Source organism: uncultured Dysosmobacter sp. (assembly GCF_947631635.1).
Taxonomy (GTDB): Bacteria; Bacillota; Clostridia; order Oscillospirales; family Oscillospiraceae; genus Oscillibacter.
This window is the reverse complement of the sequence record NZ_CANRMB010000030.1, coordinates 1-45,762: the sequence shown is the minus strand read 5'-3', so window position 1 is coordinate 45,762 and position 45,762 is coordinate 1. Positions and strand designations below refer to the sequence as shown.

The window sequence follows — 45,762 nt, the reverse complement described above, 5'->3', positions numbered from 1 at the left end:
CGCTCCAAACATCCAGGGATTGCTGTGCCATTTTCTCTCTTTGACTTCCTTTAACTGCGTGTTTGGACACTCCCGAGGTCAAGTCATGCGGTTGACAGAGTTTTCATCCGCCCTGTGGGAGGCGTACCGGGGCGCATATGGCAGTGTCAGGCGGGAAGTGGAGGTTTTGATGGATGGAACAACGGCGCCCCCGCCCCAACAGAAGCTGCGGCGGCTGGACACGGAGGAGAAGGACGACTACCGGATCGCCTTCGACAATCTGTGTGAGGGACTTTCCCATCAAATGAGCTTTTACAGCGCCATCTATCTGGTCCTGCCGTATATGGCAAAGCTGCTGGAAGAAAAAGAGGCGGCGGGGGACTTCCGGTGGCAGGTGCTGATCTTATCAGAGATGGGCGTCTGTCTGGCCACGGACGTCCCCTGGAACCACCACGGGGAAGCTGTGCCGCAGGAGATCCGGGACAGCTATCAGGAGAGTATCGCGGTCCTTGGAGAGAGGGCAAAAAAGCTTCTGTTTCAAAGAACGGAGGACCTGCGGCAGCTGGACGAGGCCGCCCGCACCCTGTTTTGCACCGGCCTTCTGGGACTGCTGGGAGACCGGAGAGCGGCCTTTGCCCTGCTCATGAGCGGCTGGGACACCTGCTTTGTCCAGTGCGGGCAATGCGGCTTTCTGGATGAGGACCTGGAGCTTTCCGACGCAAAACAGCGGAAAAAAATCAAGTCGGCCAGGACCTGGTTCCGGCGATGGGACCGAAAGACCTATACGGATACATATCTTTGGCTCGGCAGCGTCCTGCGCCTCTTGGGAAACTGGAAAGAGGAGAAAAGCCTGGCGTTTTATTGCGGGACTTACACCTGTCAGGCCTGCGGACACAGGGAATCCGTCATGGAAGGGATGATCCGGGCATTGGACGGCAGTCAGCCCGCCGCTGAACAGCCGCGTGCCAAGACGCAGAACGCGCCAAGCCCCAGAGGCGCGGAGCAGACAGACCCCACAGCTTCGGTCTCCCATGGGTCAGAGGCCACGGACCTGCTGGAGACGGACAACGCCCTTACCCGCGCATATGAGATCTGCGAGGGACGGTATCAGGATGTCTTTGACCTGCTGGATGTAGGGGATGTCCGCCGGGCCGTTGAATTGTGCGGAGAACATTTGAAAGCGGGAGCCGACTGGAGGCTGTATGTCCTGCGGGCGCATTGCTTTAAAAGACTGCGAAACAATCTGGAGGCGGACCGAAACCTGACCGCCGCTCTGGAGCTGGAGCCGGACAACATCCTGATACTCCGGGCCAGATGCCCCACCGCGGCCACAAAAAACCGCTGCCTGCGCCATATTCAGGATATCTCCCGGCTGATGGAGCTGGACCCGGCCAATCTCGGGGTCTATCTGGTGAGCCGGGCATACCGCCTGCACTGGACAGGGGACGACGAGCGCGCACGGGAGGACCTGCGGGCCGCGAGGGACTGCGGGGACAGCGGCCTCCTGCGCACCGCGGATTTCCAATATCTCTGGAGGAAGCTGCTTCCAGAGGAGCCGATCCGGTGAAGGGGATAAGAGGAAAGCGTACCTGATTTCAGGTACGCTTTCCTGTCACTCTGTCGTAGTTTCATAGGGCCAGTCCAAAATGCCGCCGAAGTCGGCCACATTGGTATAGCCCATATCCGTCAGCTTCTGGGCGGCCTCGGCGCTGCGGCGGCCGGAGCGGCAGTAGACCAGGATCTCCGCGTCTTTGTCAAAGGCCACAGGCATGTCCGCTGTGATCAGCTCATTGGGCAGGCACACGGCGCCGGGGATGTGTCCCCCGTCGAATTCCTCCTGGGTCCGCACATCCAGCAGGATGGCGGCTTCATTTGCGTCCAGCCGGGCTTTGGCCTCCTCCGGGGACAGAAGGCGGGAGCCGCCATCCCTCCCGGTCGCCTCCGTGCCGGCGGAATTCGGCGTCATCCGGCTGGTATAAAATTTCAGCAGCGCCACGCCGAAGCAGATGACGGCGGCTAAAAGAAAGAACTGCTTCATGAAAGATCCTCCGTTTATAGATTCTTGCACACAGTATATCCCAAATGGCGGAAAAAGGGAAGAGGCGGCTGATTGACTCCCTTTTACCTTAAGTGTTGCCGGTGTTAAACTCCGTCGATTTCACCAACAGTAGATTGAAATTCAACATTGATTATGCTATACTCAGGATGGCAAATCGGGAATTGTAAATGAGGTGGTTATATAAAAAAGAAAATATTCCTTTGCTGTGGCATCGTTATCATTTTATTCAGTATAACAATCCTGTATATATACGAGCAGACATTTGGTGCCCCAGTAGTTGGAACAATTCATGGAGCAGAGTGGGAGTATCTATCCATAGGGGAAGAATGTTATGAGATAACTTATGATGCACCCGTCAACGGAACCGATAAAGGTTCTTTTATTGGCATAGTGACAAGTGGTGAAACAAAATTTCGTGTCTATTCGATTAAAGGAAACGATGAATATCTTTATTGTCAATGGGAATGGGAGGGACATATTTATAAGCGCACACAATAATTCAACAGATTCCTGTTTATAGGGCAGCTATTCATGGAGAGTAGTTGCCCTATTTGGTTATTTTGACAGGAACTTTGGGAAATAGAGCGGTAGCAACACCAAAGGTAAAAGGGAGCTGATTGAACCCGTCAGACCGCGCGCCAGAGCAGTTTGCCGTCCGCAAATTCCGCCGAGAGCTGTCCCTTATCCAACAGGTAGGAGAGGTAGGACCGGATGGTGCTGCCCACCAGCACATACTGGTTGAAGTCCATCGTCAGCTGATAGTACTGGAAGACCTTTTGCAGGATATCCTCAGAGCAGAGCGGCTCCCGGCAAACTTCCAGGATCAGGCCGCAGATCTCCAGCACCTTGGCCCGGTTCAGCTCCGCCAGGGGGCGGATGTCCTCCACCGGCTCCGCGTGGGCGGGGATGAACAGATCGCCGTCCAGCCGGCAGACCTTGTCCAGCGTGTCCAGATAGGCCGCCACATCGTAGATAAAATTCACATGGTATTTCTCCACGATATTGGCGCCGGACAGGCAGTCCGCCAGGAACCACACGCCGTCCGCGGTCCTGAAGCCGCACATGTCGAAGAAGTGGCCGGGGAGGGGAAGCATTTCCAAGCCCTCCGGCAGGTTTTCCTCGGTCAGGGGATCGCATTTGCTGGGCTGGGCCAGCAGGAACTTGTTCCGCAAGGCCTTGCAGGGATAGCCGCCGTAGAGAAACGCCGGTTCCAGGATGGGGTGGGAGGTGATGGCGGCGTCGATGCCCGGGGCGAGGGCAGGCGCGCCCAGCCGCTGCTGGAGCAGGGCGTTGCCGCCGTTGTGATCGGCGTTGGCGTGGGTGTTGAGGATGCAGGCGAGGCGCCAGCCCTGGGCGTCCAGGAGCTTCTGCACCTTCCGGCCCGCGTCCTTATCGTTGCCGCTGTCGATCAGGACCACATCAATATCGTTCAGCTTCCAAATGCCCATTTTGGCGGGGCATTGGATGTAATAGGTGCGCGGCGCCGCCTGGTTGAGTTCGTACATGGGACATGCCTCCTTTCGGCTACTATATCACAGAAGAACAGGAATGGCAATTTTCAGCGAAAAATGCAGGCCGTATCCAGGGGTCTAAGACGAAAGAACCCTTTGAAGGGCTGGGCGGGAGATTTCGTGGCCCATGGGCGCCGCCTCTTGACCTGCCCTTCCTTTTGCCTTAAAATAAACCACAAGACTAGAGAAAATTGGTGAACATATGACTGACTTCGATTCCCGATACATCGCCGCCCGGCGGGCCGTTATCGCCCGGGACTTCCGGCGGCTGAACCCCATGCAGCGGCAGGCCGCCATGACCACGGAGGGGCCGCTCCTCCTGCTGGCGGGCGCCGGTTCCGGCAAGACCACGGTGCTCATCCAGCGGGTGTATAACCTGTTGACCTATGGCCGGGGCAGCGACTCCGACTTTGTGCCCGGCTGGGCCACGGAGGACGATCTGGCCTTTTTGGAGGGCTATCCGGAGCAGCCGGATGAGCTGGAGAAAAACCGCGCCCGCCGCCTTTGCGCCGTGGATGTGCCCCGCCCCTGGGAGATCATCGCCATCACCTTTACCAACAAGGCGGCGGGGGAGCTGAAGGACCGTCTGGCGGCCCGCTTGGGGCCCCAGGCCAACGACGTCTGGGCCTCCACCTTCCACTCCGCCTGTGTCCGCATCCTGCGGCGGGATATCGACCGCATCGGCTTTGACAAGGACTTCACCATTTACGACACCGACGACTCCAAGCGGGTCATCAAGGACATTTTGAAGGAGAAGAACCTGGACGAAAAGACCTTCCAGCCCAAGAGCATCCTCTCCATCATCAGCAGTTCCAAGGACAAGTATGAGAGCCCGGCGGATTTCGCCCGGCGGGCGGAGAACGCCAATGACTGGAAGCTGTCCCGCATCGCCAAGGTCTATGCGGCCTACGCCCAAAAGCTCCGGGCCGCCAACGCGTTGGACTTTGACGACATCATCTACCACACCGTCACCCTGCTCCAGCAGGAGCCGGAGGTGCTGGCCTATTATCAGGACAAATTCCGCTATGTGCTGGTGGACGAGTACCAGGACACCAACCACCTGCAATACCTGCTGACCAGCCTGCTGGCGGGCGGGCGGAGGAATCTCTGCGTGGTGGGCGACGACGACCAGTCCATCTACCGCTTCCGGGGGGCCAATATCGAGAATATCCTGAACTTTGAGAAACAGTACAAAAACGCCCGGGTCATCCGCCTGGAGCAGAACTACCGCTCCACCCAGAACATCCTGGACGCCGCCAACGCGGTCATCCGGAACAACCTGGGCCGCAAGGGCAAGACGCTGTGGACGGACAACGGCAGCGGCGACGTGGTGACGGTCAAGACCACCTTCAACGAGAGCGACGAGGCCAACTACGTGGTGGGGGACATCATGATGGGGGTCAACCGGGGCCGGGACTTCCGGGACACCGCCGTGCTGTACCGCATGAACGCCCAGTCCAACGCCCTGGAATACGCCATGAAGCGCAACGGCATCCCCTATAAGGTGGTGGGCGGCATGAAGTTCTTCGACCGGGCCGAGGTCAAGGACATGCTGGCCTATCTGTGCGTATTGAACAACCCCCTGGACGACCTGCGCCTGCGGCGCATCATCAACAACCCCGCCCGGGGCATCGGCGCCACCACCATGGACAAGGTGGCCCAGCTGGCAGAGGCCCAGGGCGCTTCGCTGTATGAGATCATCCGCAACGCGGACCTGTTTCCAGAGCTGAAAAGTCCGGCCTCCAAGCTGCTGAAATTCGCGGATCTCATCGACGGCCTGCGCCGCCGAGGAGCCGAGCTGGCCCTGCCGGAGTTCTACGACGCCGTGTGCGACCAGACCGGCTACGTCCGGGCGCTGGAGGAAAAGAACGACATGGAGAGCCGGGGCCGCATCGAGAACGTCCAGGAGCTGAAATCCAACATCCTGGGCTTTCTGGAGCAGGACCCGGAGGACGCCACGCTCTCCGGCTTCCTCAATGAGATCGCCCTGTACACGGACCTGGACAGCGTGGAGGCCGGCGACAACTGCGTCACCATGATGACCATCCACTCCGCCAAGGGTCTGGAATTCCCCACGGTCTACGTGGTGGGCATGGAGGAGGGCATCTTCCCCGGCAGCTCCGCCCAATACGACGAGGAGGAGCTGGAGGAGGAGCGCCGCCTCTGCTATGTGGCCATGACCCGGGCCAAGGAAAAGCTGACGCTGACCAACTGCCGCCAGCGGATGCTGTACGGCCGCACCAGCGCCAACCGGGCCTCCCGGTTCCTGGACGAGATCCCGGAGGAGAACATGCGCTGGGAGAGCAAGCCGGAGCCCCGCTTCAGCGGCATGGAGGGGGACAGCACCTTCGGCGGAGACCGCTGGGAGGGCGGCGTATCCTACGGCGGCTTTGGCGGCAGTGCCGGCGGCTATTCCCAGCGGCCCGCCCGGCCCTCCACCGGCATCTACACCAGCGGCGGCCCCCGGGAGAACGGCAGCGTCCACACCTACCGGGAGGCGAAGTCCGCGCCCCAGCGCCCGCTGGCGTCGGTGCGCCGGAACGCCGCGCCTGCCGCACCGATGATGCAGCTGAACCAGGGGGATATGGTGGAGCACACCGCCTTTGGAAAGGGTATGGTGCTGTCCATTCGTCCCATGGGCGGCGACGCGCTGGTGGAGGTGGCCTTTGACAATGTGGGTACCAAGAAGCTGATGCTGAGATCTGCCGGGAGCCATATGAAAAAGCTATGAGAAAAGGAGCCGTGAGATCTTCACGGCTCCTGATTTTTTAAAAGATTCAAAATTTTGGAGATGCCCAGCAGGAGACTGCCCCGGATGACGGCGGTATACCAGACGGAAAAGGCGCTTGACCAATCAAAGCCAAAGCCGACACTGTTTTCACCGGTCTGCACGGCGCCGCTTGCTGCGCTGATCCCAGAGAAAAGTCCCCAGACCAAAACAAAGATCCCAAGGCGGCGGCACCAAATATCCAGAGCAAAATCCCTCCTGAGATCCTGGAAGATCGCGGAGAAAAGGGGATCGGGAGCCTGCTTCGTCTGTACCGCCTGCTGATCGTAGATCAGACGCTCGATGGGAACATTCAGCGCCTGGGCCAGCGCCTTCAAACTCTCAATATCCGGCAGGGATCTGCCGCTCTCCCAATTGGAGATGGTCTGCCGGGTGACATGGAGCTGTTCCGCCAGAGTCTCCTGGGACAGGCCGGCCTTTTTGCGCTCCCTGAAAATACATGCTCCGACGATATTGGGTTTTCTGGAAAACATAAGCGTCAGCTCCTTCTTCTCAAGCTGAAAAAACCGTACCACAAAGGGCCTTTGCATACAAGCAAGGAATCTTTGCGGCCCTGTTTTCCGTCGGCCCTGCCTTAAGGCGAGACCTCGATCCCCAATATCCGGGCCACCACGTCGGCCTGGCTGGCGTCGATTTTTGCCCCCTTTAATTCAGCGCAGGTCTCCGACAGTGAGACGCGGTCCAGGGTACAGGAGGACAGGTCCATCCCCTTGAGACTGGTCCGGAACAGCTCCGCGCCGGTGAGGTCCACTTTTTCAAAGACTGTTTTCTGGATACGGGCCTCGGAGATGGCGGCCTCTGTAAGATTGCAGCCTGTGACAGCGCACTTCTCCCACACGCTGCCTGTGAGATTCCCATAGCGCAGGAGCATCTCCTCCAGCGCGCACCCTTTGAAGCGGCTCCTGCGGAAGTCCGCACCGTCGGCCTTGCAGCGGAGAAGGCGGCAGTCTTTCCAGTAGCTGACGGGGAAGCGGCAGCGGATGAACTGACAGTCCTCAAAAACGCAGTCGTAAAAACCGGCGCGTTCAAAGTCGCAGTCCGTAAATCGGCAGGCGTGAAAAGACGTCTGCTGAAATTCAAGCTCAGAGATATCCGCCCCATTTACCGTCTCGCGGCAAAAGCGGCGGCCCCTGCAAGGGATCTCCTGCTCCCGGAGCTGGCGCAGGACCTGTTCCATGGGATCCATATTATTTCCGCCGCGCTTTCTGCTCCGGCAGCCACAAAAGCTCCTCAAAGCTCTTGATATACACGTCGCAGAAGCTCCGCATCTCCTTTTCATCCTGGGCGAAGAAGCCGTCATACACGCCCACCACCCGCATTTTCGCGGCCCGGGCGCCCCGGCAGGCGGCAAGGCTGTCGTCAAAAACGGTGCAGTCCTCAGGGCGGACGCCGTTTTCACGGGCCGCCGTCAGCCACACATCCGGCTTTTTCTTCTCCAATCCCAGCTGCTGGGCAAAGGTGATGCGGTCAAAATATTTTTCCAGATCCAGCTTCTTCAGCGCTGTATGGCAGTGCTCCGGCACGCTGGACGTGACCACCGCCATCTGCCGCCCCTCGGCTTTGCACTGCTTCAGATAGGCCCGGACACCGGGCTTTACCGTGACGTGGGCATAGGCGTCCTTTGCCATCTCCATCCACTCGGCGATGATGTCCTCGCAGGACTCCTCCAGATGGCAGAAGTCCTTGGTGAACTGGGCGGCCAGAGGGAGGATGGTGTGGGCCACGCCCTCGTAATAGGCATGGGTGTAGGGCATGCCCCGCCGGGCCAGAAATTCCCGGTCCACCTCTTTCCAAACGCCGTTGGAGTCGATGAGCGTGCCGTCCATATCGAATAAGAACATGATTACTCCTCCTTTTCCAGCCAGAAGCGCCAGGGGAAGTCCCTGGCCTCCTCCGCATAATCCACCCCGACGCGGGGGCCTGCACACATCCGTTCCCGCGGCAGATCGGGGCGGGGAAGCCCGATATCCGCCGGAGAGTCGCAGACGAACAGGGTATCGCCGGTCAGGTCCAGCCGGTTTTCCGCGGTTGTCAGCGCAAAGCCCTGACAGACCTTGCCGGGGCCATTCATGAAATTTTTTCTCCGGTAGGCGGTCATGGGCCTGTCCCCAAACCGCAGGCGGCGGATGGTCTCGATCCCCGCCGTGGGCTCCACCGCCCGGATCAGAACGGCGGCGGGTTCTCCCTCTGCTTCTGTCACGAAATTCAGACAGTGGTACATGCCGTAGATAAAATAGATATAGGCGTGACCCGGCGGGCCGAACAGAACGGCGGTGCGTTCGGTCCGCCGGTAGTTGTAGGCATGACAGGCCTTGTCACAGCGTCCGATATAGGCCTCCGTCTCTGTGATGCGGCCGACGAGAGGCTTGCCGTCCAGCATTCGGACCAGATATTTGCCCAGAAGCTTCTGGGCGGTCTCCACCGTGCCGCCGGCGTAGAATTCGCGGGAAAGCCTTGCCATTTTTTCACCCCAGTGCTAAAATATCAATTCGTTGTGATGGAATGTCACAAAGTATACCACGGAATAGGAATTGGAGCAAGTACCATGAAAGTCAATCGAATTCGTCAAAATGTGCTGCCGGTGCTGGCCGCGCTGATCTGGGGCACGGCCTTTGTGGCCCAGAGCGTGGGCGCCGACTATGTGGAACCCTTTACCTTCAATGCCGCCAGGTCCGCGGTGGCCTTTTTGTTCCTGCTGGTGCTGTGCATCGTGCTTCGCGCGCTGCGCAGGCGGGGAGCGGGCGGAGCGGAGGTTCGGTCCGGCTCCCGGAAAGACCTCCTGGTCGGCGGCATCTGCTGCGGCGTGGCCCTGACGGTGGCCACCAATCTCCAGCAGAAGGGGCTGGAGACCACCACCTCCGGCAAGGCGGGATTCATCACGGCGCTGTATATCGTGATCGTGCCCATCGTGGGGATCTTCCTGAAAAAGAAGGCGCCCAGGACCATTTGGATCAGTGTGGTCCTGGCGGTGGCGGGCCTGTACTGTCTCTGCATCACCGAGGACTTTGCCATCACCAGCGGCGACTTCTATATCCTGCTGTGCGCGTTCTCCTTCTCCGCCCACATCCTGGTCATCGACTATTTTACCCAGAAGGTGGACGGGGTGGAGCTGTCCTGCGCGCAGTTTTTGGTGGTGACGGTGCTGTCCTCCATCGGGATGCTGGCCACGGAGACGCCGTCTGCGGAGGCGCTGCGCATCTGCATCGGCCCCATCCTGTATGTGGGCATCCTGTCCAGCGGCGTGGCCTATACGCTGCAGATCTTGGCCCAGAAGGACTCCAATCCCACGGTGGTGTCGCTGCTGCTGAGCCTGGAATCCGTGTTCGCCACCCTGGCGGGGGCCATTATTCTTCACGACCAGATGAGCGGGAAGGAATATTTTGGCTGTGTGCTGATGCTGGTAGCCGTGGTGCTGGCCCAGCTGCCGGAGCCCCGGAAGCGGGAAAGGGCCGCGGTTGAACAGGAGTGAGGGAAGCGGGGAGGCCATATCGGCATCCCCGCTTCATGTTTCCTTCCACCTTTGGCGCTGATACACATTTCCGGCCATTTGCCGGAGCGGCGGAAAACCGCTGAAAAGAAAGGGCCTTATTTGGGATTGGACAAAGGCGGACCTATATGATATAATGCAAAACTGTATGAGTATGTTGCGAGGTGGTTCCATGCGTATTGACGTTTTGGGCGTCGGATTCGACAATGTGACGATGGCAGAGGCCGTGGACCGCGCTCTGGCGCTGCTCCACGGGGAGGGCACCCACTATGTGGTGACGCCGAATCCGGAGATCGTGGAGGTCTGCCGGGAGAATCTGGCGGCAAAAATCGCCGTCAACGAGGCGGATCTGGTGCTGCCGGACGGCATCGGCGTCATCAAGGGCGCGGCCATGCTGGGCACGCCGCTGAAGGAAAAAACACCGGGCATTGAATTTGCCGGCCATTTACTGGAAAGAATGGCAGAGGAGGGGCTGTCCCTCTATCTGCTGGGCGCCAAGCCCGGCGTGGCGGAGGCGGCGGCAAAGAACCTGGCGGAGCGGTACCCCGGTCTGGTCATCGCCGGCACCCACGACGGCTATTTCAAAGAGGACGCCCCCGTGGCGGAGGCCATCCGGCAGAGCGGAGCGGATGTGGTGTTCGTGTGCCTGGGCGCGCCGAAGCAGGAGCTTTGGATGAGGAAGAACGGCCCCGCCACCGGCGCCCGTCTGCTGTGCGGTCTGGGCGGGAGCCTGGATGTGTTCGCCGGTGTGGTGGAGCGCGCTCCAAAATTCTGGTCCGACCATGGTTTGGAGTGGTTTTACCGGCTGTGCAAGGAGCCCAGGCGAATCGGCCGCATGATGAAGCTGCCGCTGTTCTTGGTACATGTGAAACAGGAGAAGAGACGGAAATGAGCGGAAAACTGATTGTATTTGAGGGGACCGACGGCTCCGGCAAGGCCACCCAGGCCCGGATGATGTGCCGATATCTGAAAGCCCGGGGCGTCCCGTATCAGGAGATCGACTTTCCCCGGTATGGGAATCCCTTTGCCGAGCCGGCGAACCTGTATCTCCACGGCGCGCTGGGGAAGGAGGCGGGGGATGTCAACGCCTACGCCTCATCGGTCCTCTTCGCCGTGGACCGGCTGGCCTCTTACAAGGAGGACTGGGGCGCGTTTTATGAGAGCGGCGGCGTGATCATCGCCAACCGCTACACCACGTCCAATGCCGTCCATCAGGCGTCCAAGCTGCCTGACGGAGAGCGGCAGGAGTTTTTGGACTGGCTGTTCGACCTGGAGTATCACCGCCTGGGCCTGCCCAAGCCGGATCTGGTGCTGTATCTGGACATGCCAACGGAGCTCTCCGAAAAGATGATGCGGCACCGGGAGCAGGAGACATCCACCAAGGCAGATATCCACGAGCAGGACAGCGCCTATCTGCGCCGCTGCCGGGAGAGCGCCCGGCAGATCGTGGCGGACTGCGGCTGGGTGGTGGTGGACTGCTCCGCCGGGGACAGGCCCCGGACGCCGGAGGATATCCACCGGCAGGTGGTGAATATCGTAAAACAGGAGCTATAAGGCTTATCCACTTTACGGAGGAAAAAGCGGGACGCATGGCGTCCCACTTCTCCGAAGGGCTCAGCAGCAGCTGCACCCGTCGTTATTGTTGTTGCAGCCGCAGTTACAGCCGCATCCACAGTTGTTCCCGCAGCTGCCGCCGTTGGAGCCGCAGCCGCAGCAGCAGACCAGCAGGATGACGATGATGATGAGCCACAGGCAGGAACCGTCGTTGTTTCCGTTGTTAAAGCACATGATTGTCACCTCACTTTGAGACATTCTATGCGTCGGGGCACCGCTTTGGAGCCTGACCATTTGAAAAAAACCAAAAAGGACAGGAAGTAAGGAAAATTTGGACCGTCCAACACGAAAAGGGACGGGGAGTATGGAGGTTTCAATGGCTGATTACAAAAAGGGAGATACCGCCAGTTGGGATACGGAGCAGGTCCGCCGCAGCGGGACCGGCCGGCATCCGGCGGCCCGCCGCCGGAAGAAGCGGCGGCACATGAACCCGCTGCTGTATCTGCTGCTGGTGGTGCTGACGTCTGCGATTCTGGCCGGTGTGGGCTGGCTGCTGATCACGGACCTCTGCGCCTTCAACCGGGGGAGCATCACCAATGTTACCGTAGAGGTGACGGCGGAGGACACCGTGAGCACCGTGGCCGAAAAGCTGCAGGACGCGGGACTGATCAAATACAAATGGTTCTTCAAGCTGTATGCCGGCATCTCCAACGCTGACGAAAAGATCGGCATGGGCACCTATACCCTGAACACCGACATGGACTACCACGCCCTGGTGGTGGGGATGCGGAGTACCTCCGGCAACATGAACGCGGAGACCGTGCGCGTCACCATCCCGGAGGGCTACACCGTGGCCCAGACCATCCACCTGCTGGCGGAAAAGGGCGTCAGCACGGAGGAGGCGCTGCTGGAAGCCGCCAAGACCTACAAGTTCGACTACTCCTTTATCGACAACAGCTCCCAGGACATCAGCCGTCTGGAGGGGTATCTGTTCCCAGACACCTATGAGTTCTACGCCAACACGAAAAAGCCCGGCGCGGCGCTGGACAAGATGATCTCCACCCTCAACAGCCGCCTGGACGACGAGCTGCTGACCGAGGCGGAGGCCCGGGGATATGACCTGAAAAAGATCATGACCATCGCCTCCCTGATCGAAAAGGAGACGGACGGCACGGACCAGGGCCTGATCGCCTCTGTGATCTACAACCGTCTGGAGGGCGCTGGAGACAAGGGCGGCACCTACGGCCTGCTTCAGATCGACGCGGCGCTGCTGTACGCCCTGCCGGGGCATACAGGGGCCATCACCAACGAGGACAAGGCGGTGGATTCGCCCTATAATCTGTACAAGTACGCGGGTCTGCCCCCTACGCCCATCGCCAACCCCGGCCTGGCCGCCATTGAAGCGGCACTGGAGCCGGAGGAGAGCAATTATTACTATTACGCCCTGGGCAAGGACGGCAAGCACCACTTCTCCGCTACCCTGAAAGAGCACAACAACTTTGTCAACAGTTCTGAATATGGAGGATAAGCATATGAGACCGGAACTCCTGGCCCCGGCAGGGGACATGGAGCGCCTGCGGATGGCGGTGCTGTACGGCGCCGATGCGGTGTATCTGGCGGGCACCACCTTCGGGATGCGCGCCTTTGTCGGAAACTTCACCCCGGAGAAGCTGCGGGAGGCTGTGGGCTTTGCCCACAGCCACGGTGTCAAGGCCTACTGCACCATCAACACCATGCCCCGGAACGACGAGGTCGCCCGCCTGCCGGAGCATCTGGAGCTGCTGAACGACGCCGGTGTGGACGCGGTGATCGTGGCGGACCTGGGGGCCTTTAACCTGGCTGGAAAGTACGCGCCCAAATGCAGGCGGCACATCTCCACCCAGGCCAGCGTCTGCAACTATGAGACCGCCCGGGCCTGGTACGGCCAGGGCGCGTCCCGGGTCATTCTGGCCCGGGAGCTGAGTCTGGAGGAGATCCGGACCATCCGGGAGAAGTCGCCCTGGGAGCTGGAGATCGAGGCATTCGTCCACGGCGCCATGTGCGTCAGCTATTCCGGGCGGTGCCTGCTGAGCAACTATATGACCGGGCGGGATTCCAGCCGGGGCGCCTGCGCCCAGCCCTGCCGGTATCGGTACGCCCTGATGGAGGAGAAACGCCCCGGGGAGTATTTCCCCATTGAGGAGGACCAGCAGGGTACATACATCATGAACTCCCGGGATATGTGCATGATCGACCATCTGGACGACCTGATCGACGCGGGCCTGTCCAGCCTGAAGATCGAGGGCCGGGCCAAGTCCGCCTATTACGCGGCCATCGTCACCGGGGCCTACCGCCACGGTCTGGATGCGGCGCTGGCGGGAGAGCCCATCGACCCCGTTTGGCGGGATGAGGTGGAGCATGTCAGCCACCGGCCCTACGCCACGGGCTTCTATTACGGTCCGCCGGGACAGTATTACGCCAATTCCAGGTATATCAGGGAGTGGCAGGTGATTGCCCTTGTCACAGACTGCGACGAAGCGGGAAACGCCACCTTGTCTCTTCGAAACAAATTCCGCACGGGAGACACGGTGGAACTGGTGGGACCGGATCTACGTCCCTTTGCCATGACGGTCCCGGAGATGACGGACCAGGAGGGACAGCTTTTGGACGAACCCAGGACCCCGCAAATGGTTTTCCATATGAAATTGCCGAAAGCGGTGCCGCCCTTTACACTGGTGCGCCACGCGGTGGAACTATCAGCTAAATAAGGAGAGATATTATGAATGCAGACGTCGTGATTGTCGGCGCCGGCCCCGCCGGTATTTTTACCGCCCTGGAAATGATCAAAAAGGGCAGCAAGCAGAAGATCATCATGGTGGAGAAGGGACAGGCCGTGGAGAACCGCCACTGCCCCAAGGACAAGACCCGCAAGTGCGTGAACTGCAAGCCCTACTGCCATATCACCACCGGTTTTTCTGGCGCAGGCGCTTTTTCAGACGGCAAGCTGTCCCTCAGCTATGAGGTGGGCGGCGACCTGCCTACGCTGATCGGGGAGGACGTGGCACAGGAGACCATCAACTACGCCGACCAGATCTATCTGGAATTCGGCGCGGACACCCATATCGAGGGCCTGGGCCATGAGGAGGAGCGGAAGGAGATCCGCAGGCGGGCCATCCAGGCTGGTTTGAAGCTGGTGGACTGCCCCATCCGCCACATGGGCACGGAAAAGGCCCAGGGGATCTATCTGGCCATCGAAAAGTACCTCCAGGAAAACGGTGTGAAGATGTACTTTGGCTATGAGTGCAGCAACCTGATCCTGGAGAACGACGTTTGCAGGGGCGTCTCCATCTCCAACGGCAAGACCGACCTGGAGATATACGCCAAGCACACCGTGGTGGCCACCGGCCGCCGGGGCGCCGACTGGCTGGAAAAGCTGTGCGCCGAGCACAACATCGCCCACGCCCCCGGCACCGTGGACATCGGCGTCCGGGTGGAGGTCCGCAATGAGATCATGGAGACGGTGAACCGGGTGCTGTACGAGTCCAAGCTGGTGGGCTATCCCCAGCCCTTTAAAAATAAGGTCCGCACCTTCTGCCAGAACCCAGGCGGCTTTGTCAGCCAGGAGAACTACGACAACAATCTGGCGGTGGTCAACGGCCACTCCTATAAGGAGTTCAAGAGCGACAACACCAACCTCTCCATCCTCTGCTCCCACAACTTCAGCGTGCCCTTCAACCAGCCCATCGCCTACGCCCAGAAGGTGGGCGAGCTGACCAACATGCTGGGCAACGGCCACATCCTGGTCCAGCGGTTCGGCGACATTCTGGACGGCAAGCGGACCTGGCAGAAGGAGCTGGCCCAGTCCAACATCAAGCCCACCCTGCCGGACGTGGTGGCGGGCGACATCACAGCCGCTATGCCCTACCGGGCCATGATCAACATCATCGGCTTCATCAAGGCGCTGGACTATGTGGTGCCGGGCTTTGCCGCCTACGAGACGCTGCTGTACTCTCCCGAGCTGAAGTTCTACTCCAACCGGGTGAAGATGGACACCGACTTCAACACCAGCCTCCAGGGCCTCCACTGCCTGGGCGACAGCTCCGGCTGGACCCGGGGACTGATGATGGCCTCCGTGATGGGCGTCCTCATGGGACGAAAGATCGCCGAAGAAGGTTAAAAGCGAAAGCCGCCGGGAATTTCCCGGCGGCTTTTTCACATCCTGATTGACAAAAATTTTTCATCAGATGCCAGATTTCCGGTTCTGAATTCGTTTTCTCAGTGAAAGGCGCCGATCAAGAAGGGGATGATAGTACGAAAGAGATCACATATTCCCGGCAGGAGGCCGAGGAGCTGGTGGCCCGCTGGTCGGACACGGTGCTGCGCATCGGCTACACCTGGACGGGCGAGCTCCAGGACGCCCAGGACATCAGCCAGACCGCGCTGCTGAAGCTGCTGACCTCGCCCCAGCGCTTCCTGGAGCCGGAGCAGGAGCGGGCCTGGGTGGTGCGGGTGGCCGTCAATTGCTGCAAGGACTGGAAGAAGTCCGCCTGGAACCGGCGGCGGGTGCCGCTGGAGGACGCCCCGGAGCCGGCGGTGCACATGCCGGAGCTGGAGGACAGTCCGGTGCTGCGGGCGGTTCAGGCCCTGCCGGAGAACTACCGGCAGGCTGTGTATCTGCGGTATTACGAGGAATACAGCGTGGAGGAGATCGCCGCTCTGATGGGGTGCAGGGTCCAACAGGTCAGCACCTATCTCTACCGGGGGAAAGCCAAACTGAAAACAATGCTGGAGGAGGTCGTGTAGATGGATAAGACCACATATCAACAGGAGCTGCAGGAGGTCCGCTACACAGACGCGGGCCGGGCGGCGCTGGTGGAGCAGCTGATGGCGGCCCAGACAGCGGCGGAGGAGCCGGCCGGGCGGTCCGGCCGGAGAAAGAACTGGGGCCGCAGGGGCGCGGTGGTGCTCCTGGCGGCGGTGCTGCTGGTGACGGCGGCCGCGGCAGCCACCGCACCGCTGTGGATGCGCTACTTCGGCGGCCTGGACGAACAGCAGCAGGCGGTGGTGGATGCCATGCAGACCATCGGAGACGGCCTGCCCCCGGCGGCGGAGGGCGGCGGCGTGACCATCACGCCCATCAGCATCCTGGGCTCCGGCAATCAGCTCTATATCACGCTGGAGATCCGGGTGCCGGAAGGAGTCGTCTTTTCAACAGAGAAGGGCCGTTATGACCTTATGGCTTCCGCAAGGCCCAGGGAAGTGACGGAGATGGCTTCCTATACCAGCCGCTTCACAGTGCTGGAGGCGGGCATGGAGGCCCCCAATGTGCTGACCGGCGTTTACGAGGTCACCTCCTCCTGCGACCTGGGCGGTGGGACCCTGGAGGTCAGGGGCCTCAGCCTGTGGAAGGACCGGGGCGAGGATGAATGGATCCTTGAAGGGGAGTGGAACATCCCCCTGCCGGAGGACATCACCGGAAAGCAGGTGCTGGAGCCCAAGGTGGAGGGCGTGGCCGTGGAGACGGAGCATGGAACCTTTACCCTGGATGCCGTCAGCGTTTCGCCTCTGGGCCTCTGGTGGCAGTACCGCTTTGACGGCACGAATGAGCCGGTCATCTACACGGCGCTGAAAATGAAGGACGGAAGCCTTGTGGAGCCTGCGCCCGGCCAAATGATCCTGGGCCATCCGGGCGGCAATGAGACCGCCACAGCCTCCTTTGCAAAGCCCGTGGACCTTGCGCAGGCGGTATCCCTCTACTTGGGGAATATGGAGATCCCGCTGAACGGCCAGGAGGCGGCCAGGGTGGATAAAAATGTCCCTGTCATCAGCGACGAGCCGGCGTTCTACGACCTGCCTGCCGACGGGGGACAAGCAGGAGAGAGTGAGCCAGCTGCCCAGCCGGAGACGGGAAAAGAGACAGAACTCAGAAAAACCGACACCGGCTTGACCGCTGCGTCCAAACCGGACAGCGGCGAGGAATTAACTGAGTTTCAGCAGCAACGGGATGAGTGCTATCTCAGAACCCTCTCCCTGTCCGACTGCGAGATGATCCACAACGAGCCGGTCACGGACGAATTTGTCTATCAAGAAGCTCCTTACGGCGAAGTGCGCTTTGGGATTGATTATCTGACCTTCGCGGAGGACGGGTATGCCAGAGTATCCTATTGGAGCCACGCTGACGAGACCTGTATACTTGCCGTTTACAAGGATGAAAACGGCGGCACCTGGGGTCGGGCGTTCCGTGTTCCGGAGGAGCTGCTGTACACCGAAAATTGACCGAAAACGCCGTATCTCCTGCGGCCCAATGCCTGCAACCTGGGGTTGACAAACTTCCACTCCATACGTTCTTGCCTTTTTCAGCCGGATGGCGTACCATGAGACCATCAAAGGAGAAAGTGAGAACTGCGTACCATGGAATTTTCAGAAAAGCTGATCACGCTCCGCCGCCGGGAAGGGATCTCCCAGGAGCAGCTGGCGGACCGGCTGGGGGTCACCCGGCAGTCCGTCAGCAAATGGGAGAGCGGCGCGGTGATGCCTGAGCTTGTAAAGCTGATTTCCTTGTCGGAGATGTTCGGCGTCAGTGTGGACTACCTGGTGAAGGACTACCTGGAGGGGCCGGAGGACCCGGCGGAGACGGCCGCTGGCGGGGACTGGGAAACAGCCTCCGCCAGACTGGAACAGAAGGTGGACGACCTGACCCGGTGCGTCAAGGGAAGCGTCTATGCCTATGACAGCAGGACCCGGCTCTTTGGACTGCCCCTGGTGTCTGTCAGGGTGGGGTTTGTCCGGGGCCACCGGATGGCAAAGGAGGATGTGGCCCGGGGCGTTATCGCCATTGGCAACACCGCCGTAGGTGTGGTGGCTCTGGGACTCGTCAGCGTGGGCCTGGTCAGCTTTGGATGCGTTGCCTTGGGCCTGCTGGCCCTGGGCGCGGTGGCCGCAGGACCTCTGGCCTTTGGTGTCTGCGCTATGGGATATCTGGCCATGGGCGTCTGCGCCATAGGCGTATACGCCGGGGGCGTCTGCGCAGTGGGGAGCGAGATCGCCGTGGGGATGGCAGCAGCTTCCGCTGGTATGGCGGTGGGCTGCGAGGCCGACGCACCCCATGTCCTGCTGTGGGGAAACGGCCTGAGCAGGGGAGAGGTGGAAACATTTCTTCTGACACACCATCCCAATCTCTGGAAGCCGCTGGTGCGGCTGCTGAGCTGGATGGGCGGCAACCTCCAATAGACCGCCCGGTAAAAACGGACAGCCGCTGGGAAACCGGCGGCTGTCCGTCTACTTATGCAGGACCTGGTGCTTTACGTAGTCAAAGGCTGCGTCCTCGCCCTCGTCCCGCAGCTTCAGCAGGATCGTTTCCAAAAGGGCGGCGGTGTTGGGGTGGAGCAAGAGCCTCTTGTCCCTGCCCCGCAGAAAGAACTTGTAGGGGTCTCCGGGGGCGAAATCCTTTCCCCGGTATACCTTGCTGGCGGCCAGCCGGTCGCAGAACATCTCCGCCACGTATTTTTCCGGCATCTCCACACCCACGATGCCCTCGCCGCTGGCGCCGTAGTCCGTCCAATATTCAAAGTGATGGCGGTTGCGGCCCTTGTGGTGCATCCAGGATGCGCTGTATCCGAAGGCCTTCCGCTGGGCGTCGTTGGGGCTGTGGTCACCCTGAAAATACTTCACGCCGGCCCAGAACTCCGCAGGGGAATATTTGGACAGGTCGTGGGTCAGTCCCTGCCAGTAAAGGCCCAGGCGGAAGCAATATTTCCGCACCAGCGCCCGGTGGCGATTCACGGTTTTCAAATGGTCCCAAAAGTGCAACGCCTGTCACCTCAATGTCAAGATCTATTGACCAGAGTATATCACATTCCCGCAAAAAAGACGAGGAAATTTTGCATGGAATGCGGGGCTGGGGCAAAACTAGCCGGGAGGTGATCGGGTGGAGAGCGGGATCTTTGACTGTCCGGAGACATGGGAAGGGCTTTTGCCAATCGGGGTCAGGCGGCTGCGGAAAGCCGCGGAGCTTTCAGACCAGAGCTGGGACCTGCTGGCGCTGACGCGGGATGGCTGCCGCCGTTTGAGCGGGGAGGCGGTGAGCTGCCGGACGCTGCTGGTGCCCGGGGACTGCCCGCCGGGGCTTTTGGCGCGGCTCCAGGCGGAGGCTGTCATCTCCTATGGCCTGTCGCCCCGGGACAGCCTGACGCTCTCCAGCCTGACGGAGCCGGTCCTGTGCATCCAGCGGACGCTGGTCCGGCCGGACGGAGGTCTGGTGGAGCCGCAGGAATTTCCCCTGCCCGGCCTGCCGGGACCTGCGGAGGCGCTGCTGCCGCTGCTGGGACTGCGGCTGTTGCAGATGCCACTGACAGACGCGCACTTTTCATGGTAGGCTCTTCCAAAAGGGAGGAAGCGTTACGGATTGGTTTGCGTGGGTGGTCGTGGTCCTGTTTTTAGGTGTTGTCGGCTGGTTTTGGAGCTTCCTGTACCGGGGAGAGAAGCCGCCCTTCCGTTGTGCCGGCTGCGGGAAATGCGCGGCTGCGGGGGAATGCGTCCTCATGCGGGAGGAGCATGCGCGGCAGCAGGCGAAGAAATTGGAGAAAAAGCTGGAAAATCAGCAGGATCCGTCTTGACAAAGCTCATAAAAACGATATAATATTTTCGTTCAATCAGGCAAAACGCCATGACAAAGCCAGCTTTACGAAACGGTCCCAAGCGAGAGGGGAGACGGTGAGAGCCCCTTGCCCACGCCGCGAAGCAGCCACTTTGGAGCAGTCCGCGAGGAGCGGAACGGCCTATCCCCGTTACCGGATGACATGAGATGTCCCCTTGGGGACAGATCAGGGTGGTACCGTGGATCGATCTATCCGCCCCTGACGTATGTCAGGGGCGTTTTTTTATGACGGCGCCGCTTTAAAAACGGAAATCCATACAGAAGATCATACTATATCAATTGGAGGAAGAAACACTATGGCACATCCCTATTACGGGCTGAACGAACTTCGTGAGATGTTCCTCAGCTACTTCGAGAGCAAGGGCCACCTGCGTCTGCCCAGCTTTTCCCTGATCCCCCCTGCCAATGACAAGAGCCTGCTGCTGATCAACTCCGGCATGGCGCCCATGAAAACCTGGTTCACCCGGGAGGAGGAGCCTCCCCGGGACCGCGTCACCACCTGCCAGAAGTGCATCCGCACCGGCGACATCGAGAACATCGGCAAGACCGACCGCCACGGCACCTATTTTGAGATGCTGGGCAACTTCTCCTTCGGCGATTACTTCAAGAAGGAGGCCATCCCCTTCTGCTGGGAGTTCCTGACCAAGGTGGTGGGCCTGGAGGAGGACCGCCTGTATCCCTCCATCTATCTGGACGATGACGAGGCCTTTGAGATCTGGAACAAGGACATCGGCATCCCCGCCGAGCGCATTTTCCGCTTCGGCAAGGCCGACAACTTCTGGGAGCACGGCGCCGGTCCCTGCGGTCCCTGCTCCGAGGTCTACTATGACCGCGGCGAGGAACACGGCTGCGGCAAGCCCAGCTGCACGGTGGGCTGCGACTGCGACCGCTATATTGAGGTGTGGAACAACGTGTTCTCCCAGTTCGTCAACGACGGTGAGGACCACTACACCGAGATGAAGAACAAGAACATCGACACCGGCATGGGCCTGGAGCGCCTGGCCTGCGTGTGCCAGAATGTGAACTCCCTGTTCGATGTGGACACCGTGATGAACATCACCCACAAGGTCAGCGAGATCACCGGCGCCCATTACGGCGAGAGCCAGAAGACCGACGTCAGCCTGCGCGTCATCACCGACCACATCCGCTCCTCCGTCATGATGATCTGCGACGGCATCCTGCCCTCCAACGAGGGCCGGGGCTACGTGCTGCGCCGCCTGCTGCGCCGGGCGGCCCGCCACGGCAAGCTCCTGGGCGTGAACAAGCCCTTCCTGTTTGAGGTGGTGGACACCGTCATCCACGAAAATGAGGTGGCCTATCCCGACCTGCGGGAGAAGCAGACCTATATCACCAAGGTAGTCCGCACGGAAGAGGAGAATTTCGCCAAGACCATCGACGGCGGCATGAGGATCTTCTCCGACCTGCTGGCGGCCCACAAGGCCAAGGGCGAGACGGAGTTCTCCGGCGCCGACGCCTTCAAGCTGTATGACACCTACGGTTTCCCCATCGACCTGACCGCCGAGATGGTGGAGGACGAGGGCATGACCTTGGACCGCGCGGGCTTTGACCGGGAGATGGAGGAGCAGCGCGTCCGCGCCCGGAAAGCCCGGGAGGCCCTGGGCGACCTGGGCTGGGCCGGCATCGAGTTCGGCAGCGAGATGCCCGCCACCGAGTTTGTGGGCTATGACCGCCATGAGGCCGCGGGCAAGATCCTGGCCATCGTGGCGGAGGACGAGCTGCGGGACGAGGTGGTTTCCGGCGCCGACGCCATCCTGGTGCTGGACCAGACGCCCTTCTACGCCGAGATGGGCGGCCAGGTGGCCGACCACGGCGTCATCACCGCCGGGGACGCCCGGTTCGAGGTCACCAATGTCCAGAAGAACAAGGGCGGCAAATTCATGCACTACGGCAAGGTGGTCTCCGGTCAGTTCCAGGTGGGCGGCGCCGTGAACGCCTCCATCGATGTGGAGCGCCGCAAGGCCATCATGCGTGCCCACAGCGCCACGCACCTGCTGGACGCCGCGCTGAAGAAGGTCCTGGGCGACCATGTGCACCAGGCCGGCTCTCTGGTGGAGCCGGACCGCCTGCGCTTCGACTTCACCCACTTTGAGGCCATCACCCCCGAGCAGCTTAGCGAGATCGACAGCCTTGTCAACGACGCCATCCTGGAGGGCTATCCTGTGGTGACGGAGGTCCTGCCCATTGAGGAGGCCAAGAAAAAGGGCGCTGTCGCCATGTTCGGCGAGAAGTACGGCGAGGTGGTCCGCGTGGTGGAGATGGGCGACTTCTCCATGGAGTTCTGCGGCGGCACCCATTTGGACAACACCGCCAAGGCCGGTTCCTTCCGCATCAGGAGCGAGGCCTCCGTGGCCTCCGGCGTGCGCCGGATCGAGGCCACTGTGGGCAGGCAGACGCTGGATACTGTCAACCGCAACCAGCAGGTCCTGTTCCATGTGGCCCAGATGCTGAAAACCAATCCCGGCGAGCTGGAGAGCCGCATTGAGCAGCAGATGAACGAGATGAAGGAGCTGCGCCGCACCCTGGACAAGTTCAAGGCCGAGGCGTCTCTGGGCGAGGCCCGGCAGTTCCTGATGTCCGCCAAGGAGCTGGGCGGCCTGAAGGTCCTCACCGCTGTCCGCAACGGCATGGACGCAGGCGCTCTGCGGCAGATGGGCGACTTCCTGCGGGACAAGGAGCCCGGCGTGGTGGCCGTTCTGGCCTCCGCCAACGGGGAGAAGATCACTTTCCTGGCCGTCTGCGGTCCCGAGGCTGTGAAGAAGGGCGTCAAGGCCGGCGATTTGGTGAAGAATGTCTGCGCGATCTGCGGCGGCAAGGGCGGCGGCAAGCCCGACAGCGCCATGGGCGGCGGCAGCGACCTTTTGAAGCTGGACGATGCCCTGGCCAGCGTGGACGACTTCGTGGCCTCCAAGCTGGGCTGAAAGGAGCGGAACCATGCTGATCGATTTTAACGCCATGGAAACCGCCGTCGTCCCCCAGATGCGGGGCGGCGAGAAGGAAGTACACCTCAAGAGCCATGCGGACGGTCTCGCCAAGATCATGCAGGGCACGCTGGTCCCCGGCGGGACCATCGGCCTGCACACCCATGAGACCAACAGCGAGGTCATCTATATCCTCTCCGGCACCGGCAAGGTGCTGTGCGACGGCGTGTATGAGCCGCTCTCCGCCGGTTCCTGCCACTACTGTCCCAAGGGCCACGCCCACAGCCTGATCAACGACAGCGACGGGGACCTGACGTTTTTCGCGGTGGTGCCGGAGCATGGGAAATAAGCCGTGTCCACTCTGGAGAAGTTAAAACGCTTTCAGGCGCTGGATATCGACTTTTCCGCCATCGGTCTGGAACAGGCGGAAAACGCGGCCTATTTCTGCACGCCCGTGGGGGCGGAGTATATCGGCTGGATCGGCTGTGACGGCGTCCACTTCGTCCTCCTGCCGGGGGACGAGCGGGTGTTCTGTGTGGACCCCATGATCATGGAGGAGGGGCGCTATGTCCTTCCGGTGGCGGAGAGCTTCCAGGAGTTTTTGTCCTTTGTGCTGTTCTGCCGGGACGCCAATCCGCTCACCTGGCTCTCCTGGATGGAGGAAGCGCGGTTCCGCCAGGCGCTGGCGGAGGACGCAGGGGAGACATGGGACGGCTGCGAGGCGTTCTTCGCCAAAAAGAATGCGGCGCTGGAGACCATAGCGAGCGCGTTCGGTCTGGAGCCGGAGGACCCCTACGAAAAGGTCAAGGCGCTGCAAAGGGCCTTTGACCCCTCCGGCCTTCGCTTTTCCCGTGCATATTACGACGTGCTGGGTCTGGAAGAACCCGGCTGCCCCCAGCAGCGGTGAGACGGGCCTGACTGCCGTGGGAGACATCCAGGCAATCCTGGCTGCCATCGGTTATCACTGCGATCCCCAAAAGGATCCATTCATTCAAAACCATAAAAAAGGAGGTTTCAACCATGTCTGACTGCTTATTCTGCAAGATCATCGCCGGGGAGATCCCCAGCAGCAAGGTCTACGAGGACGACCTCTGCTACGCCTTCAACGACATCGCGCCTCAGGCTCCCACCCATTTCCTGGTGGTGCCCAAGGCCCACATCACGTCCGTCTCCGCCATCACGGCGGAGAACAGCGCCGTGGTGGCCCATATCTTTGAGGTCATCGCCAAGCTGTCCAAGGAGCTGGGCTTTGCCGAGGCTGGCTACCGGGTGGTTTCCAACATCGGCGAGGCTGGCCAGCAGTCCGTGCCGCACCTGCACTTCCACGTGCTGGCGGGCCGGGATATGACCTGGCCTCCGGGCTGATCGGCCTTCCGGCCGATTTTCAAGGGGGAGCGGGCTCCCCCTTGAGGATCCCCCACCGCCAGTGACATCGGTCACTGGCGAACGCCGCCTAAGGCGGCTGAGTCAAGGTATTTTCGCCACGTACACGCCGCGGCGAAAATGATTGAAATTTTTTCTTTTGCCGGAAGCAAAAGAACTGGAAAAACTAGCGGTTTTTCCCAGCCCTTTTCCTTTGACGGGGAAAGACATGCATACGCAAAAAAAACAGCGCCTCGACTGAGGCGCTGTTTTTTTTTTGGAAACGAAATCAGGCGGCGGTCAGACTATCGGGATCGACCTCCTGGAACTTGGAGAAGTCGGGATAGACGATCTTCACGTCCTTGCCCAGGGCGTTGACCTGCATGGTCATGTCGTAGTCATAGGCCACGTCCATGGAGAGGGTCTGGCCGTCCTCCAGGGGCAGGTCCATCTTCATAGCGGCGGAGAACACCATGGCGACGGATTTCAGCTTGCCGTTGGAGCCCACCGTGTAGGCGGCGGTGATATCGCTGATATCCATGGACAGGCCGCTGGCCTCCTGGCCCATCATGCCCAGAGCATTGTCCATCATGCCGCCCAGGTTCCTGCCCATGACCACGGTGTACACAGTGTCGCTGCCGGACTTCTTGGCGGTGATGGAGTCGATCATGGCCAGGCCGCTGACATTCATGGCCTCCACATCCACGATCTCCATGCTCTCCATGGCGGCCGTCTGGTCATCCACGGGATACTTGACATTCATGGTCTCGCCGTCGGCGCCCATGGACATGTACATCCAGCCGTCCTTCATCCACATGCCGATATCCATCGTCTCGCCGTCAGCGATGGTTTTCATGGTGCAGGCCATCTGGATATCGCTGCTCTCTGCGGCCACTTTCATGTTGCCGGTGGTCTTGGTGGGCATTTTGATTCCGCCCATCGTCACGTCCATATCCATGGCGATGTCCACATCCATGGCGTCGCTGTCCATGCCGGCCGTGGCGGACTCCATGGCGCGGTAGGCGGTGATCTTATCGGTCATGGGCTGGGCGGCCTTGGCATCGATGGCGCCGGACGTCACCAGACTGTCCAGCAGGTACGTCTTGCCGTCCGCCATGTCGGCGGCCAGGGCCTGGTAGGTGAGGGCGGCCAGATCGTCCCGCAGGAAGTCGCCGGAGAACATCACCGGCTCATAGAAGCCCTTGCTCTGGGCGAAGGTCAGGGCGTCGGCGTACTGGAAATCCGTGCCGTCCTTATAGCCCAGGGCCCGCAGCAGAAAGACGGCGTAGTTCTGGAGGCTGCACTTGCTGGCGGAGCCGAAGGTGTCGGCGCCGGTGCCGTTGGAGATGCCGTTGGTGTACACCCAGGCGACGTAGGGGGCGGCGAAGTCGCTGACGTCGGTGAAGGGGTGCTTGATCTCACCGGCCTCATAGGCGGCCTTGGCATCGTCCTCGGCGCCGTAGAGCCGCACCAGCATGATGGCGGCCTCGGAGCGGGTGGGGGCGCGGTCCAGCTCAAAGCCGCTGGCGGTGCCCCGGAACATACCGATGGCAGACAGGTCCTCAGCCACCGCGTCATAGTCGGAGGCGGAGGCGGTCACACACAGGGCCGCGGTCAGCAGCAGTGTGGTGAACAGAATGGTCAGGAAACGCTTCATAGAATTGCTCCTCTCTTTCTTGCGGCAGGTGCCGTTTTTTCTATCATATACCCTGAGAAATCAAGCGTCAAGAAAAAAGAGATTCTATGCTGCGAGGTCCATTTTATGAGAAATATAGCTGGCGTTTTTATATGGATTCATTTATAATGTACCCGAATGGTTTCATTTCCACACATTTCGCCAAAAGGGTGATATCCTCTTGGCGAGGTGATTGGATATGAACCGTTTACGGGAATTGCGTCTGGAAAGGCAGCTTACACAAACGCAGACGGCACAGCTGCTGGGACTGCCGCTGAATGCGTATCAGAGAATCGAATGGGGACAGAGAAAGCGAATCCCCATTTCTTTGCTATGCAGAATGGCGGATTTCTATGAGGTATCGATTGATTATATGATGGGAAGATGGGAGGAGCGAACTTAGATATGCGCAGGCTCGCTATTTTCGCCGGTTCCTTCTCCTTGGGCATTTTCCTGGCTCAGTATCTGCTGCCCAACAGGTGGCTGCTGCCGGCCGCCGTCCTCTGCCTGGGCCTGGGCACCGCCGCCCTGCGGCTGCCCTGGGTGTGGCGGAGGCGGGGCGTGGTCATCGGCGCGGCCCTGGCGCTGGCTCTGGGCTATCACTGGCTCTACGCCCGTCAGGTCCAGCAGCCCATGGAGGCCCTGGCGGATACGGACGCCGCGGTCACCATGACTCTGCTGGACTACGCCGAACCGACTGCGTATGGCACCAAGGCCACGGTCCGGATCAAGGGACTGCCGGGCAAGGCGGTCTACTATGGGGATGAGGCTCTGTTGGCGCTCCAGCCGGGGCAGGAGATACGGGCCAATGTTCACCTGCGAAGCTCCGGACGCATCCGGGACGAGGGCGTGTCCGTGTTTACCTCCAAGGGCGTGTTCCTGCTGGCCTATGCACGGGGGGAGGCGCTCTTTGGCCCAGGGACGATGGAATCCCTCCGCTGGTGGCCGGTCCGCCTGGGCCGGGCCATGGGGGAGCGGATCGGTGAGATGATGGATGGCGACGCCGCAGGATTCCTGACCGCCATCCTCACCGGAGACACCACGGTGCTCTCAGAGGGGGCGGCCTGGGACCTGTCGGAGGCGGGGATGTATCACATCCTGGCGGTCTCCGGAATGCACTGCGGCTTTTTGCTGCTGCTTCTGCGGGCGCTGGTGGGCCGGCACCGCCGCCGCCTGCTGGCGGGGGTGACCACCGTCCTGCTGGTGGGCTACGCCATGCTGGCCGGGGCACGGCCCTCCATGGTGCGGGCCTGCGTGATGCTGGTGTTCCTTCTGGCGGCGCCCCTGTTCCAGCGGGAGAGCGACGCGCCGACGTCGCTGCTGTCCGCCCTGTGCCTGATTCTTTTGGTAAACCCCTTTGCCGCCGCGTCCATCGGCCTGCAACTGTCCTTTGGGGCGGTGGCGGGAATCTTCTGGCTGACGCCAAAGCTCCATCGGATGCTGCTGGGCGAGAGAAAACATGGCAGGGTATTTCGCTTTATAGCGCTTGGATTCTCAGCCACCATGGGCGCACTGGTGTTCACCATGCCCCTGACCGCCTACTATTTCGGGCTGGTGGTGCTGGTCTCGCCCATCAGCAATCTGCTGTGCCTGTGGGCGGCAAGCGTGGTGTTTATCAGCGGCCTGCTGGTGGTATTTCTGGGCTTTCTCTGCCCGCCGCTGGGGAATCTGGCGGGGGTGGTCCCGGCGCTGTTCAGCCGGTATATCCTGGCCGTGGCCCATCTGCTGGCGAAGCTCCCGTATCACGCGGTGTATACCGAAAATCCATACCTGAAATACTGGATGGTATTTCTGTACCTCCTGTTCGCCGCCGCATTTTTCACAAGGCCGAAGGGCAGGCGGAAATACCTGACAGCGGCGGTCTGCGGCGCGGCCACGCTGGCGGTGACGGTGTATCTGGGCGCGGCCCGGTATCAAAGCCCGCTGGATGCGCTGGTGCTGGATGTGGGGCAGGGACAGAGCGTCCTGCTGGCCTCTGACCGGCATTTTGCACTGGTGGACTGCGGCAGCGCCAACAACTGGCAGGACCCCGGCGAGAAGGCGGTGCACCAGCTGTGGACCATGGGCTGCCGGACGCTGGACTATCTGATCCTGACCCATTACGACAGCGACCACATCAACGGCGCGGTGAAGGTGCTGGAACACATCCCGGTCTCCACGCTGGTGGTGCCTGCGCTGCCGGAGGCCGGAAGCCAGGGAGCCGCCGTGCTGGCTGCGGCGGAGGCCCACGGCACCAAGCTCCGGGTGCTGGCGGCGGCAGAACACGCCGGTCTGGGCAGCGCGCCGCTGACCATCTATCCGCCGGTCAGTGACGGGGAGGATAACGAGCGGGGGCTTTCCCTGCTGGCCTCCGCCGGGGAGACGGACCTGCTCATCACCGGAGACATGGACGCCGCCACGGAGGGCAGGCTCCTGGCGTCCTATGACCTGCCGGACATCGAGGCCCTGGTGGCGGGGCATCACGGCTCCAAATACTCTACATCGGATGACCTGCTGGAGGCCCTCTTGCCGGAGACCGCCTGCATCAGCGTGGGGGACAACAGCTACGGCCATCCCTCCGAAGAGGCGGTGCGCCGTCTGGCCGGGCACGGCTGTGCCATCTACCGCACGGACCTGCAGGGAAGCATCCATCTATCTTTGAATTGAGGAAACTGACATGGCATACGCAAAGAAAACGAGCAGATCCAATGAGGCGTTCCAGAAATTGAAGGCGGACCTGGCCGCCGGAACGCCGGGATGCGCCTATATCTTTTACGGTGAGGAGAGCTATCTCCGGGAATATTACCTGGGGGAGCTGCGGAAAAAGCTGGTGCCCGCCGGATTCGAGGAGTTCAACTACCACCGTGTCGAGGGAAAGGACCTGACGGTCCAGGACCTTGTGGAGATGGCGGAGGCCATGCCCATGATGGCGGAGCGGACCTTCATCGTGGCGGCGGATTTTGACCTGTTTAAGCTCAATGAGGAACAGAGGGAGAAGCTGATCGCCTTTCTGGACGATATCCCGCCCTATGCCTGCGTGGTGTTCGTTTACGATACAGTGGAATACAAGCCCAACCGCACCATGAAGAAACTGTATAAGGCCGTCTCCGACCATGTGGAGGCAGTGGAGTTCCGGGCGGCGGACAGCAGCGACCTGGTGGTCTGGATCGCCCGGCGGTTCAAGGCCCTGGGGAAGGAGATCGACCGCCAGACGGCGGAATACCTGATCTTCACCTGCGGCGGTCTGATGACGGGCCTGGTGCCGGAGATCGCAAAGATTGGAGCCTATGCGAAGGGAAAGACCATTACACAGAGGGATATTGACGCGGTGGCGGACCCGGTGCTGTCGGCGGAGGTGTTCAAGCTGTCCGACGCGGTCCTGCAGGGCAACTACGACCTGGCGTCGTCCATCCTGGGCGACCTCCTGAAAATGCAGACGGAACCCATCATGATCTTGGCGGCGCTGGGCAGCCAGCTCCGGCGGATCTACACGGCCCGGATGGCCATCGACAGCGGCCGGGACAAATACTGGCTGATGGAGCTGTGGGACATGAAGTCCGATTACCCGGCAAAGCTCCAGCTCTCCGCGGCGAAACGGACCTCGGCTGACTGGTGCGCCGACGCGGTGAAGATGTGCCAGGTGCTGGACCGCCGGATGAAGAGCGAAAAGGGCATCGACGCGGTGGGCGAGCTGAAGCTGCTGCTGGTGCGGCTGGGGGCGCGGCGGAGATGAGGAGGATCAAGGAGGTCATCGTGGTGGAGGGGCGGTACGACAAAAACACCCTCTCCCAGGTGGTGGATGCCACGGTGGTGACGCTGGGCGGCTTTTCCGTGTTCAACGACAGGGAAAAACTGGCGTTCCTGCGGCGGCTGGCGGAAAAGCAGGGCCTGATCGTCCTGACGGACAGCGACGGCGCGGGCTTTGTCATCCGCAATTATCTGAAGGGCGCCCTGCCCAAGGAACAGGTGAAGCAGGCCTATATCCCGGACATCCAGGGCAAGGAGCGCCGGAAGCGCGCGCCGGGCAGGGAGGGCAAGCTGGGCGTGGAGGGCATGAGGCCCGACGTCCTGCTGGAGGCTCTGCGGCGGGCCGGCGCCACGTTTTTGGACGGAGAGGCGGCCGGTGCCGCTGAAAAAGCGCCCATCACCAAGGCGGACCTGTTCGACCTGGGCCTGACCGGCGGGCCGGACAGCGCCGCGAAACGGCAGGCGCTGCTGAAACGGCTGGACCTGCCGGAGCATCTTACCGCCAATGGGATGCTGGAGGCCCTGAACCTGCTGTACAGCAGGGAGGAGCTGGCGGAAATACTGTGAAGAGGTCCTATGGGATGTGTCGCATCCCATAGGACATTTTTGTGGGTTTCTACGATTTTCTTATAAAATTGACCTTTTTTCTGAAAAAGCGTACAATGTCCCTATTCAGAACAAGGAGTTGATATCCGTGGACTTTCAAAAGCTTGTGGACTACCGCAATACGCACGGCGCGTTTTACCAGCGCTTGGGGATCGTGATCCAGGAGATCTCCGCCGGCTATGCCCGCGTCACCAAAACCGTCACGAAAGACGATCTGAACCCACTGAACGTCCCCCACGGCGGCTTGTATTTCACCATGGCCGACACGGCCTGCGGCGCCGCCATGTCCTCCCACGGATACCTGGCCGTGACCGTGAACGCCAGTTACAGCTTTTTCCGCAGCGCCGCTGTGGGCGATACGCTGACCGCCGAGGCCCGGGAGGTCAAAACCGGGAAAACGCTCTGCGTCTACGACGCGCGGATCACCGACCAGAAGGGGACCCTGCTGGGCACGGGGACCTTTACCTTTTATATGCTGGATCAGAAGCTGGAGATCTAAGTGCGGTCCCCCGCTCCCACAGGGGATATCGGCAGAAAAGCCGCAAGTCAAATGATGACTTGCGGCTTTTCTGCTTTTCTGTGAAGGCAGCGCCCCGGAAGAGCTCTGCCGCCTTATTTCTTGAAGCTGTCCTTCAAAGACACGCTGCGGTTGAACACCAGGTGTCCCGGCTTGGAGTCCTTGTTGTCCAGGCAGAAATAGCCCAGGCGCATGAACTGGAAGCTGGCGGGGGCCACGGCGTCCTTCAGGCCCGCCTCCACCTTGCAGCCGGTCAGGACCTCCAGAGAATCCGGGTTCAGGCATTCCAGGAAATCCTTATCCGCCCCGTCAGGGGCCTCGTCGGAGAACAGGTTGTCATAGAGCCGCACCTCAGCGTCCACCGCGGTGGCGGCATCCACCCAATGGATGGTGGCACCCTTCACCTTCCGGCCGTCGGCGGGGTCTCCTCCCCGGCTGTCAGGGTCGTACTCGGCGGCGATCTCCACAACATTGCCCTGGCCGTCGGTCTCATAGCCGACGCATTTGATGAGGTACGCGCCCTTCAGCCGGCACTCCGGGCCGCCTGGATACAGGCGCTTGTACTTGGGCACCGGCTCCGGCAGGAAATCGTCGGCCTCGATCCAGAGGTTCCTGGAGAAGGTGACCTTCCGGGTCCCGGCGGTGGGGTCCAGGGGGTTGTTCTCCACGGTCAGCGTCTCCTGCTTGTCCGCCGGATAGTTGGTGATGACCAGCTTCACGGGCCGGGTGACGGCCATGACCCGCTGTGCGGTCTCGTTCAGGTCCTCCCGCAGGCAGTGCTCCAGGAAACCGTACTCCACCACGTTGGCGGACTTTGCCACGCCGATGCGCTCGCAGAAATTGCGGATGGACTTGGGGGTATACCCCCGGCGGCGCAGGCCGCAGAGGGTGGGCATCCGGGGATCGTCCCAACCGGAGACCTTGCCGCCCTCCACCAGGGCGCGGAGCTTCCGCTTGCTCATGACCGTGTGGTCGATGCCCAGGCGGGCAAACTCGATCTGCCGAGGCTTGCTGGGCAGGTCGCAGTTCTCCACCACCCAGTTGTACAGGGGCCGGTGGGCCTCAAATTCCAGGGAGCAAAGGCTGTGGGTGATGCCCTCCAGCGCGTCCTGGATGGGGTGGGCGAAGTCATACATGGGATAGATGCACCACTTGTCCCCCTGCCGGTGGTGATGCATGTGGTTGATGCGGTACAGCACCGGGTCCCGCATATTGAAGTTGCCGGAGGCCAGGTCGATCTTGGCCCGCAGAGTCATAGCGCCGTTGGGGAACTCCCCGGCCCGCATCCGGGCGAAGAGGTCCAGGCTCTCCTCCATGGGACGGTCCCGGTAGGGACTCTTGGCGGGCACGCCGATGCTGCCCCGGTACTCCTTGAACTGCTCCGGACTCAGCTCGCAGACATAGGCCAGGCCCTTTTTGATCAGGCCCACCGCCTGGCGGTAGTCCTCCTCAAAATAGTCGGATCCGTAGAAAAAGCGGTCGCCCCAGTCAAAGCCCAGCCAGTGGATGTCCTCCTTGATGGCCTCCACGAACTCCTCGTCCTCTTTGGTGGGGTTGGTGTCGTCCATCCGCAGGTTGCACATGCCGCCGTACTTTTCGGCGGTGCCGAAATCGATGGTCAGAGCCTTGCAGTGGCCGATGTGCAGATAGCCGTTGGGCTCCGGGGGAAAACGGGTATGAACGGTCATGCCCTCAAACTGCCCGCCGGGGGCAATGTCCTCTTCAATAAAAGCATGGATGAAGTTCCGGCTCTCCGGCGCTTCCTCCTGCATGGTCTTGATCTCCTCTGCCATGGGCTGTCAATCCTTCCTGTGCAAGTTTTTCAGCATAGGACCATATTATACAGAATCCCGCCGGAAATTGCAAGGAAAATCACGCTCTCACATCAGGAGCCAGTCCTCTACCACATCCCGGACCGTCACCGGCGTGACGCAGCCTTGGACCAGCTGTTCCAGCAGCGACTGGATCCGCCGCCGGGAGGGCGTGATCGCCGGGATCTTCTCCTGACTGCCGCCGCCCTCTATGAGGATGCCGTACATCCGACTTCCGCCGCTCGCCGCATTCACCAGCAGATAGTAGCGCACCAGCCGCCCACAGCAGCTTGCCCTGGCGATAAAGCGTTTCCGCATAATCAATCTTCGCCCCCCTGGCCGGAGCTGATAAGCCCCTCCTTTATATAGGACAGCTTACCGCTTTGGACCCGCGAAATTTGTCGAATCATGTCGTTTTCCAAAATTTATTCAAATCTTTTTGCAGGTTGTATCTAAAAATTCTCGCTTTTCCCTTCTGCCGATTTTAGGGGTGCTTCCTCGCTTCGCTCGGATATTTTTTCTGGGTATAGCTAAAGATTTTTGGAACCACCGGCTCAGCCGGTGGTTTTCTTTTTACAAAATGCAGGCACACGGGACTTCCCATGTGCCTGTATTTTGATATCACCCACTGCCGGTTGGACACCCAGAAGGCGGCTTGCTAATGGCTGTGACACCATGTTTATATGGGTGCTTGCTTCAGACATAGATGCCCGATTAGAACTTTTTCATCTAATTTTATGAAAGAAATCCATAGAATCAGTTGTGTTGACTTCAAGGAAAGCCTACGTTACAATCAAAAGCACTTTAGCCGGCCATAAAGTAAAAGCTACCCAGAAACCCTATAAAAAAGCAGAAAGGAGTTCGGTAAATTGGTCCTGTGTTGCACAGGACGATTACCCGCCGCAGTTATGCAAATGAAGTTGAAATCTCTCCGAAAATATGTATGGCCCCTTCTTGTGTTGTTCGCCTCTGCAATGTGGGGGAGCAGCTTTGTGGCTTCCAAAGTATGCATCACAAACGGCATGCTGGAATTTGAAACCATTTTTTATCGCTTTTCCGTCGGCGCGCTCCTGATCGGAGTTCTATTCCATAAGCAAATGCGCCACCTCAGTAAGAAGGTGATCGTATCGGGAATCCTTTTGGGTGTCTGCAATGCACTGGCCTGTATTACAGAGATATACGGCCTGAAATTGACGGATGCCTCAAAAGCCTCCTTTTTAATTGCAATCAATATTGTGCTGTTTCCCCTTATGTATTGTGCGTTTTATCGACTGCATTTGCAGATTCATACGGTCATTGCCGCGGGATTGACATTGGTGGGTGTTGGCGTGCTCAGTTTGACCAACGGGTTTGGATCACTGTCGTTTGGAGACGTTTTGCTGATCATCACCGGCGTTCTATATGCCGTCGGCTCTCTTATGATGGTGGTGCTGTGTCAGAATGAATCTGGAATCCAAGTCACATTTGTACAATTTGTAACAATCGCCGTAATTATGGGCGTGTTCACTTTATTCCAGGGCAGCGGTAAGCCCTTTCCGCCCTCTGCAATTGCGGCACTTGCGTTCCTGATCGTTTTTCCCACAGTGATATGTTTCTATATAAAGCTTGAATCGTTAAAATATCTGGATCCTGTTTTGTGTACGCTGCTGCTCTCAACAGAAAGTATTTTTTGCGCCATATTTTCCTTTTTTATTCTCCACGAGGCATTTACATTGCGCGCAGTCATCGGCGCCGTCTTTATCAGCAGTGGAATCGTGATCGAGAGTTTACATCCGGTTGAAAAAGGAAATTCGCCACATAGTGAAGAAGATAAATCATGTCGGTCTTTCCGATAGCTGCCTGGGAAATACAGGAATGCTGATTTTAATCTCAATTAGGCCGCAGGTTTTGTGTATCACAGATCCTGCGGCTTTTTCTATCAAAATTTATAACATTATAAACAATAAAATTTAGAACGGCTTCCATATTTTTGGTGTTATCAATCATTGGAAAATTGGATTATGATAGTACACGAATAGAGGGACATATAAATAAACAAAGGCGAAGACAGAAAGGAGACAAACGTGGAAAATAATCTACATAAGCAAGGGCGCGGCATCGCCTTATTACCTTTTATTGTATTCGTTGTAATTTATCTCTCTGCTGGAATTTACTTTCAGATGCAAGGTGTTGATTTCCCATTTTTTCAAGTCCCCTGTGCCAGCGCTGTTTTTATTGCAACCATTTTAGCATTCATTATGACAAAAGAGCCCGTTCAAAAAACGTTTTCTGTTTTTGCAAAGGGAGCTGCGAATGCTGATATTTTGACAATGCTGATGATCTACCTGCTTGCGGGCGCTTTTTCCTCCATAGCAACTGCGATGGGCGCCCGCGACGCCGTTGTAAATCTTGGACTCAGTGTTGTGCCCGCCCAATTCCTGGCAGCCGGCATTTTTATTATTTCCGGTTTTATGGGAACTGCGACGGGCTCCTCAATGGGAACGATTTCCGCCTTAATGCCAGTTGCAGCCGCGATTGCGGAAGCTGGAGGCCTGAATATCAGTATTGTTGTTGGAGCGTGTATTGGCGGTGCAATGTTTGGCGACAATTTGTCTATGATCTCTGACACCACGATCGCCGCCACTCGCACACAGCATTGCGAACTGAAAGATAAGTTCCGTGTGAATCTTCTGATCGCACTGCCTGCCGCCATCATTACAGTTGTGCTGCTTTTGATCTTTGGCCGGCCGGAAACGACGGTTCCTGTTACTGCCGCTTCCTTCTCGATTATCAAAGTGATCCCTTACATCGCGGTTTTGGGATTGGCCCTGTTCGGACTGGATGTATTTCTGACGTTGAGCATCGGCATTTTCTCCGCTGGACTGATCGGCATTTTTTCCGGTGCGATCACGCTCCCGGGCTTTACCCAGGCGATTTGGAGCGGCTTCACCAGTATGGACGAGACGTTTTACGTTTCTCTGTTCTGCGGCGGCCTTGCGGAAATCGTGGCGCATAACGGCGGCATCCTTTGGCTGACCACAAAAATGCGCAGCATTATGAAGGGCAATCGATCTGCGCAGGGAGGCGTGGCGCTGCTGTCGGTCGTGATCGACTGCGCCACTGCCAATAACACGGTCGCTATCATCCTCTCCGGCTCTATTGCGCGGGAAGTCAGCCGTGAATATAAGATCGACCCGCGGCGGACCGCCTCTTTGCTGGATGTATTTGCGTGCGCGGCGCTGGCCCTTCTCCCGTATTCGGCGCAGGTGCTGGTCGCCTGCAACCTTGCAAATTCTGTGCTGACAACAGGAAGCGTTTTGCCGACAGGCGTGATCGGCTCCATCTGGTACTGCTATTTGCTGGGTGTCTTTGGCGTTTTGTCGATTTTCGTTCCCTATGCCGATGGGATCTGCCGCAAAGATTCCTGGAACTGGGAGTACGACTGCGCTGAGTCTGCCGTAGCCTCCAAAAAGGCCCTTTTGGAGGATGCCTGAGAAACCCTTCATCTGTAAATTGCTTGAACGGATTACTGACGTTATTTAGACAAGAGCCATATAGAAAATCTCCTGGAGAAAAAATGACAGGCGCTTTTGCGCCTGTCATTTTTGATAAAGAGGGGAGGGAGAAGATATGTCACGGCTGCCTACATCTGCGTTTTTTGCGTGTACTGGATTGCGTTTTGGGTGTACTTTTCCAGCAGCGCAATATATTCCTGTAATTGAGGGGATTGCGGCTGATTTTTTATGCAGCACCATCCTATCCGTATGGAGTTTGCGTTTAAAAGCGGCAATGATGCGATTTTTTTGCTCATTTTTTTGTTTGATAAGCCGGTCCCGATTGTAAACGCATCTGTTTCGCTTAATAAAAAGGAACATACCATGCTGTTGTTGACGCAAATTGTTTTCTCAGGCTTTTTGAGTGAAATGAGATGAGCCTCTTCAGAAAATTCTACCGCACTGCCTAAACCGCGCTCGAAATAGAGATATGGATATTTCTTCAGGTCTTCCTCGGAAATGGCCTCCAGCCTTGTTAATGGATGTCCGACCCTGCAATAAACTCTCGCTTTGACCTCCGCAATTTCATGAAACTCCATGTTCCGTAATTTTAAAAGATGCATGATAAACTGCTCTGTATGCTCTGCCAAGGTGATAATTCCTATATCAGCCCTGTGATCATAGACATCATCGATTACGCCGTCAATGTTGCTCTCGCGGTAATTGAAATCGTAATAATGCGTTTGCAGGGAGTTGATGATATCTGTAAACGCTCCCAGCAAAAACGTCAGACGTTGTGCGGAAACAGATAGCGTCACTGGGGAATCCGCTTCCAAACATCCCTCGTATAGCTGCTCAATTCGTTTTTTTTGCTCCAGAAGGGATACGGCATAACTTACAAACCGCTTGCCTTCTGAGGTGAATTCTACCCCCCGGCTGCTGCGCTTGAAGAGACAGATGCCTAATTCTGACTCTAAGATCCGGACGGCAGAGGACATCCCTGTCTGCGAGATATAGAGCTTCTGGGCAGCTTTGTTAATGGAGCCGCATTTTGAAATCTCAACGACATAAAGCAATTGCTGAAAAGTCACAGTATCTCTCCTTCTCACAATTTAGAATTTACAATATTATAAGCCATTTTGAACTGCGATTGTTAGAGATTTTAGTTGGAACTTATTCGATGAAAGCGATGATATCCAAACTTTTACACGTGTGGTAATATGACGGTAAGGGCAATAAGGCTCAGATATAGCTGTTTCAGCCTCTGCCTTTCCGATTTACCCTTATACTATTTACCACTTGAGCTTTGCGGTATGTATCCCTCTATTCAAACAAAAAGCTCTAGTAAACAGTATACAAAATAATGAAAAGAGGAGTTATTGTTATGGAAGAATTCAAGAACATGGATTTTGCAACGCGCCAGATTCACGTTGGGAAGGAACCGGATCAATATGGGGCGCTGGTGCCTCCGATCTACATGACTTCTACCTTTGAGGCTGTCACTTCCCAGTATTTTTATTCCCGCATCAGCAATCCGTCTTTGACCCTTGTTGAGAAGAAGATCGCCTCCCTGGAGCATGGTGAGGCCGCATTGGCAACAGCTTCCGGCATTGGAGCGATTTCCTCCGCTCTGTGGACGGCGCTGAACGCGGGCGATGAGATCATTGCCAGTGAGACGATTTACGGCTGCACGTTTTCTCTGCTGAAAGAGAACATGCCCAGATTTGGCGTAAAGGTCCTGTTTGTGGATATGGCCGATATCGAAAACATTTCCCGGAATCTGACGCCCCGCACCAAGGTCGTTTACTTTGAGACCCCGTGCAATCCCACATTGAAGGTCCTTGATATCGCCGCCATTGCCAAGGTGGTGCATGATTACAATCCCGATATCAAGGTTTTTGTGGATAATACATTCTGTTCTCCCTACATTCAGACTCCCTTGACCCTGGGCGCGGATGTTGTGGTCCACAGCGCCACAAAGTATATCAATGGCCATGGCGATCTGCTGGCCGGCTTTGTGGTTGGCTCTTCTGAATTTATTGAGAAGTGCCGGGTCATCGGCGTAAAGGATATGACCGGCTCTGTTATGAGTCCGATGAACGCATTCCTTGTCGCGCGGGGATTGAAAACGCTGGATGTGCGTATGGAAAAGCACTGTTCCAATGCTGAAAAGCTCGTGGAGTTCCTGCGGCAGCATCCCGCCGTGGAAAAGGTCTATTATCCCGGCCTGGAGGACTTCCCCGGCCATGAGATCGCGAAAAAGCAGATGAGCCGTTTTGGCGGTATGCTGGCGATCGACCTCAAGGGCAGCCGCGAACAGATCGGAGAGGCTCTGCAGAAATTTGAGGTCTGCACGCTGGCGGTCTCCCTGGGCGATGCGGAGACACTGGTGGAGCATCCCGCTACCATGACCCACTCCACATACTCCGCGGAGGATTTGAAGGCCGCGGGAATTTCTGAGGGCATGGTACGGATCAGTGTCGGCCTGGAGGGCATTGATGACTTGATTGAGGACTTCCGGCGCGTATTGGACACGCTTGTGTAAGTGCTCTACTTATTTAATAGTATTTTGTGTTTGCCAAGGTACGCTATCATACAGATCGGGCAGCCATAGACGAAAAAGAAAAAAACAACTAACGGATAGAGCCCCCTGATGCAGAAGGATAGAATTCTGCACCGGGGGGCAAATTTTTAATAGTATTGCTGCTAAATATTCTTCTTGATGGTGTTGATGGCGCCCTTTTCCAGCCGGGATACCTGAGCCTGGGAGATGCCAACCTCCGCGGAGACCTCCATCTGGGTCTTGCCCTCATAAAACCGCAGGGACAGGATGCGGCGCTCCCGGTCATCCAGATGCTTCAGCGCGTCCTTCAGGGCGATGCGGTCTGTCCAGTTCTCGTCGTTGTTTTTGGTGTCGCTGACCTGGTCCATGACGCAGATGGCGTCGCCGCCGTCGGAATATACCGGCTCGTACAGGGAGACGGGGTCTACGATGGCGTCCATGGCAAAAACGACCTCCTCCCGGGGGATGCCCAGCTCCTTGGCGATCTGCTCCACTGTTGGCTCCCGCTGGTTCTCCGCGATCAGGCGGTCCCGGGTCTGGAGCACCCGGTAGGCCGTGTCCCGCATGCTGCGGGACACGCGGATGGCGCTGTTGTCCCGGAGATAGCGGCGGATCTCGCCGATGATCATGGGGACACCGTAGGTGGAGAATTTCACGGGCTGATTGATATCAAAGTTGTCGATGGCCTTGATAAGTCCCACACAGCCCACCTGGAAGAGATCGTCCACATTTTCGCCCCGGCTGGAAAACCGCTGAATGACGGAGAGCACCAGCCGCAGATTGCCCTCGATGAGTTGGCGGCGGGCCTCCTGGTCACCCTCCTTGGCCCGGCGCAGCAATTCCATAGTCTCCTCATTTTTCAGGACCTTCAGCTTTGCGGTGTTGACACCCGCGATCTCGACTTTTCCCAGCATCCAAGTCTCCCCCTGATCTACTGTAAACTTCTGAGGTCAGTATTTCCGCCGGCGTTTTTTCCTATACTGGGAGCTTTTGTCGCTTTGTGGGCGCATAGGACATCCGGCCCGGCGCATAGGGTCTTGGCAGGAGGGATGTATGATGCAGTGCAGGATTCGGGACTTACGGTGCAAAGAGGTCATCAATATCTGTGACGGCTGCCGTCTGGGGTTTGTCTCCGATGTGGATGTGCGGATCCCGGAGGGGCAGGTGGTAGCCATTGTGGTCAGCGGGCCCTGCCGCTTTTTCGGGCTGTTCGGCAGGGGGGAGGAGTTTTATATCCCCTGGGACTGCATCCAGCGCATCGGGGATGATATCATCCTCATCGACAAGCCCTTCCAGCGCCGGGACCCCAATTTGGAGAGGAAGCGGAGAAAACGGTTCTGACGCAGAAAAAATTGGTTGAAATCCCGGAATTTTACCAGGTTTTTTGGAAAAAATACTTGCATTGATCCAGGGGACTGTGGTATTATATTTCAGCATTCCGCACGGTGTGTCGACCTTTTGTTCGTGCCCAAGGGCTGCCTGCCCGGGTCAGCAGGGGGGATGAAGCCGCCGGAGGTAAAAACGAAATTGATTTGGAGGAACTCAAACACATGGCTAATTCTAACGTCGTATCCATGAAAGCCCTGCTGGAAGCAGGCGTCCACTTCGGTCACCAGACCCGCCGCTGGAACCCCAAGATGGCTCCCTATATCTACACCGAGCGCAACGGCATCTATATCGTGGATCTGCAGAAGACCGTCCGCAAGCTGGAGGAGGCCTACAACTTCGTCCGCCAGCTGTCTGAGAACGGCCAGTCCCTGCTGTTCGTGGGCACCAAGAAGCAGGCCCAGGAGGCCATCCGCGAGGAGGCTACCCGCTGCGGTCAGTACTATGTCAACGCCCGCTGGCTGGGCGGCATGATGACCAACTTCAAGACCATGCGCACCCGCGTGGACCGTCTGAACCAGCTGAAGACCATGCAGGAGGACGGCACCTTCGACATGCTGCCCAAGAAGGAAGTCATGAAGCACCTGGGCGAGATCGAGAAGCTGGAGAAGTACCTGGGCGGCGTGAAGGAAATGAAGAAGCTGCCCGGCGCCCTGTTCATCGTGGATACCCGCAAGGAGCGCAACGCCATCGCCGAGGCTCACAAGCTGGGCATCCCCGTGGTGGCTATCGCCGATACCAACTGCGATCCCGACGAGATCGACTATGTCATCCCCGGCAACGACGACGCCATCCGCGCCATCAAGCTGATCTCTTCCATCATGGCCAACGCCGTGCTGGAGGGCAAGCAGGGCGAGCAGACCGAGGATGCCGCCGCTGAGAAGGCGGAGGACGCCGAGTAATCTGGCTCTTTCAGGCGCGCTGCGCCTTGATATCAACTATATTGGAGGAAACAAAAATGGCTTTTACCGCAGCTGATGTAAAGAACCTGCGCGAAATGACCGGCGTGGGCATGATGGATTGCAAAAAGGCTCTGACCGCTTCCGACGGTGACGTCGACAAGGCCATCGAGTACCTGCGCGAAAAGGGTCTGGCCGCTTCTGCCAAGAAGGCCGGCCGTATCGCCGCCGAGGGCATGGCCTACGCCGCTGTGATCGACGGCATGGGCGTGGTGGTCGAGGTCAACGCCGAGACCGACTTCGTGGGCAAGAACGAGAAGTTCGTGGACTTCGTGAAGGGCGTGGCCGCCACCGTGGCCGCCAACAAGCCCGCTGATCTGGACGCTCTGATGGCCTGCAAGTACAACGGCACCGACAAGACCGTTCTGGAGCAGCAGCAGGAGATGGTCCTGGTGATCGGTGAGAACATCAAGGTCCGCCGCTTTGCCTTCTTTGCTGACGGCGTTTCCGTTCCCTATATCCACGCCGGCGGCAAGATCGGCGTGCTGGTGAACCTGGAGGTCTCCGGCGGCATCGACGCCACGGAGGCTGGCAAGGACGTCGCCATGCAGATCGCCGCTCTGAATCCCCGTTTCTGGGACAAGTCCCAGGTCACTCAGGACGTTCTGGATGAGGAGAAGAAGATCATGATGGTCCAGATGGCCAACGATCCCAAGATGGCCTCCAAGCCCGAGGCTGTCCGCGAGAAGATCGTCATGGGCAAGCTGAACAAGTTCTATGCCGAGAACTGCCTGCTGCAGCAGGAGTTCGTCAAGGACAACACCATGACTGTTGAGAAGTACCTCGCCGCTGCCGCCAAGGCGCTGGGCGGCACCATCACCTTCAAGGACGCTGTGCGTTTCGAGAAGGGCGAGGGCATTGAGAAGAAGCAGGAGAACTTCGCTGCTGAGATCGCTTCCATGGTGAAGGGCTGATCGCCGAACAATGCATGAAAAGAGCGGATGCATTTGCATCCGCTCTTTTTTGTTGAAATAGGAAAAGCCTCCCGTTCAAAAAACGGGAGGCTGTGCTTTATAATCAAATCACTTGAAAAGTGATCAATTCACTTTTCAAGTGTCACAGCGCATGTGCGCTGTGGCAGGCCGCGGACCGCGGCCTCGATTTGCATTTCATAGTCCATCACTGTGTGCTTTACGCACAGCGGGCATCGCCCGCTTGAAAAATCCCATGGGATTTTTCAAGTGAATGGACTATACGCTTGGGCGGCCTTGCAGAAGTAGGGGCCGCATTCGCTCTCATGGGTGTGAACATAGGTCCAGGTAAAGTCCTTGTCCACCAGATACCAGTCCATGCCGTCCAGCGAGGGATACTCCTCCGCCTGCCGCCGGGCGAGGCCGAGGGCGTCCTCCCTGGTGAGGGGCTGTATGCGGGGAACACCGGCGGGAGGATACTTATAATAAAAGAGGTAAATATCTCCGGCGGCCTCCGCCAAGGCCTGTTGGGCACCGTCTCCCTCCAGACAGGAGACCAGCTTCCAGGAGAAGATATGCCACAGATAATTCCCATCCGCCAGCACATGCTGGCCCAGGTCCGCCTCGGAGACATCGGCGGCAAAGACGTCCAGCCAGCGGCTCTTCACCCGGCGGATATCCTTGGGGAAGGGTTCCTCCCAGGGCACCATGGTCGCCACCAGCCGGTTGATGGGGAGGCCCTGCTCATAAAATTTGGCCTCATAATCTGTCATGACACCCACGGGTCCGTTTCCGTGGAGATCCCGGGTCACCTCCGACAGCGTGAAGCCAAACTGAGGGATCTCCTCCACAGAAAATTCAAACAGCGGCTGGTTGTCTGTTTTGAAATGGATCTGACCGCCCATTTTCAGCACCTGACGGTACAGCTTCAAGAAGTTTCCGTGGGTCAGACGGCGTTTGGCATGGCGGTTGCCGGGCCACGGGTCCGAGAAGTTCAGATAAATGCGGTCGATCTCGCCGGGGGCGAAGAAGCTGGGGAGCTGATCCGCATTGGCGTCGATGAAGAACACATTGGTCAGACCTGCCCGCACACACCGCTCCATAGCCACCACCATGGCGTCCGGGACCATCTCTACAGCGATGAACAGCACGCCCGGCTCCGCCTCCGCCGTGCCGGCGGTGAAGCGTCCCTTGCCGCAGCCCAGCTCCAGACGCAGCTCTCGGGCGGACGGCATCAGATCCCGCCAATGGCCCTGATGGTCATAGGGGTCCCGGATCAGACGGTCGCCGCAGCGTTCCATCCGGGGGACCAGATTTTTCTTTTTCCGCATCCGCATGTAAAAATCCTCCTGGGATGTCAATTTCCGTGAGATTCCACAAGAACTTGTGGTTTTGAGAAGATTTTACCACAGGAAACCGGCCCTGTAAACGGATTTCTGCATAGGAAAAAGAGGGGAGAACTGGCCAGCTATGTTAAGTACTTAACAAAATTGTATAAAATTTAACGAGTATTTTGTGTGAAGTGTAAAAAAGCGCAAAACAAGGGCCGATCAGCGCAATTTGGGCTTGATAATTGGAGGCGAGACACCTATAATAAAGATTGTGAGTAAATTGGCAATGTGCGGGTTTATTCTGTTTTCTCCCGTGGTCCGACCAAGTGGCCGGAGGAACAAAAGCATTACCGAAGGGCCTTTCTAAAGGGTAACCAAGACACAATTTAAAATAACAGGAGGAAAAAACATGAAGGTAGCAATTTTTGGCGCAGGCACGATGGGCAGCGGCATCGCGCAGGTTTTTGCCGCAAAGGGTCACACCGCTCTGATGTACGCAAGCTCCGTCGCTTCCGCCCAGAAGCACAAGGATAAGCTGGCCGCCTCTCTGCAGAAGCGCGTGGAGAAGGGCAAAATGACCCAGGAGGCCGTGGACGCCCTGCTGGCCAACGTGCTGGTGGAGGAGAAGGCCGCCTGCGCTGACGCTGATCTGATCATCGAGTGCGTCAAGGAGGACATGGCTACCAAGAAGGAGCTGCTGAACGAGCTGGACGCCATGTGCAAGCCCGAGGCTATCTTTGCCTCCAACACCTCTTCTCTCTCCATCACCGAGATGGGCCACGGCCTGAAGCATCCCGTGATCGGCATGCACTTCTTCAATCCCGTGCCCAGCATGAAGCTGGTGGAGATCATCCGGGGCGCCAACACCACCCAGGAGACCTTCGATTTCGTCTACAAGCTGTCCCAGGAGATCGGCAAGGACCCCGTTGAGGTCGCCGAGGCTCCCGGCTTTGTGGTCAACAAGATCCTGATCCCCATGATCAACGAGGCCATCGGCCTGGTGGAGACCGGCGTCGCCTCTGTGGAGGACATCGACAAGTCCATGCGTCTGGGCGCCAATCACCCCATGGGCCCCTTGGCTCTGGGCGATTTCATCGGCCTGGATGTGTGCCTGGCCATCATGGAGACCCTGTTCCATGAGACCGGTGATCCCAAGTATCGTCCCGCCCTGCTGCTGAAGAAGATGGTCCGTGGCGGCCTGCTGGGCAAGAAGAGCGGCAAGGGCTTCTACGATTATAGCAAGTAAAACCAGAAGAAAAGGAGTAAATGGTATGGATTTTCATCTGTCAAATGAGCAGCTGATGCTCCGTAAGATGTACCGCGAATTCGCCGAGAACGAAGTCAAGCCCTTGGCTGAGGAGATCGACGAAGAGGAGCGCTTCCCCATGGAGACCGTCGAAAAGATGGCCAAGCTGGGGATGATGGGCATCTACTTCCCCAAGGAATACGGCGGCGCCGGCGGCGACGTTCTGTCCTACGCGATGTGCGTGGAGGAGCTGGCCAAGGTCTGCGGCACCACCGCTGTCATCGTCTCCGCCCACACCTCCCTGTGCTGCGCTCCCATTTTTGAGAACGGCACCGAGGAGCAGAAGCGCAAGTATCTGCCCGACCTGCTGAGCGGCCGCAAGATCGGCGCCTTCGGCCTGACCGAACCCAACGCCGGTACCGATGCCTCCGGCCAGCAGACCACCGCCGTTCTGGAGGGCGACCACTATGTCCTCAACGGCTCCAAGTGCTTCATCACCAACGGCAACGTGGCCGATACCTTCGTGGTGTTCGCCATGACCGACAAGTCCAAGGGCAACCACGGCATCTCCGCCTTCATCGTGGAAAAGAGCTTCCCCGGTTTCTCCACCGGCAAGCACGAGAAGAAGATGGGCATCCGCGGTTCCTCCACCTGCGACCTGATCTTTGAGGACTGCATCGTTCCCAAGGAGAACCTGCTGGGCAAAGAGGGCAAGGGCTTCAAGATCGCCATGCAGACCCTGGACGGCGGCCGGATCGGCATCGCCGCGCAGGCCCTGGGCCTGGGCGAGGGCGCTGTGAACGAGGCTATCAAGTACACCCAGGAGCGTGTCCAGTTCGGCCGCCGCCTGAGCCAGTTCCAGAACACCCAGTTCCAGATCGCCGATATGCACTGCCGTATGCAGGCTGCCCAGTATCTGGTCTATGCCGCCGCCTGCAAGAAGCAGCTGCATGAGGACTATTCCATGGACGCCTCCATGGCGAAGCTGTTCGCCGCCGAGGCCGCTTCCGATGTCACCCGCCGCGCCGTCCAGCTGTTCGGCGGCTATGGCTACACCCGTGAGTATCCCGTGGAGCGCATGATGCGCGACGCCAAGATCACCGAGATCTACGAGGGTACATCCGAGGTCCAGCGCATGGTCATTTCCAGCCGCTTGGGCGTGAAATAAGATAGGAGGTAAAGGTAAAAATGAAGATCATTGTTAGTATTAAGCAGGTTCCCGATACCTCCGGCAAGGTGGCAGT

General features: G+C 58.8%; 43 protein-coding genes. 29 read left to right on the top strand and 14 right to left on the bottom strand.

Annotation, left to right across the window (positions count from 1 at the left end; translation table 11 throughout):
• Positions 1-85 precede the first annotated feature (85 nt).
• The gene (locus tag Q0Z71_RS13740) at positions 86-1,546 is read left to right on the top strand and encodes a hypothetical protein (protein ID WP_298023907.1); all 1,461 of its coding nucleotides are present in this window, start codon (positions 86-88) and stop codon (positions 1,544-1,546) included.
• 45 nt (positions 1,547-1,591) lie between these two features.
• On the opposite strand, the gene Q0Z71_RS13735 is transcribed toward Q0Z71_RS13740, so the two are convergent.
• Both Q0Z71_RS13735 and Q0Z71_RS13730 read right to left on the bottom strand, forming a co-directional pair.
• Positions 1,592-2,017, bottom strand: coding sequence for a rhodanese-like domain-containing protein (locus tag Q0Z71_RS13735; RefSeq protein WP_298023904.1), 426 nt, complete (start codon positions 2,015-2,017; stop codon positions 1,592-1,594).
• A gap of 647 nt (positions 2,018-2,664) precedes the next feature.
• Positions 2,665-3,543, bottom strand: coding sequence for an MBL fold metallo-hydrolase (locus Q0Z71_RS13730; RefSeq protein ID WP_298023901.1), 879 nt, complete (start codon positions 3,541-3,543; stop codon positions 2,665-2,667).
• Positions 3,544-3,751: 208 nt separating this feature from the next.
• Here Q0Z71_RS13730 and Q0Z71_RS13725 point away from each other — a divergent pair, with 208 nt between their 5' ends.
• Entirely contained in the window at positions 3,752-6,280 is a 2,529-nt protein-coding gene (locus tag Q0Z71_RS13725; RefSeq protein ID WP_298023897.1) for an ATP-dependent helicase, read from the top strand.
• Between the two features lie 20 nt (positions 6,281-6,300).
• On the opposite strand, the gene Q0Z71_RS13720 is transcribed toward Q0Z71_RS13725, so the two are convergent.
• From Q0Z71_RS13720 to Q0Z71_RS13705, 4 genes are all read right to left on the bottom strand, one after another.
• Positions 6,301-6,810, bottom strand: coding sequence for a helix-turn-helix domain-containing protein (locus tag Q0Z71_RS13720; RefSeq protein ID WP_298023893.1), 510 nt, complete (start codon positions 6,808-6,810; stop codon positions 6,301-6,303).
• Positions 6,811-6,911: 101 nt separating this feature from the next.
• Complete coding sequence (locus Q0Z71_RS13715; RefSeq protein ID WP_298023891.1) at positions 6,912-7,523, bottom strand: pentapeptide repeat-containing protein; 612 nt, start codon at positions 7,521-7,523, stop codon at positions 6,912-6,914.
• Between the two features lies 1 nt (position 7,524).
• Positions 7,525-8,178 (bottom strand): HAD family phosphatase, encoded by a 654-nt coding sequence (locus Q0Z71_RS13710; RefSeq protein ID WP_298023889.1) that lies wholly within the window; start codon positions 8,176-8,178, stop codon positions 7,525-7,527.
• Positions 8,179-8,180: 2 nt separating this feature from the next.
• Complete coding sequence (locus Q0Z71_RS13705) at positions 8,181-8,798, bottom strand: DNA-3-methyladenine glycosylase (protein WP_298023886.1); 618 nt, start codon at positions 8,796-8,798, stop codon at positions 8,181-8,183.
• Positions 8,799-8,882: 84 nt separating this feature from the next.
• Between Q0Z71_RS13705 and Q0Z71_RS13700 the strand changes: the two genes are divergently transcribed.
• From Q0Z71_RS13700 to Q0Z71_RS13690, 3 genes are all read left to right on the top strand, one after another.
• Positions 8,883-9,806 carry a DMT family transporter gene (locus Q0Z71_RS13700; protein ID WP_298023883.1) on the top strand — a complete coding sequence of 308 codons (924 nt, stop codon included), beginning with the start codon at positions 8,883-8,885 and terminating at the stop codon, positions 9,804-9,806.
• Between the two features lie 190 nt (positions 9,807-9,996).
• Positions 9,997-10,716 (top strand): WecB/TagA/CpsF family glycosyltransferase, encoded by a 720-nt coding sequence (locus Q0Z71_RS13695; RefSeq protein ID WP_298023880.1) that lies wholly within the window; start codon positions 9,997-9,999, stop codon positions 10,714-10,716.
• Positions 10,713-11,378, top strand: a complete 666-nt coding sequence (locus Q0Z71_RS13690; RefSeq protein WP_298023877.1) for a thymidylate kinase — start codon at positions 10,713-10,715, stop codon at positions 11,376-11,378. The genes Q0Z71_RS13695 and Q0Z71_RS13690 overlap by 4 nt, the downstream gene beginning before the upstream one ends.
• Positions 11,379-11,438: 60 nt before the next feature.
• Here the strand turns inward: Q0Z71_RS13690 and Q0Z71_RS13685 are convergent, their stop codons facing one another.
• The gene (locus Q0Z71_RS13685; RefSeq protein ID WP_298023874.1) at positions 11,439-11,612 is read right to left on the bottom strand and encodes a hypothetical protein; all 174 of its coding nucleotides are present in this window, start codon (positions 11,610-11,612) and stop codon (positions 11,439-11,441) included.
• Positions 11,613-11,754: 142 nt separating this feature from the next.
• Between Q0Z71_RS13685 and mltG the strand changes: the two genes are divergently transcribed.
• The 6 genes from mltG (at position 11,755) to Q0Z71_RS13655 (ending at position 18,587) form a co-directional block, all read left to right on the top strand.
• The gene (mltG, locus tag Q0Z71_RS13680; protein WP_298023871.1) at positions 11,755-12,906 is read left to right on the top strand and encodes an endolytic transglycosylase MltG; all 1,152 of its coding nucleotides are present in this window, start codon (positions 11,755-11,757) and stop codon (positions 12,904-12,906) included.
• 4 nt (positions 12,907-12,910) lie between these two features.
• Positions 12,911-14,125, top strand: a complete 1,215-nt coding sequence (locus Q0Z71_RS13675; protein WP_298023868.1) for a U32 family peptidase — start codon at positions 12,911-12,913, stop codon at positions 14,123-14,125.
• A gap of 11 nt (positions 14,126-14,136) precedes the next feature.
• On the top strand, positions 14,137-15,534 hold the full coding sequence (locus Q0Z71_RS13670) for an NAD(P)/FAD-dependent oxidoreductase (RefSeq protein WP_298023866.1): 1,398 nt from the start codon (positions 14,137-14,139) through the stop codon (positions 15,532-15,534).
• A 101-nt stretch (positions 15,535-15,635) separates the two neighbouring features.
• Positions 15,636-16,160 (top strand): RNA polymerase sigma factor, encoded by a 525-nt coding sequence (locus Q0Z71_RS13665; protein ID WP_298023863.1) that lies wholly within the window; start codon positions 15,636-15,638, stop codon positions 16,158-16,160.
• Positions 16,161-17,633 (top strand): hypothetical protein, encoded by a 1,473-nt coding sequence (locus tag Q0Z71_RS13660; RefSeq protein ID WP_298023860.1) that lies wholly within the window; start codon positions 16,161-16,163, stop codon positions 17,631-17,633. It abuts the gene before it with no gap.
• Positions 17,634-17,768: 135 nt separating this feature from the next.
• On the top strand, positions 17,769-18,587 hold the full coding sequence (locus Q0Z71_RS13655) for a helix-turn-helix domain-containing protein (protein ID WP_298023856.1): 819 nt from the start codon (positions 17,769-17,771) through the stop codon (positions 18,585-18,587).
• 48 nt (positions 18,588-18,635) lie between these two features.
• Here the strand turns inward: Q0Z71_RS13655 and Q0Z71_RS13650 are convergent, their stop codons facing one another.
• Positions 18,636-19,166 (bottom strand): DUF5662 family protein, encoded by a 531-nt coding sequence (locus Q0Z71_RS13650; protein ID WP_298023853.1) that lies wholly within the window; start codon positions 19,164-19,166, stop codon positions 18,636-18,638.
• A gap of 118 nt (positions 19,167-19,284) precedes the next feature.
• On the opposite strand from Q0Z71_RS13650, the gene Q0Z71_RS13645 reads away from it, so the two are divergent.
• The 5 genes from Q0Z71_RS13645 (at position 19,285) to Q0Z71_RS13625 (ending at position 24,317) form a co-directional block, all read left to right on the top strand.
• Entirely contained in the window at positions 19,285-19,731 is a 447-nt protein-coding gene (locus tag Q0Z71_RS13645) for a hypothetical protein (RefSeq protein ID WP_298023849.1), read from the top strand.
• A gap of 578 nt (positions 19,732-20,309) precedes the next feature.
• The gene (gene alaS / locus Q0Z71_RS13640) at positions 20,310-22,952 is read left to right on the top strand and encodes an alanine--tRNA ligase (RefSeq protein WP_298023846.1); all 2,643 of its coding nucleotides are present in this window, start codon (positions 20,310-20,312) and stop codon (positions 22,950-22,952) included.
• A 13-nt stretch (positions 22,953-22,965) separates the two neighbouring features.
• Complete coding sequence (locus Q0Z71_RS13635) at positions 22,966-23,301, top strand: cupin domain-containing protein (protein WP_298023843.1); 336 nt, start codon at positions 22,966-22,968, stop codon at positions 23,299-23,301.
• A 3-nt stretch (positions 23,302-23,304) separates the two neighbouring features.
• Positions 23,305-23,859 (top strand): hypothetical protein, encoded by a 555-nt coding sequence (locus Q0Z71_RS13630; protein ID WP_298023839.1) that lies wholly within the window; start codon positions 23,305-23,307, stop codon positions 23,857-23,859.
• Positions 23,860-23,972: 113 nt separating this feature from the next.
• On the top strand, positions 23,973-24,317 hold the full coding sequence (locus tag Q0Z71_RS13625) for a histidine triad nucleotide-binding protein (RefSeq protein WP_235222247.1): 345 nt from the start codon (positions 23,973-23,975) through the stop codon (positions 24,315-24,317).
• A 286-nt stretch (positions 24,318-24,603) separates the two neighbouring features.
• Here Q0Z71_RS13625 and Q0Z71_RS13620 read toward each other — a convergent pair whose 3' ends face one another.
• Entirely contained in the window at positions 24,604-25,971 is a 1,368-nt protein-coding gene (locus tag Q0Z71_RS13620) for a DUF6612 family protein (protein WP_298023831.1), read from the bottom strand.
• 217 nt (positions 25,972-26,188) lie between these two features.
• On the opposite strand from Q0Z71_RS13620, the gene Q0Z71_RS17160 reads away from it, so the two are divergent.
• From Q0Z71_RS17160 to Q0Z71_RS13600, 5 genes are all read left to right on the top strand, one after another.
• Positions 26,189-26,392: a helix-turn-helix transcriptional regulator gene (locus tag Q0Z71_RS17160; protein ID WP_363316726.1), complete on the top strand. Its 204-nt coding sequence runs from the start codon at positions 26,189-26,191 to the stop codon at positions 26,390-26,392.
• A gap of 2 nt (positions 26,393-26,394) precedes the next feature.
• Positions 26,395-28,635, top strand: coding sequence for a DNA internalization-related competence protein ComEC/Rec2 (locus Q0Z71_RS13615; RefSeq protein ID WP_298023829.1), 2,241 nt, complete (start codon positions 26,395-26,397; stop codon positions 28,633-28,635).
• Between the two features lie 10 nt (positions 28,636-28,645).
• Positions 28,646-29,701: a DNA polymerase III subunit delta gene (gene holA / locus Q0Z71_RS13610; protein ID WP_298023825.1), complete on the top strand. Its 1,056-nt coding sequence runs from the start codon at positions 28,646-28,648 to the stop codon at positions 29,699-29,701.
• Positions 29,698-30,282 carry a toprim domain-containing protein gene (locus tag Q0Z71_RS13605; protein WP_298023823.1) on the top strand — a complete coding sequence of 195 codons (585 nt, stop codon included), beginning with the start codon at positions 29,698-29,700 and terminating at the stop codon, positions 30,280-30,282. Before holA ends, Q0Z71_RS13605 begins: the two co-directional genes overlap by 4 nt.
• A 127-nt stretch (positions 30,283-30,409) precedes the next feature.
• Positions 30,410-30,820 carry a PaaI family thioesterase gene (locus tag Q0Z71_RS13600; RefSeq protein ID WP_298023820.1) on the top strand — a complete coding sequence of 137 codons (411 nt, stop codon included), beginning with the start codon at positions 30,410-30,412 and terminating at the stop codon, positions 30,818-30,820.
• Between the two features lie 113 nt (positions 30,821-30,933).
• Here Q0Z71_RS13600 and Q0Z71_RS13595 read toward each other — a convergent pair whose 3' ends face one another.
• Complete coding sequence (locus Q0Z71_RS13595; RefSeq protein WP_298023816.1) at positions 30,934-32,631, bottom strand: glutamine--tRNA ligase/YqeY domain fusion protein; 1,698 nt, start codon at positions 32,629-32,631, stop codon at positions 30,934-30,936.
• Between the two features lie 87 nt (positions 32,632-32,718).
• A complete protein-coding gene (locus tag Q0Z71_RS13590) occupies positions 32,719-32,967 on the bottom strand; it encodes a DUF6514 family protein (RefSeq protein WP_298023813.1) in 249 nt (82 codons plus the stop codon).
• Positions 32,968-33,557: 590 nt separating this feature from the next.
• Between Q0Z71_RS13590 and Q0Z71_RS13585 the strand changes: the two genes are divergently transcribed.
• A complete protein-coding gene (locus Q0Z71_RS13585) occupies positions 33,558-34,484 on the top strand; it encodes a DMT family transporter (RefSeq protein ID WP_363316727.1) in 927 nt (308 codons plus the stop codon).
• 228 nt (positions 34,485-34,712) lie between these two features.
• Complete coding sequence (locus Q0Z71_RS13580; protein ID WP_298023806.1) at positions 34,713-36,122, top strand: Na+/H+ antiporter NhaC family protein; 1,410 nt, start codon at positions 34,713-34,715, stop codon at positions 36,120-36,122.
• A gap of 149 nt (positions 36,123-36,271) precedes the next feature.
• Here Q0Z71_RS13580 and Q0Z71_RS13575 read toward each other — a convergent pair whose 3' ends face one another.
• Positions 36,272-37,213: a LysR family transcriptional regulator gene (locus tag Q0Z71_RS13575; protein WP_298023804.1), complete on the bottom strand. Its 942-nt coding sequence runs from the start codon at positions 37,211-37,213 to the stop codon at positions 36,272-36,274.
• Between the two features lie 293 nt (positions 37,214-37,506).
• On the opposite strand from Q0Z71_RS13575, the gene Q0Z71_RS13570 reads away from it, so the two are divergent.
• Complete coding sequence (locus tag Q0Z71_RS13570) at positions 37,507-38,667, top strand: PLP-dependent aspartate aminotransferase family protein (protein ID WP_298023801.1); 1,161 nt, start codon at positions 37,507-37,509, stop codon at positions 38,665-38,667.
• Between the two features lie 161 nt (positions 38,668-38,828).
• On the opposite strand, the gene sigG is transcribed toward Q0Z71_RS13570, so the two are convergent.
• Positions 38,829-39,599 (bottom strand): RNA polymerase sporulation sigma factor SigG, encoded by a 771-nt coding sequence (sigG, locus tag Q0Z71_RS13565; RefSeq protein WP_298023797.1) that lies wholly within the window; start codon positions 39,597-39,599, stop codon positions 38,829-38,831.
• 139 nt (positions 39,600-39,738) lie between these two features.
• Here sigG and Q0Z71_RS13560 point away from each other — a divergent pair, with 139 nt between their 5' ends.
• The 3 genes from Q0Z71_RS13560 to tsf all read left to right on the top strand — a co-directional run bounded on the left by Q0Z71_RS13560 (position 39,739) and on the right by tsf (position 41,944).
• Complete coding sequence (locus tag Q0Z71_RS13560) at positions 39,739-40,026, top strand: YlmC/YmxH family sporulation protein (RefSeq protein ID WP_363316724.1); 288 nt, start codon at positions 39,739-39,741, stop codon at positions 40,024-40,026.
• A 209-nt stretch (positions 40,027-40,235) separates the two neighbouring features.
• Complete coding sequence (gene rpsB, locus Q0Z71_RS13555) at positions 40,236-40,973, top strand: 30S ribosomal protein S2 (protein ID WP_298023794.1); 738 nt, start codon at positions 40,236-40,238, stop codon at positions 40,971-40,973.
• A gap of 56 nt (positions 40,974-41,029) precedes the next feature.
• On the top strand, positions 41,030-41,944 hold the full coding sequence (tsf, locus tag Q0Z71_RS13550; protein WP_298023790.1) for a translation elongation factor Ts: 915 nt from the start codon (positions 41,030-41,032) through the stop codon (positions 41,942-41,944).
• Positions 41,945-42,207: 263 nt separating this feature from the next.
• On the opposite strand, the gene trmB is transcribed toward tsf, so the two are convergent.
• Positions 42,208-43,278: a tRNA (guanosine(46)-N7)-methyltransferase TrmB gene (trmB, locus tag Q0Z71_RS13545; protein WP_298023787.1), complete on the bottom strand. Its 1,071-nt coding sequence runs from the start codon at positions 43,276-43,278 to the stop codon at positions 42,208-42,210.
• Positions 43,279-43,681: 403 nt separating this feature from the next.
• Between trmB and Q0Z71_RS13540 the strand changes: the two genes are divergently transcribed.
• Both Q0Z71_RS13540 and Q0Z71_RS13535 read left to right on the top strand, forming a co-directional pair.
• Positions 43,682-44,518 carry a 3-hydroxyacyl-CoA dehydrogenase family protein gene (locus Q0Z71_RS13540; protein ID WP_298023785.1) on the top strand — a complete coding sequence of 279 codons (837 nt, stop codon included), beginning with the start codon at positions 43,682-43,684 and terminating at the stop codon, positions 44,516-44,518.
• A gap of 25 nt (positions 44,519-44,543) precedes the next feature.
• Complete coding sequence (locus Q0Z71_RS13535) at positions 44,544-45,686, top strand: acyl-CoA dehydrogenase (protein ID WP_298023782.1); 1,143 nt, start codon at positions 44,544-44,546, stop codon at positions 45,684-45,686.
• The last annotated feature ends 76 nt before the right edge of the window (positions 45,687-45,762 follow it).

Excerpts from the sequence above, each read along its gene's own strand:
- Q0Z71_RS13740 (WP_298023907.1), top strand. The coding sequence starts at position 86 with ATGCGGTTGACAGAGTTTTCATCCGCCCTGTGGGAGGCGTACCGGGGC.
- Q0Z71_RS13735 (WP_298023904.1), bottom strand. The coding sequence starts at position 2,017 with ATGAAGCAGTTCTTTCTTTTAGCCGCCGTCATCTGCTTCGGCGTGGCG.
- Q0Z71_RS13730 (WP_298023901.1), bottom strand. The coding sequence starts at position 3,543 with ATGTACGAACTCAACCAGGCGGCGCCGCGCACCTATTACATCCAATGC.
- Q0Z71_RS13725 (WP_298023897.1), top strand. The coding sequence starts at position 3,752 with ATGACTGACTTCGATTCCCGATACATCGCCGCCCGGCGGGCCGTTATC.
- Q0Z71_RS13720 (WP_298023893.1), bottom strand. The coding sequence starts at position 6,810 with ATGTTTTCCAGAAAACCCAATATCGTCGGAGCATGTATTTTCAGGGAG.
- Q0Z71_RS13715 (WP_298023891.1), bottom strand. The coding sequence starts at position 7,523 with ATGGATCCCATGGAACAGGTCCTGCGCCAGCTCCGGGAGCAGGAGATC.
- Q0Z71_RS13710 (WP_298023889.1), bottom strand. The coding sequence starts at position 8,178 with ATGTTCTTATTCGATATGGACGGCACGCTCATCGACTCCAACGGCGTT.
- Q0Z71_RS13705 (WP_298023886.1), bottom strand. The coding sequence starts at position 8,798 with ATGGCAAGGCTTTCCCGCGAATTCTACGCCGGCGGCACGGTGGAGACC.
- Q0Z71_RS13700 (WP_298023883.1), top strand. The coding sequence starts at position 8,883 with ATGAAAGTCAATCGAATTCGTCAAAATGTGCTGCCGGTGCTGGCCGCG.
- Q0Z71_RS13695 (WP_298023880.1), top strand. The coding sequence starts at position 9,997 with ATGCGTATTGACGTTTTGGGCGTCGGATTCGACAATGTGACGATGGCA.
- Q0Z71_RS13690 (WP_298023877.1), top strand. The coding sequence starts at position 10,713 with ATGAGCGGAAAACTGATTGTATTTGAGGGGACCGACGGCTCCGGCAAG.
- Q0Z71_RS13685 (WP_298023874.1), bottom strand. The coding sequence starts at position 11,612 with ATGTGCTTTAACAACGGAAACAACGACGGTTCCTGCCTGTGGCTCATC.
- mltG (WP_298023871.1), top strand. The coding sequence starts at position 11,755 with ATGGCTGATTACAAAAAGGGAGATACCGCCAGTTGGGATACGGAGCAG.
- Q0Z71_RS13675 (WP_298023868.1), top strand. The coding sequence starts at position 12,911 with ATGAGACCGGAACTCCTGGCCCCGGCAGGGGACATGGAGCGCCTGCGG.
- Q0Z71_RS13670 (WP_298023866.1), top strand. The coding sequence starts at position 14,137 with ATGAATGCAGACGTCGTGATTGTCGGCGCCGGCCCCGCCGGTATTTTT.
- Q0Z71_RS13660 (WP_298023860.1), top strand. The coding sequence starts at position 16,161 with ATGGATAAGACCACATATCAACAGGAGCTGCAGGAGGTCCGCTACACA.
- Q0Z71_RS13655 (WP_298023856.1), top strand. The coding sequence starts at position 17,769 with ATGGAATTTTCAGAAAAGCTGATCACGCTCCGCCGCCGGGAAGGGATC.
- alaS (WP_298023846.1), top strand. The coding sequence starts at position 20,310 with ATGGCACATCCCTATTACGGGCTGAACGAACTTCGTGAGATGTTCCTC.
- Q0Z71_RS13635 (WP_298023843.1), top strand. The coding sequence starts at position 22,966 with ATGCTGATCGATTTTAACGCCATGGAAACCGCCGTCGTCCCCCAGATG.
- Q0Z71_RS13625 (WP_235222247.1), top strand. The coding sequence starts at position 23,973 with ATGTCTGACTGCTTATTCTGCAAGATCATCGCCGGGGAGATCCCCAGC.
- Q0Z71_RS13620 (WP_298023831.1), bottom strand. The coding sequence starts at position 25,971 with ATGAAGCGTTTCCTGACCATTCTGTTCACCACACTGCTGCTGACCGCG.
- Q0Z71_RS17160 (WP_363316726.1), top strand. The coding sequence starts at position 26,189 with ATGAACCGTTTACGGGAATTGCGTCTGGAAAGGCAGCTTACACAAACG.
- Q0Z71_RS13615 (WP_298023829.1), top strand. The coding sequence starts at position 26,395 with ATGCGCAGGCTCGCTATTTTCGCCGGTTCCTTCTCCTTGGGCATTTTC.
- holA (WP_298023825.1), top strand. The coding sequence starts at position 28,646 with ATGGCATACGCAAAGAAAACGAGCAGATCCAATGAGGCGTTCCAGAAA.
- Q0Z71_RS13605 (WP_298023823.1), top strand. The coding sequence starts at position 29,698 with ATGAGGAGGATCAAGGAGGTCATCGTGGTGGAGGGGCGGTACGACAAA.
- Q0Z71_RS13595 (WP_298023816.1), bottom strand. The coding sequence starts at position 32,631 with ATGGCAGAGGAGATCAAGACCATGCAGGAGGAAGCGCCGGAGAGCCGG.
- Q0Z71_RS13590 (WP_298023813.1), bottom strand. The coding sequence starts at position 32,967 with ATGCGGAAACGCTTTATCGCCAGGGCAAGCTGCTGTGGGCGGCTGGTG.
- Q0Z71_RS13585 (WP_363316727.1), top strand. The coding sequence starts at position 33,558 with ATGCAAATGAAGTTGAAATCTCTCCGAAAATATGTATGGCCCCTTCTT.
- Q0Z71_RS13570 (WP_298023801.1), top strand. The coding sequence starts at position 37,507 with ATGGAAGAATTCAAGAACATGGATTTTGCAACGCGCCAGATTCACGTT.
- sigG (WP_298023797.1), bottom strand. The coding sequence starts at position 39,599 with ATGCTGGGAAAAGTCGAGATCGCGGGTGTCAACACCGCAAAGCTGAAG.
- Q0Z71_RS13560 (WP_363316724.1), top strand. The coding sequence starts at position 39,739 with ATGATGCAGTGCAGGATTCGGGACTTACGGTGCAAAGAGGTCATCAAT.
- rpsB (WP_298023794.1), top strand. The coding sequence starts at position 40,236 with ATGGCTAATTCTAACGTCGTATCCATGAAAGCCCTGCTGGAAGCAGGC.
- tsf (WP_298023790.1), top strand. The coding sequence starts at position 41,030 with ATGGCTTTTACCGCAGCTGATGTAAAGAACCTGCGCGAAATGACCGGC.
- trmB (WP_298023787.1), bottom strand. The coding sequence starts at position 43,278 with ATGCGGATGCGGAAAAAGAAAAATCTGGTCCCCCGGATGGAACGCTGC.
- Q0Z71_RS13540 (WP_298023785.1), top strand. The coding sequence starts at position 43,682 with ATGAAGGTAGCAATTTTTGGCGCAGGCACGATGGGCAGCGGCATCGCG.
- Q0Z71_RS13535 (WP_298023782.1), top strand. The coding sequence starts at position 44,544 with ATGGATTTTCATCTGTCAAATGAGCAGCTGATGCTCCGTAAGATGTAC.